At 45.5% G+C, this 56,796-nt stretch carries 61 protein-coding genes, 2 pseudogenes and 1 riboswitch (1 of these 64 only partly in view); of the genes and pseudogenes, 13 read left to right on the forward strand and 50 right to left on the reverse strand.

What is annotated here, in order from left to right:
* Positions 1–185: 185 nt before the first annotated feature.
* Complete coding sequence (locus MOC09_RS17475; protein ID WP_268359125.1) at positions 186–638, reverse strand: SprT family protein; 453 nt, start codon at positions 636–638, stop codon at positions 186–188.
* Positions 639–741: 103 nt separating this feature from the next.
* Between MOC09_RS17475 and cmpA the strand changes: the two genes are divergently transcribed.
* Entirely contained in the window at positions 742–855 is a 114-nt protein-coding gene (cmpA, locus tag MOC09_RS17480; RefSeq protein WP_003225207.1) for a cortex morphogenetic protein CmpA, read from the forward strand.
* A 9-nt stretch (positions 856–864) separates the two neighbouring features.
* On the opposite strand, the gene MOC09_RS17485 is transcribed toward cmpA, so the two are convergent.
* The 14 genes from MOC09_RS17485 to acpS all read right to left on the reverse strand — a co-directional run bounded on the left by MOC09_RS17485 (position 865) and on the right by acpS (position 11,670).
* Complete coding sequence (locus MOC09_RS17485; protein WP_268359127.1) at positions 865–3,024, reverse strand: Tex family protein; 2,160 nt, start codon at positions 3,022–3,024, stop codon at positions 865–867.
* A gap of 105 nt (positions 3,025–3,129) precedes the next feature.
* Positions 3,130–3,729, reverse strand: coding sequence for a phosphoserine phosphatase RsbX (gene rsbX / locus MOC09_RS17490; RefSeq protein ID WP_268359129.1), 600 nt, complete (start codon positions 3,727–3,729; stop codon positions 3,130–3,132).
* Positions 3,729–4,517: an RNA polymerase sigma factor SigB gene (gene sigB, locus MOC09_RS17495; protein ID WP_003225200.1), complete on the reverse strand. Its 789-nt coding sequence runs from the start codon at positions 4,515–4,517 to the stop codon at positions 3,729–3,731. Before sigB ends, rsbX begins: the two co-directional genes overlap by 1 nt.
* Positions 4,483–4,965 carry an anti-sigma B factor RsbW gene (gene rsbW / locus MOC09_RS17500; protein WP_268359132.1) on the reverse strand — a complete coding sequence of 161 codons (483 nt, stop codon included), beginning with the start codon at positions 4,963–4,965 and terminating at the stop codon, positions 4,483–4,485. The genes sigB and rsbW overlap by 35 nt, the downstream gene beginning before the upstream one ends.
* Positions 4,962–5,291, reverse strand: coding sequence for an anti-sigma factor antagonist RsbV (rsbV, locus tag MOC09_RS17505; protein ID WP_014662855.1), 330 nt, complete (start codon positions 5,289–5,291; stop codon positions 4,962–4,964). The genes rsbW and rsbV overlap by 4 nt, the downstream gene beginning before the upstream one ends.
* Before the next feature lie 61 nt (positions 5,292–5,352).
* Positions 5,353–6,360 carry a phosphoserine phosphatase RsbU gene (gene rsbU, locus MOC09_RS17510; protein WP_268359135.1) on the reverse strand — a complete coding sequence of 336 codons (1,008 nt, stop codon included), beginning with the start codon at positions 6,358–6,360 and terminating at the stop codon, positions 5,353–5,355.
* Positions 6,361–6,371: 11 nt separating this feature from the next.
* Positions 6,372–6,773: a serine/threonine-protein kinase RsbT gene (gene rsbT, locus MOC09_RS17515; RefSeq protein ID WP_003225192.1), complete on the reverse strand. Its 402-nt coding sequence runs from the start codon at positions 6,771–6,773 to the stop codon at positions 6,372–6,374.
* A 3-nt stretch (positions 6,774–6,776) separates the two neighbouring features.
* Positions 6,777–7,142, reverse strand: coding sequence for an RsbT antagonist protein RsbS (rsbS, locus tag MOC09_RS17520; protein WP_003225190.1), 366 nt, complete (start codon positions 7,140–7,142; stop codon positions 6,777–6,779).
* 4 nt (positions 7,143–7,146) lie between these two features.
* Positions 7,147–7,971 carry an RsbT co-antagonist protein RsbRA gene (gene rsbRA / locus MOC09_RS17525; RefSeq protein ID WP_080314625.1) on the reverse strand — a complete coding sequence of 275 codons (825 nt, stop codon included), beginning with the start codon at positions 7,969–7,971 and terminating at the stop codon, positions 7,147–7,149.
* Positions 7,972–8,087: 116 nt separating this feature from the next.
* Positions 8,088–8,438: a type II toxin-antitoxin system endoribonuclease NdoA gene (gene ndoA, locus MOC09_RS17530; RefSeq protein ID WP_003156187.1), complete on the reverse strand. Its 351-nt coding sequence runs from the start codon at positions 8,436–8,438 to the stop codon at positions 8,088–8,090.
* 4 nt (positions 8,439–8,442) lie between these two features.
* The gene (gene endB / locus MOC09_RS17535; RefSeq protein WP_003225183.1) at positions 8,443–8,724 is read right to left on the reverse strand and encodes a type II toxin-antitoxin system antitoxin EndoAI; all 282 of its coding nucleotides are present in this window, start codon (positions 8,722–8,724) and stop codon (positions 8,443–8,445) included.
* A gap of 116 nt (positions 8,725–8,840) precedes the next feature.
* Positions 8,841–10,010 carry an alanine racemase gene (alr, locus tag MOC09_RS17540; RefSeq protein WP_268359137.1) on the reverse strand — a complete coding sequence of 390 codons (1,170 nt, stop codon included), beginning with the start codon at positions 10,008–10,010 and terminating at the stop codon, positions 8,841–8,843.
* Positions 10,011–10,125: 115 nt separating this feature from the next.
* The gene (locus tag MOC09_RS17545; RefSeq protein WP_080010740.1) at positions 10,126–11,142 is read right to left on the reverse strand and encodes a LolA family protein; all 1,017 of its coding nucleotides are present in this window, start codon (positions 11,140–11,142) and stop codon (positions 10,126–10,128) included.
* A gap of 162 nt (positions 11,143–11,304) precedes the next feature.
* Positions 11,305–11,670, reverse strand: a complete 366-nt coding sequence (acpS, locus tag MOC09_RS17550) for a holo-ACP synthase (protein ID WP_268359140.1) — start codon at positions 11,668–11,670, stop codon at positions 11,305–11,307.
* 91 nt (positions 11,671–11,761) lie between these two features.
* Here acpS and MOC09_RS17555 point away from each other — a divergent pair, with 91 nt between their 5' ends.
* On the forward strand, positions 11,762–12,361 hold the full coding sequence (locus MOC09_RS17555) for a rhomboid family protein (RefSeq protein WP_268371319.1): 600 nt from the start codon (positions 11,762–11,764) through the stop codon (positions 12,359–12,361).
* Here the strand turns inward: MOC09_RS17555 and MOC09_RS17560 are convergent.
* The 5 genes from MOC09_RS17560 to MOC09_RS17580 all read right to left on the reverse strand — a co-directional run bounded on the left by MOC09_RS17560 (position 12,358) and on the right by MOC09_RS17580 (position 18,897).
* Entirely contained in the window at positions 12,358–13,839 is a 1,482-nt protein-coding gene (locus MOC09_RS17560) for a PH domain-containing protein (protein WP_268371322.1), read from the reverse strand. The genes MOC09_RS17555 and MOC09_RS17560 overlap by 4 nt on opposite strands.
* On the reverse strand, positions 13,829–14,308 hold the full coding sequence (locus MOC09_RS17565) for a PH domain-containing protein (RefSeq protein ID WP_268359146.1): 480 nt from the start codon (positions 14,306–14,308) through the stop codon (positions 13,829–13,831). The genes MOC09_RS17560 and MOC09_RS17565 overlap by 11 nt, the downstream gene beginning before the upstream one ends.
* A 171-nt stretch (positions 14,309–14,479) precedes the next feature.
* Complete coding sequence (gene cshA / locus MOC09_RS17570) at positions 14,480–15,964, reverse strand: degradosome RNA helicase CshA (RefSeq protein WP_268359150.1); 1,485 nt, start codon at positions 15,962–15,964, stop codon at positions 14,480–14,482.
* A 402-nt stretch (positions 15,965–16,366) separates the two neighbouring features.
* The gene (locus MOC09_RS17575; RefSeq protein WP_268371324.1) at positions 16,367–17,740 is read right to left on the reverse strand and encodes a UDP-N-acetylmuramoyl-tripeptide--D-alanyl-D-alanine ligase; all 1,374 of its coding nucleotides are present in this window, start codon (positions 17,738–17,740) and stop codon (positions 16,367–16,369) included.
* 71 nt (positions 17,741–17,811) lie between these two features.
* Positions 17,812–18,897 (reverse strand): D-alanine--D-alanine ligase, encoded by a 1,086-nt coding sequence (locus MOC09_RS17580; RefSeq protein ID WP_268359155.1) that lies wholly within the window; start codon positions 18,895–18,897, stop codon positions 17,812–17,814.
* A 153-nt stretch (positions 18,898–19,050) separates the two neighbouring features.
* Between MOC09_RS17580 and MOC09_RS17585 the strand changes: the two genes are divergently transcribed.
* A complete protein-coding gene (locus MOC09_RS17585) occupies positions 19,051–19,371 on the forward strand; it encodes a thioredoxin family protein (RefSeq protein WP_003225161.1) in 321 nt (106 codons plus the stop codon).
* A gap of 14 nt (positions 19,372–19,385) precedes the next feature.
* Here the strand turns inward: MOC09_RS17585 and MOC09_RS17590 are convergent, their stop codons facing one another.
* Positions 19,386–20,258, reverse strand: a complete 873-nt coding sequence (locus MOC09_RS17590; protein ID WP_268359157.1) for a cation diffusion facilitator family transporter — start codon at positions 20,256–20,258, stop codon at positions 19,386–19,388.
* A gap of 249 nt (positions 20,259–20,507) precedes the next feature.
* Between MOC09_RS17590 and MOC09_RS17595 the strand changes: the two genes are divergently transcribed.
* Positions 20,508–20,672, forward strand: a complete 165-nt coding sequence (locus MOC09_RS17595) for a Fur-regulated basic protein FbpA (RefSeq protein ID WP_003225157.1) — start codon at positions 20,508–20,510, stop codon at positions 20,670–20,672.
* Entirely contained in the window at positions 20,626–20,805 is a 180-nt protein-coding gene (gene fbpB, locus MOC09_RS17600; protein ID WP_010886410.1) for a Fur-regulated basic protein FbpB, read from the forward strand. Before MOC09_RS17595 ends, fbpB begins: the two co-directional genes overlap by 47 nt.
* 24 nt (positions 20,806–20,829) lie before the next feature.
* On the opposite strand, the gene MOC09_RS17605 is transcribed toward fbpB, so the two are convergent.
* From MOC09_RS17605 to dctS, 9 genes and pseudogenes are all read right to left on the reverse strand, one after another.
* Positions 20,830–21,975: an acyl-CoA dehydrogenase family protein gene (locus tag MOC09_RS17605; RefSeq protein WP_268359158.1), complete on the reverse strand. Its 1,146-nt coding sequence runs from the start codon at positions 21,973–21,975 to the stop codon at positions 20,830–20,832.
* 129 nt (positions 21,976–22,104) lie between these two features.
* Positions 22,105–22,440 carry a hypothetical protein gene (locus tag MOC09_RS17610; RefSeq protein WP_268359159.1) on the reverse strand — a complete coding sequence of 112 codons (336 nt, stop codon included), beginning with the start codon at positions 22,438–22,440 and terminating at the stop codon, positions 22,105–22,107.
* A gap of 94 nt (positions 22,441–22,534) precedes the next feature.
* Positions 22,535–23,302 carry an ABC transporter permease gene (locus MOC09_RS17615; RefSeq protein ID WP_268359160.1) on the reverse strand — a complete coding sequence of 256 codons (768 nt, stop codon included), beginning with the start codon at positions 23,300–23,302 and terminating at the stop codon, positions 22,535–22,537.
* On the reverse strand, positions 23,295–24,221 hold the full coding sequence (locus MOC09_RS17620; protein WP_268359161.1) for an ABC transporter ATP-binding protein: 927 nt from the start codon (positions 24,219–24,221) through the stop codon (positions 23,295–23,297). Before MOC09_RS17620 ends, MOC09_RS17615 begins: the two co-directional genes overlap by 8 nt.
* Before the next feature lie 114 nt (positions 24,222–24,335).
* Positions 24,336–24,482, reverse strand: a pseudogene (locus tag MOC09_RS17625) (cation:dicarboxylate symporter family transporter); the annotation flags it as partial.
* Between the two features lie 21 nt (positions 24,483–24,503).
* The gene (locus MOC09_RS17630) at positions 24,504–25,556 is read right to left on the reverse strand and encodes an AI-2E family transporter (protein WP_268359163.1); all 1,053 of its coding nucleotides are present in this window, start codon (positions 25,554–25,556) and stop codon (positions 24,504–24,506) included.
* A 147-nt stretch (positions 25,557–25,703) separates the two neighbouring features.
* A complete protein-coding gene (gene dctP / locus MOC09_RS17635; protein WP_268359165.1) occupies positions 25,704–26,969 on the reverse strand; it encodes a C4-dicarboxylate transporter DctP in 1,266 nt (421 codons plus the stop codon).
* Between the two features lie 118 nt (positions 26,970–27,087).
* The gene (gene dctR, locus MOC09_RS17640) at positions 27,088–27,768 is read right to left on the reverse strand and encodes a two-component system response regulator DctR (protein WP_268359166.1); all 681 of its coding nucleotides are present in this window, start codon (positions 27,766–27,768) and stop codon (positions 27,088–27,090) included.
* Positions 27,758–29,365, reverse strand: a complete 1,608-nt coding sequence (dctS, locus tag MOC09_RS17645; protein ID WP_268371327.1) for a two-component system sensor histidine kinase DctS — start codon at positions 29,363–29,365, stop codon at positions 27,758–27,760. Before dctS ends, dctR begins: the two co-directional genes overlap by 11 nt.
* Positions 29,366–29,434: 69 nt before the next feature.
* Here dctS and MOC09_RS17650 point away from each other — a divergent pair, with 69 nt between their 5' ends.
* The gene (locus MOC09_RS17650) at positions 29,435–30,487 is read left to right on the forward strand and encodes a TRAP transporter substrate-binding protein (protein WP_268371329.1); all 1,053 of its coding nucleotides are present in this window, start codon (positions 29,435–29,437) and stop codon (positions 30,485–30,487) included.
* An 88-nt stretch (positions 30,488–30,575) separates the two neighbouring features.
* The gene (locus MOC09_RS17655; protein WP_268359170.1) at positions 30,576–31,397 is read left to right on the forward strand and encodes a manganese catalase family protein; all 822 of its coding nucleotides are present in this window, start codon (positions 30,576–30,578) and stop codon (positions 31,395–31,397) included.
* A 36-nt stretch (positions 31,398–31,433) separates the two neighbouring features.
* On the opposite strand, the gene MOC09_RS17660 is transcribed toward MOC09_RS17655, so the two are convergent.
* From MOC09_RS17660 to MOC09_RS17675, 4 genes are all read right to left on the reverse strand, one after another.
* Positions 31,434–31,793, reverse strand: coding sequence for a YdbC family protein (locus MOC09_RS17660; RefSeq protein WP_268359171.1), 360 nt, complete (start codon positions 31,791–31,793; stop codon positions 31,434–31,436).
* A gap of 2 nt (positions 31,794–31,795) precedes the next feature.
* Positions 31,796–32,128, reverse strand: a complete 333-nt coding sequence (locus MOC09_RS17665; protein WP_268359172.1) for a cupin domain-containing protein — start codon at positions 32,126–32,128, stop codon at positions 31,796–31,798.
* A 134-nt stretch (positions 32,129–32,262) separates the two neighbouring features.
* Positions 32,263–32,634: a glucose starvation-inducible protein GsiB gene (gene gsiB / locus MOC09_RS17670; protein ID WP_268359173.1), complete on the reverse strand. Its 372-nt coding sequence runs from the start codon at positions 32,632–32,634 to the stop codon at positions 32,263–32,265.
* A 130-nt stretch (positions 32,635–32,764) separates the two neighbouring features.
* Positions 32,765–33,583, reverse strand: coding sequence for an EcsC family protein (locus MOC09_RS17675; protein WP_268359174.1), 819 nt, complete (start codon positions 33,581–33,583; stop codon positions 32,765–32,767).
* Between the two features lie 115 nt (positions 33,584–33,698).
* Between MOC09_RS17675 and MOC09_RS17680 the strand changes: the two genes are divergently transcribed.
* From MOC09_RS17680 to MOC09_RS17695, 4 genes are all read left to right on the forward strand, one after another.
* Entirely contained in the window at positions 33,699–34,154 is a 456-nt protein-coding gene (locus MOC09_RS17680; RefSeq protein WP_268359175.1) for a DUF2188 domain-containing protein, read from the forward strand.
* A 77-nt stretch (positions 34,155–34,231) separates the two neighbouring features.
* On the forward strand, positions 34,232–34,489 hold the full coding sequence (locus MOC09_RS17685) for a GlsB/YeaQ/YmgE family stress response membrane protein (protein ID WP_268359176.1): 258 nt from the start codon (positions 34,232–34,234) through the stop codon (positions 34,487–34,489).
* Positions 34,490–34,719: 230 nt separating this feature from the next.
* Positions 34,720–35,997, forward strand: coding sequence for an Nramp family divalent metal transporter (locus MOC09_RS17690; protein ID WP_268359177.1), 1,278 nt, complete (start codon positions 34,720–34,722; stop codon positions 35,995–35,997).
* A gap of 109 nt (positions 35,998–36,106) precedes the next feature.
* Entirely contained in the window at positions 36,107–36,373 is a 267-nt protein-coding gene (locus tag MOC09_RS17695) for a hypothetical protein (protein WP_024714475.1), read from the forward strand.
* 251 nt (positions 36,374–36,624) lie between these two features.
* Here MOC09_RS17695 and MOC09_RS17700 read toward each other — a convergent pair whose 3' ends face one another.
* The 10 genes and pseudogenes from MOC09_RS17700 to lrpC all read right to left on the reverse strand — a co-directional run bounded on the left by MOC09_RS17700 (position 36,625) and on the right by lrpC (position 51,118).
* The gene (locus tag MOC09_RS17700; protein ID WP_268371331.1) at positions 36,625–38,349 is read right to left on the reverse strand and encodes a pyruvate oxidase; all 1,725 of its coding nucleotides are present in this window, start codon (positions 38,347–38,349) and stop codon (positions 36,625–36,627) included.
* A 62-nt stretch (positions 38,350–38,411) separates the two neighbouring features.
* Positions 38,412–38,865, reverse strand: a pseudogene (locus MOC09_RS17705) (NUDIX hydrolase).
* A gap of 59 nt (positions 38,866–38,924) precedes the next feature.
* A complete protein-coding gene (gene kimA, locus MOC09_RS17710) occupies positions 38,925–40,748 on the reverse strand; it encodes a potassium transporter KimA (RefSeq protein ID WP_268367130.1) in 1,824 nt (607 codons plus the stop codon).
* A 193-nt stretch (positions 40,749–40,941) separates the two neighbouring features.
* Positions 40,942–41,087, reverse strand: a riboswitch (cyclic di-AMP (ydaO/yuaA leader).
* A 134-nt stretch (positions 41,088–41,221) separates the two neighbouring features.
* A complete protein-coding gene (locus MOC09_RS17715) occupies positions 41,222–43,336 on the reverse strand; it encodes a cellulose biosynthesis cyclic di-GMP-binding regulatory protein BcsB (protein WP_268371333.1) in 2,115 nt (704 codons plus the stop codon).
* A gap of 5 nt (positions 43,337–43,341) precedes the next feature.
* Positions 43,342–44,604 carry a glycosyltransferase family 2 protein gene (locus tag MOC09_RS17720; protein ID WP_268358313.1) on the reverse strand — a complete coding sequence of 421 codons (1,263 nt, stop codon included), beginning with the start codon at positions 44,602–44,604 and terminating at the stop codon, positions 43,342–43,344.
* Positions 44,597–46,306, reverse strand: coding sequence for a DUF2334 domain-containing protein (locus MOC09_RS17725; RefSeq protein ID WP_268371349.1), 1,710 nt, complete (start codon positions 46,304–46,306; stop codon positions 44,597–44,599). Before MOC09_RS17725 ends, MOC09_RS17720 begins: the two co-directional genes overlap by 8 nt.
* Positions 46,307–46,316: 10 nt before the next feature.
* On the reverse strand, positions 46,317–47,168 hold the full coding sequence (locus MOC09_RS17730) for a diguanylate cyclase domain-containing protein (protein ID WP_268371335.1): 852 nt from the start codon (positions 47,166–47,168) through the stop codon (positions 46,317–46,319).
* Positions 47,149–48,237, reverse strand: a complete 1,089-nt coding sequence (locus MOC09_RS17735) for a glycosyl hydrolase family 8 (protein WP_268371337.1) — start codon at positions 48,235–48,237, stop codon at positions 47,149–47,151. Before MOC09_RS17735 ends, MOC09_RS17730 begins: the two co-directional genes overlap by 20 nt.
* Before the next feature lie 198 nt (positions 48,238–48,435).
* Positions 48,436–50,619 carry a DNA topoisomerase III gene (locus tag MOC09_RS17740; protein WP_268367129.1) on the reverse strand — a complete coding sequence of 728 codons (2,184 nt, stop codon included), beginning with the start codon at positions 50,617–50,619 and terminating at the stop codon, positions 48,436–48,438.
* Between the two features lie 64 nt (positions 50,620–50,683).
* Positions 50,684–51,118, reverse strand: a complete 435-nt coding sequence (lrpC, locus tag MOC09_RS17745; RefSeq protein WP_268358316.1) for a transcriptional regulator LrpC — start codon at positions 51,116–51,118, stop codon at positions 50,684–50,686.
* Between the two features lie 185 nt (positions 51,119–51,303).
* Here lrpC and MOC09_RS17750 point away from each other — a divergent pair, with 185 nt between their 5' ends.
* Positions 51,304–51,594 carry a DUF3817 domain-containing protein gene (locus MOC09_RS17750; RefSeq protein WP_268358318.1) on the forward strand — a complete coding sequence of 97 codons (291 nt, stop codon included), beginning with the start codon at positions 51,304–51,306 and terminating at the stop codon, positions 51,592–51,594.
* A gap of 44 nt (positions 51,595–51,638) precedes the next feature.
* On the opposite strand, the gene amj is transcribed toward MOC09_RS17750, so the two are convergent.
* The 5 genes from amj to MOC09_RS17775 all read right to left on the reverse strand — a co-directional run bounded on the left by amj (position 51,639) and on the right by MOC09_RS17775 (position 55,471).
* On the reverse strand, positions 51,639–52,448 hold the full coding sequence (gene amj, locus MOC09_RS17755) for a lipid II flippase Amj (RefSeq protein ID WP_268358320.1): 810 nt from the start codon (positions 52,446–52,448) through the stop codon (positions 51,639–51,641).
* A gap of 504 nt (positions 52,449–52,952) precedes the next feature.
* Complete coding sequence (locus MOC09_RS17760) at positions 52,953–53,375, reverse strand: pyridoxamine 5'-phosphate oxidase family protein (RefSeq protein ID WP_268371339.1); 423 nt, start codon at positions 53,373–53,375, stop codon at positions 52,953–52,955.
* 80 nt (positions 53,376–53,455) lie between these two features.
* Positions 53,456–54,004 carry a GNAT family N-acetyltransferase gene (locus MOC09_RS17765; protein ID WP_268358322.1) on the reverse strand — a complete coding sequence of 183 codons (549 nt, stop codon included), beginning with the start codon at positions 54,002–54,004 and terminating at the stop codon, positions 53,456–53,458.
* Positions 54,005–54,091: 87 nt separating this feature from the next.
* On the reverse strand, positions 54,092–54,595 hold the full coding sequence (lyxE, locus tag MOC09_RS17770; RefSeq protein ID WP_268371341.1) for a D-lyxose ketol-isomerase: 504 nt from the start codon (positions 54,593–54,595) through the stop codon (positions 54,092–54,094).
* A 15-nt stretch (positions 54,596–54,610) separates the two neighbouring features.
* A complete protein-coding gene (locus tag MOC09_RS17775) occupies positions 54,611–55,471 on the reverse strand; it encodes an SDR family oxidoreductase (RefSeq protein ID WP_268358325.1) in 861 nt (286 codons plus the stop codon).
* Between the two features lie 150 nt (positions 55,472–55,621).
* Here MOC09_RS17775 and MOC09_RS17780 point away from each other — a divergent pair, with 150 nt between their 5' ends.
* Positions 55,622–56,218 (forward strand): class I SAM-dependent methyltransferase, encoded by a 597-nt coding sequence (locus tag MOC09_RS17780; RefSeq protein WP_268358326.1) that lies wholly within the window; start codon positions 55,622–55,624, stop codon positions 56,216–56,218.
* Between the two features lie 16 nt (positions 56,219–56,234).
* On the opposite strand, the gene MOC09_RS17785 is transcribed toward MOC09_RS17780, so the two are convergent.
* On the reverse strand, positions 56,235–56,796 hold the 3' portion of the coding sequence (locus MOC09_RS17785; RefSeq protein ID WP_268358327.1) for a class I adenylate-forming enzyme family protein. Its footprint extends 950 nt past the window's final position; the window shows 562 of its 1,512 coding nt (coding positions 951–1,512); its start codon lies off the right edge, out of view — the gene reads right to left on this strand; its stop codon occupies positions 56,235–56,237.

Genomic DNA, 56,796 nt, shown 5'->3' on the forward strand with positions numbered 1-56,796 from the left:
AGGATTCGAACCTGCGACCGATCGGTTAACAGCCGATAGCTCTACCACTGAGCTACTGTGGAATAGTGAGACAAGACTTATTATATCAGCCTTGGTTTCCAGTGTCAAGAGGTAAATATTTTTTATTTATCTCTCGTGACGACTTTTATAATGTAACATAGGCTTGCCATATTCGTCAACCTTTTTCACGAAAAAATTCTTTTTATTTTTCCGCGGCATTTTCCGCATCTGTATCTGTCAGGATTCATGGCACGCTTCTTTATATACTGTTGGCCGCAGGCTGTGCAGATATACATATAAGTTTTTTTGCTTTCAGTTTTTTTCTTAAGGGGTGTACAGAACCTTGGCGCGTTGACCTGCTGCAGCAGCAATCGAAAATCTCTGTCTCTGTGCTTATATCCTTTTCCCTCAAGGTGAAGATGATAATGGCAGAGCTCGTGCTTGATGATGCCGATCAGTTCCTCCCTGCCGTGCTCAATCAGATATTTCCTGTTCAATTCAATGTTATGGGAAGTTAACAGATATCTTCCGCCCGTGGTTTTAAGCCTGTCATTAAAAACCGCATGGTGGCGGAACGGCTTTTTAAAATACGTTTCTGAAATATCCTCTGTCAGCTTTTGAAGCTCTTCGTTATCCATGGTGCACCTCACTTAAAAAACATTGAACGGGACAATTCACCGTTCGCATACAATATGGTAATCACCGTCCCTCATATGATAAAAGCTGAGGAGGAATGAGCCTATGCCAAATTGGCTTAAAAAACAGATGCAAAAAGCGTTCCTTGAAAAAGATAATTACCAAATTAAACTGCTGAATCAATGCTGGTATTTCTATAGGAAAAAACACTGCTCGTAAGCAGTGCTTTTATTTTACCATAGACAGCGATACTCTGCCTTTTTGCACATCTACGCCGTCAACCCAAACTGTCACAATATCGCCGACAGATACGACATCAAGAGGATGCTTGACGAATTGATTGCTGAGTTTTGAGATATGCACAAGCCCGTCTTGTTTGACCCCGATATCAACAAACGCTCCGAAGTCCACGACATTGCGCACGGTGCCCTGGAGTTCCATTCCCTCTTTCAAATCCTCCAGCTGAAGGACATCTGTTTTCAGCAAAGGCTTTGGCACCTCATCACGCGGATCGCGCTCCGGCCTTGTCAGCTGTTCACAAATATCTTTCAGCGTGATTTCGCCGATTCCCAGTTCTTTCGCCGTTTCAGAAAGCGCCAGCTGATTGATTTTATCCTTCAATTCTGCCGTACCGATTTGTTCTGTTGAAAGGCCGAGCTTTTTCAATAGCGCTTTTGTTTCTTTATAGCTTTCCGGGTGGATGCCTGTTCTATCCAAAGGCTCTGTCCCTTCCTGCACCCTTAAGAAACCGATGCATTGCTCATAGGTTTTCGCACCGAGTCTGGGGATGTCCTTCAGTTCTTTTCGATTCGAAAACTTTCCGATTTCCTCACGTTTTTTGACAATGTTGCCTGCGACCGACTTCGATAGTCCAGCTACATATTGCAGCAGCGCGGCGGAGGCTGTGTTGACGTTTACTCCAACCTGGTTAACGACCGTTTCGACGACGAAACGCAGAGATTCATTTAAGCGTTTTTGGCTGACATCATGCTGATACTGCCCGACACCCACAGACTTCGGATCGATCTTAACGAGCTCCGCGAGCGGGTCTTGAAGTCTTCGCGCAATAGATACGGCACTGCGCTCTTCAACCTGAAGCTCAGGGAATTCTTCTCTGGCAAGCTCAGAAGCCGAATAGACGCTTGCTCCTGCTTCATTGACGATCACATAATAAATTTTACGAGTTATGTCCTTCAGTACATTGACGATGAATTGCTCTGTTTCTCTGGACGCCGTGCCGTTTCCAATCGCCACCATCTCGACTTGATGCTGCTCAAGAATGGCTTTGACTTTTTCGTGGGCTTCTTTTGTTTTCTTGACTGGTGCATGCGGATAGATGACATCGATTTTCAATACTTTTCCAGTTTCGTCTGACACAGCAAGCTTACAGCCAGTTCGGAAGGCCGGGTCAACACCGAGCACGGTTTTGCCTTTCATCGGCGGCTGAAGCAGAAGCTTTCTCAAGTTCTCAGAGAAGATGTGAATTGCCTGTTCATCCGCTTTTTCTGACAGCTCTTTTCTGATTTCACGTTCGATTGCCGGCTGGATCAGCCTTTTATAGCTGTCTTCAATCGTCTCCTGCAAAATCTCTTTTACGGACGTTGGGCGGTTTTTGATGATCTGTTTTTCTAAATACGCCTTGATGTGATCCGCGGGCGGCTCGATAGACACCTTTAAAATGTCCTCTTTTTCGCCGCGGTTCATCGCCAGCACCCTGTGCGGAACGACTTTTGAAATTGGCTCTTCATACTCGTAATACATTTCATACACGTTTTTCTCGTCTGCGTCTGCCGATTTTCCAGCTGCAGATTTAATGGTTCCTTTTTTGAAGGTTTCCTGGCGAATCCACTTTCTGAAATTCGGCTCATCTGAGATTTGTTCCGCAATAATGTGCTTGGCGCCTTCAATTGCTTCTTCCCGTGTGAACACTTCTTTTTCTTCGCTGATGTATTGGTCTGCAACTGCTGCCAAACGATCATCCTGCGGAAGTGTTAAAATATAGTCTGCAAGCGGCTCAAGGCCTTTGCTTTTTGCGACTGTTGCCTTTGTTTTGCGTTTTTGTTTATACGGGCGGTAAAGGTCCTCCACTTCCTGAAGCTTCACCGATTGCTCGATTTTTCGCTTTAGGTCATCTGTCAGTTTATCCTGCTCTGCAATGAGACGGATAACTTCTTCTTTTCGCTGATTTAGGTTCTGTATGTATTGCCAGCGTTCAGAAATCGTCTGAATCTGAACCTCATCCATCGAACCCGTCTGCTCTTTTCGATACCGGGCGATAAAGGGGACTGTGTTGCCGTCCTCCAGCAGGCGGATGACACTTTCAACGTGTTTTTGTGATAATCCTATTTCTTTCGCAATTTGCTGTTTTAAAAGGGCTGACGTTTCCATGTAACCAAAGCCTCCAATATTGTCGTTCTTTCTCTAGTGTATCAAAAACCGAAAAAAACGCATAAAAAAAGAAGCCGGCGTTACGGCTTCTCGTTTTCTGATTTTCTAGGACAGCTGTCCAAGAATATAGGTCAGATCATCTTTTCTCGATGTCGTATACATTTTCAGCGAATTCGATATGTCTTCTACCGATTGGCCTTTTTTTAAATGGGAGCGGATATCGGGTACGTTGAGTCCATCTGTATGTATAATGAACTTTGACCCCTTTTCATAAGTGGCGGTGTGCGTTTTGTATTTTTGCGGCTTGCCTGATAAATAGCCTGAAATCGGCAGAGGATAAAAGCTTTCACCAGACGGGGAATGCAGAATAAACCGTACGTTTCCGACAGAGCAGTACGTAAACTGCCTTTGTTCAAAATTGATTTTCAGGATAGATGCTGTTGCACCCCTTTTGTTTTTCATCGCCTGATTACAGCGTTCGATAATGCTTTGTACGTCTTCATCCGCATAGTTTTCCACTAAGTCTTTGATGGCTGCAGAAGATTCGTTGGCAAGCGATCCGCTTCCAAGTCCGTCAGCTACTGCACAAATCAATTCCTTATCATCAGCTTTCATAAAAAAGCTGTCGCCGCAAATCGATTTTCCTTCTTTATTCAGTTGGTATACAAGAGTTTGAATATGCTCGTTTTCTTCAACCTGGATCATTACATTAACTCCATCGAGGGATCTTCAATCAAGGCCTCTCTGAGCTTCTTCACAGCTTTGCGCTGCAGACGCGAGACGTGCATTTGAGATATACCGAGAATGTCCCCAGTTTCTTTTTGGCTTTTGTTTTGAATATACGTAAGGTCGATGATTTGTTTTTCACGGTCAGAAAGGACGTGAAGCACGCTTTGCAGCATCATTTGCTGGTTAACCCGCTCATATCCGTCCTCCTGAGATCCGACAATGTCAAGAATCGTGACGGTGCTTCCATCCGCATCCGCTTCAATGCTGTGGTCAACGGATAGGGCTTGATAGCTTTTGCCCATTTCCATCGTTTCAAGAACCTCTTCCTCTGAAACATCAAGGAATTCAGCAATCTCTTCTACTTTTGGTGACCTTTGTGTTTCAGTCGTCAGCTGATCAACCGCCATTTTGATTCTTGGGCCCAGTTCTTTAATCCGTCTCGGCACGTGAACGCTCCATGTTTTATCTCTTAGGAAACGTTTAATCTCACCGATGATTGTCGGGATGGCAAAAGCTTCAAACGATTTGCCGACGACGGGATCGTATCGCTTAATCGCGCCGAGCAGCCCGATCATGCCGACTTGACGGAGATCCTCGTGAAAGCTTTTGCCTTTTGAATATTTTTTCGCAAGCATATCAACCAAATTTGTATACACCCGCACAAGCGTTTCTTGCGCCTGTTCGTCTTGATTTGTTTGGTAATCGCTTATGAGCCGATCGACTTCATCTTTAGTTAGTTTCGTAGTTTTTGATGGTTGTGTCATGATCAACTCGCTCCCCATTTAAATACTTTGTCATCGCTACGGTGACGCCGGAGTTGTTTTGCACTCTGACTTCATCCATGAGCGTTTCCATTAAATATAGACCGAGCCCTCCTTCTGATAATTGATCAACTGTGTGTGAAGGTGTGTACGGCCCAAGATCCTGCTGCTTTTGATCGAAATCAAAGCTGTCTCCTTCATCCGCCACAATGATTTCTAAACGGTCTTCGAACACACCGAATCGTATTGACACTTCCCCATTTTTATCTTCTTTATAAGCGTGCTGAACCGCATTTGTACACGCCTCACTGACTGCGATTTTCAGATCTTCAATTTCATCGTACGTATAGCCCATTCTGCTTGCGACGCCTGACAGCGTCAGCCTTATAATCCCTACATATTCAGGTTGGGCCGGCACTTTCATTTCGATGTAATCAGCGTTATTCTTCATTGCACTCCACCTTCTGACTTTGCAGAAATATCAATGATGTCCTTCAGGCCTGTAATGTCAAACAGACGGATCAGCCGATCAGATAGATTTTCGAGCTTCAGCGAACCGCCTTGCTTCTTCACTGTTTTAAAGATGCCTACAAAAACGCCCAATCCGGTACTGTCCATGTAGCTGACATCTTTCAGGCAAATCCTTAAGTCAGCGCCTTGTTCTGCCAGAGGAACGAGCTTCTCTCTGAGCACCGGAGCTGAGTATACATCTATTTCTCCTGCAATGTTTACTTGTATATCATTCTCGTTTTGCTTCACATCAACATTTATATTCATTCGTATCACCTCAAATTTTCCTTCAAATCACTAATTGTCTTATACCCCCGTCTGGCTGATGCTAAACCTTTCTTCGCAAAACAATTAACGTAAAATCATCATGAAGCTGAAAATCCTGCAATTTGAGGAGGCTGTCATAAATGTTTTTGACCATTTCCTGCGCGGAGGAACACATATGTTCCTCAATAAGCTTTTGCAGATCAGGGCGCTCCAAGAAACCGTTTTCCGTTCTGCATTCTGTGACGCCGTCAGAAAATAAAACAATCATATCGCCTTTTTCCAGATGCTGATCAAATTGTTTGTAGTCATAATCCTGCGAGATGCCGAGAACGAGCCCTTTGGCCTCTAAATCGTAAAATGTGTTGTCTTTTTGAGAATAATAGAATCCCGGTTCATGTCCCGCTGAAGCATATGTAAACTGATGCTTGTCCATATTGTAATTTGCATAAAACATCGTAATAAACATACTGGCGTCAACGTTTTGTTCAACAACCCGATTTAAATTTTTCAGCACCTGAGATGGATGTATGCCCGTTTCCGGCAAAGAGTCCATCGCGTATTTAATCATGGACATACAAAGAGCTGCCGGAATGCCTTTTCCGATCACATCCGCGATTGCGATATTAATGGATTCCTTGTCTTTGACAAAGTGGTAGTAGTCCCCGCTCATCTGTTTAGCGGGCACACTGATGGCGCCGATATCCAGCGCTTCCTCTTGCGGAATCTTTGTTCCGAGCAGCGTCTGCTGAACATTTGCTGCGATTTCAATTTCTGATTTGATTTCCTGCTGTATCCCCCTGAGGGTTTGATGCTCCTGATAAGCCATTCCATATCCAATCATGACTTCTATTAAAAAATCCAGCGAATGAAAAACATCTTCCGGGAGATTCGGATACAGCTCCTTCAGCACTTTTCGGTGTATGCTGATGATTTCTTCCGGAGGAATTTGGTGCTCGATTGTTTTTCGGCTGAATTTTTGGGCTTGATATAAAGATGTTTCTGTTAATTCGGCTATATATCGACTAAGCAGCTGATGATACCGCTGCTCAATAACCTCCCTAAAATCCACGTTCTTACCTCCTACCGAAGCCATTTAATGGCTTGTATCTCTGTTCCTTCCCCCGCTACGGAATTTAAGCTGAATTCATCCATCAGCCTTTTGACACCGGGAAGTCCCGCACCAAGTCCGCCAGACGTTGAAAATCCGTCTTCCATGACTTTTCGGATATCGGGAATTCCCGGCCCTTGGTCTTCCGCTATGATTTTCAGGCCCTTTTTTCCTCTGTCTGCGACCTGTTCAATTCCAATCTGCCCTTTGCCGGCATATAAATAAATGTTCCTGGCTAATTCTGAAATAGCCGTTGTAATTCTAGCCTGGTCTACAGTGCCGAATCCCAGTTCTTTTGCAACGTTTCGTCCCAGTTGTCTGGCGGCCACAATATCCCATTCTGTCATGATTTTTACACAGGATTGGTCGTTCATTCGCTATTCCCCCAATTCCCGCTTCAATGTCTCAAGCCCCTGCTCTAAGTCGAGTGCAGTCTCGATTTCCTCAAGAGCGATTCCGAGTTCAATCAGCGTCACTGCCACAGCGGGCTGAATGCCGGTCAAGACAACCTTTGCCCCCATTAACTTAGACATTGTAATGACGTCGCCCAGCACTTTCGCGATAAATGAATCTATCATATCCACAGATGTCAGGTCAATCACGACTCCGTTAGCACCTGTTTCGTATATTTTATTTAATAAGTCTTCTTGAAAGGTTAATGCAGTTTGGTCATCCAGTTCCCATTGAATGGATACTAATAAGCAATTATACAGTTTCAAGATCGGGATTTTCGGATGTCTCACAATGTTATTCCCCCAATGAAACGATTTTTCGATCCGTCATTTCCAATGCTGTTTGAATTCCTTTTTGCAGGGTATTCTTAGTAATAACTTGGGATAAATCAATGCCAAGGTTGACGATGGTTTGAGCAATTTCCGGACGGATTCCGGCGAGCAGGCATTTCGCTCCAACAAGCCTTACCGCTTCAGATGCCTGAATAATATGGTGGGCAACCATCGTATCAACGACAGGAACACCTGTGATATCAATTAACACGACTTGTGACCGATGTTTGACGACACCGTTTAGAAGGTTTTCCATAATTCGTTTAGCGCGTTCGGTATCAATTGTTCCGACCAGCGGCATCACGGTGATATTTTCAAATACCGGTATGAGCGGCGCAGATAGCTCCTGCAGGGCGATTTTTTGCAGAGAAACTGTTTTTTCCCACGAAATTGAGTATTGGTTAAAGATCTCAGTATTAATCGGGCTGAAAAAGCGGTCAATCTGCCAGATTAATTCCGTACTCTCTTGATCTGGCAATCTCTTATCATTCATTTTCGTGTAGAGACGCTTCCAGAATTCAGCAAGCGCAGTAGCCAAAAACTTCAAAGAAAGCCCGATTTGAACCGCTCGAAGCGCCAATTCGCTGATTTGGCTTTCAGCAGCGTTTTCGTCCTTAACAGACAGCAACAGAATGTCGATATATTCTTTAGATATATTTTCATACACTTGGTCAGTCAGCTGATAGGATTCTTGCTCGCTTAATTCTTTTAGTGTGTCAGTCCACAGTTGGAGCAGTTCATTTTGATTCTCGGCAATGAACTGGTATACAGTCTGATTCGACATCAAATTCGCTTACCTCCCGATAAAAAACAACATATTTTTTTCGTTATTTCACTATTATATCGTTTATGTTTTTTGAAAACAAAAAAAGTTGCTCTATTTGAGCAACCTATAAAATATGTCTAAAAATCAATGAGTGCCAAACTGATTTGTAAGGCTTCATCAACCTTATCCATCATTTCATCATCCAGATGAGTAATCTTATCCGTTAACCTTTGCTTGTCAATCGTCCGAATTTGCTCCAGCAAAATAACGGAATCTCTTTCAAAACCGTAGCGTTTTGCATCGATTTCGACGTGGGTTGGTAATTTCGCTTTCTGTATTTGTGCTGTTATGGCTGCAACAATAGCAGTTGGGCTGAAGCGATTTCCGATGTCATTTTGGATCACTAAAACCGGGCGCACCCCGCCTTGCTCTGAGCCAACAACAGGAGATAAATCAGCAAAATAAACATCGCCGCGTTTCACAATCAAATGATTATCCTCCGCTGACTAAGCGCTCAACTGTCGTTTCAGCCTCGCACTCCGCAAAGTGAGCCTCAGAAGAAATATTCAGGTTGATTTTCGCCATTTCCATATAGCCGCGTCTCATCAAATCACGGTTGTGACGAGTTGTTCGTTCGCTGACATACGCTCTCACTGCTTGTGATATCAGTTCGTTTCTGCTACGTTTCTCCCGCATCGCTACACCATCCAATTCAGCTACTAGGTTTTCGGGCAAGCTGATTTTCATTTCGGTTCTTGCGCTGGATTCAGACAAAAAACATACACCTCCACCAAACTTACGGATACGACTCTTTTATCCATCCAGTGATAATGATACCATTATTCACTCTTCAAGCAAAGCTGTTTTATGAATTCTCATAATGAGATGAGCTATTTGCTTGCATTTTCCTGCAATAAAGGATTTCTTACTTCCATTATACTCCCATTTTCCAAAAACATACGGGGAACGCGGGAACTTATTGTACAAGCCACTTCGTAGTTTATGGTTTCGAGCCTGCCTGCGACCTCATCCATGGAAATATGTTCATCTCCCTGGGAGCCGATTAATGTGACTTTTGTGCCCGGCGGATATTCCTGATCCAGCTCGACCATAAATTGGTCCATACAGATTCGGCCGGCAATTTTCAGCCGTTTTCCCTTCACAAGAATTTCGGTCCCTTTCAACTTTCGAAGCCAGCCGTCCGCGTAGCCGACAGGCACCGTTCCGATCCATGTGTCTTTTTCCGCTGTGTATTCCGCTCCGTAGCTGACGCTCTCGCCTTTTCTGACCAGTTTGACATGAGACAGCGTCGAATGCAGGGTGAATGCAGGGCACAGCTGAAACGGTATTTCGTCCGTAATGTCGGCTGACGGACGGAGCCCGTACATTCCGATGCCGAATCTGACCGCGTTGAAAAAGCCTTTTTTCAGACGGAGGCCGGCTGCGCTGTTGGCGCAGTGCACCATCAGATTCTTTAGCGGCAGCGGAGCAATCAGCTCTTTAAAGCGCTCAAACTGCATGAAAAAATAGCCTCTTTCTTTTTCATCCGCAGTCGCAAAATGGGTAAATACCCCTTTGCATTTCAAACGGGGGTTGCGGTCAAGAATCGCCATCACGTTCAGAACTTCTTCCTCTGTTTTTACACCCAGCCTGTTCATCCCCGTATCGACCTTCAGATGAAAATGAAGAGAACCTTTTTTCATGTGGCGGGCTGCCTCCTGAAGCCATTCAACAGAATAACCTGTTAATGTCACGTCATACTCAGCAGCGATTGCCACATACTCCGGGGGAACTGCGCCGAGCACCAATATAGGCGCCTTTAAGCCCTTTTTGCGCAGTGAAATCGCTTCATCCAGAATGGCTACCGCTAAGCATGAAGCGCCTGCATCAAGCGCCGCCTTTGCTACTTCTGCATCACCATGCCCGTAAGCATTCGCTTTCACAACCGCCATCAGGTGGACATGCTCCCCAATGTGTTTTTTCATATTGCTGACATTTTCCTTTATCGCGGACAAGTCGATTTCCGCCCAGGTATCTCTGTAAAAAGGTTTTGTGCTCATTCATGACACTTCCTAGCTTTTATTCAATATCATTTACATATCATACTAAAATTATAGGACAAAGGGAAACGATGCCTGACGAAAAAAAGGCCAAATCATGTTTGGCCTTTGGCGGTTATTTAGATGATTGTCCCTGCATGCTTTTTGCGACTGTCACCATTTCTTCCTTAGATAGATCTTTAGATGAGAGAAGGTAATCTACCCCGTCATATGTCCATGATAATGACGCATCTGACAAGGCGCCGATCGTGTAGCCAAGATTTACCGGTTCGCCGTTCAGCGTAACGGAGGAGGATGCCTTGGCGATCTGGGCTTTTTCCTGAATTAAGGTAAATGATTTTTCTCCTCCGTAGGTCATGATGATCCGCTTCCCGTCTTCAGTAGAAATATCTTTCTCTTCAAGCAGTTTTACGCCAAGCGGCAGTTCAAGCGGCGTTTTAACCGCGAATGTATCGGATGGCTTCGCGCTTGTGGCAACATCCATTTGAGAAAGGGTCATATTTTTCTTTTCGTCAAATGATTCTTTGTCGAATTGTTTATTAAATTCGAAGCTGCTGAATTCTACTTTCACCATGACTTTTCTGTCAGTATCCATGACTTTGACAGATGACGGGCTCATATCTTTTTTGTTAAACGTGATTTCTTGCGTTGGCAGCATTTTGTTGTGCTGATAGTTTGTTTTTGTTTCAAATACATATTTCTTCTCTTTCGCAGTGAAGACCGCATCTGAATCGTTTTGAACATCTTTTACGAGCGATTCAAACAGATACACCTGGCTGCTGTTGTTCGGCCAGTCGCTTTGGAACCTGAAACTCTTATTTAAAGACGGCGTGAGAACAAATACTCCGTTTTCATTTCGTAAAATGACTTGGTTTTGGTCCTTTTTTGGATTTTCCAGATAAACCCTGTACAGAGACGGTTTTTTGTGCCAGATTTCCACATTGTATACTTGAGGCTCACTCCCTGTCTCGATGGTCATTTTCGCTTTTGCTTTGTACGAGGTGTATTCTTTCGCCTTTTCATCTAATCCGGTCACAATATCTTGCTGCGTTTTTTCCCCGCAGGCAGAAAGAATAAGGACAGCAAGCAGTCCCGTTAAAAGCAAAACAAAGCTTTTTCTCACCTTTTTCAACCCCTTTTTCTCAATTGATGTAAAAGGAAGAAATCGCTTGTTTGACTTTAACGGTACGCTCGGTACAGGCAGGCAGAACGGATGCGTACCATAAAGCCTCAAACAACTTGTCTCCCTTAATGCATTATCAAATATATGAGTGGGGTTTCCCTAATATGCAGACTAGCTTGACAACCTTTCAATCACAACCTGCGCGGCTGCGTATTCCTTTGTATGGGTGATTGATACGTGAACGGCGGCTTGGCTCAGCTTCGCGCAAATGATATAAGGCTTGCCATTTTGATTTTTTTTGATTTCAATGTCCTGAAAACTGAGCTGTTTCCCAATACCGGTGCCAAATGCTTTGGAGAAAGCTTCTTTTGCCGCAAATCGGCCCGCGAGAAATTCAATTTTTCTTTTCTCAGAAAGCTCATGATATTGGTCAAGCTCGCCTGGCGTCAAAATCCGCTCAGCAAACCTTTTCTGGCGGGCGGCCATGGCAGCAATCCGTTTAAGTTCGGTGATGTCTAAACCAATGCCATAAATCATGTGATAACCTTCTTTCGTACGTACTATTTGAATGGTTTGTCTCATAAACGTGTTACTATAGAAATACCAAAATGATGAAAAGGGGCTCGGAATGTTTATACGGACTGAAAATTTTCAAACGTTTATCAGGCTTTACCCCGTTGTCACCTTTATATTGGCGTTGCAAGCTGCCCTCTGGCTGTTTTTTTCACTTCCTGTCCATTCGGTGGTGTTATGGAGAGATGCCGTCACAGGCTATAATCTAGGCGTTGCAAACGGTGAATGGTGGCGGTTGATCACTCCTGTTTTGCTGCACGCCGGTTTTACCCATCTGCTGTTTAATTCCATGTCGATCTTTTTATTTGCCCCGGCTTTAGAACGCATGCTGGGAAAAGCGCGTTTCCTGCTTGTGTACGCCGGCTCCGGCATCATCGGCAATATCGGCACATATATTACAGAGCCGCTTGATTACGTGCATGTCGGGGCTTCCGGCGCGATTTTCGGGCTATTCGGCGTGTATCTGTTTATGGTTCTTTTTCGCAAAGAACTGATCGGGCACGAGCATTCCAAAATGATTCTCACCCTGCTCGCATTTGCCGTTCTCATGTCATTTATCAACTCCAATATTAACATGATGGCCCATCTGTTTGGACTTTGCGGCGGGTTTCTTCTTTCATTTTTATGTGTGCAAAAAAAAGAGCGGCGGTATTAACCGTCCGCTTTTTCATATGAGTACCAGTTTAAAATGAAGGCTGCATCCTCTTCACCTACATCCCTCACCGTTAATTCTTCCATATGGCTCGATGATTTCACCGAAGTAGAAATGGTATACAGGCTGCCTTTCTTTTGGAAATAGGATTGGCTGAACTTGCAAACCTGCATTCGTTTTTTCAACACAATCGCGGTTGTTCTGCCGATAAATCTTGACGTCAATTGAAGACGGTCCCCGCTGATCGTCCACGCTGCATCCCTATATGCGAGGTAGCCAAAGACCAATTCAATCGGCAGCAGGATGATTGACAGATAGCCCCATGGCTGAAAGAAGATACATAACGGGATGATCAAAAAGATTGAAAAAATGACGGAACGGAACAAATATCGTTTTAACGCGCGCCGCGGCAGGCGGCGGCAGTTTTCTTCCAGCGTGTATTCCGGCGTAAAGGTCCGGAGCATGTGCGGAAGCTTTTTTTTATGAATCATCGGAAAAAGAATGGTCAAAGCGCCTTCTTCTTTTTCCCGGTCGCCTCCGCCCGCGCTGACGATGGACACCGTCACAAAGCCGAAAAGCTGGCGGATGATGTTTTCTTTTATTTTAATGGCCTGTATTTTTCGGAGCGGAATCGTAACTTGATGTTTTTCAATAATCCCTCTTGAAATTACCAGTTCCTGTTCTTTTTTCATGATTTGAAAGTTCGCGTATTTAAACATCATACCGGCGATGCTGAAAATCCAGGCGATAAATAAACCGAAAAAAATGAGTACCGCGTAAATGCCGATGCTGGCGTGCTGAAGGAAGGAAAATTTATCGAAAACCCAATCCATCGGCAGCACTTCGTCAAGCTGGGAAATAAGCGCAAATACAGCAGAGATAATCACTCCGATTCCGCCGGAGGTAGAAGCGGCCATCAGTAATTCTTTCGCGTTCATGCGATAGTGCTCTTTGTGCTCAACAGCCGGGATCAGCTCCCGCTCCGCTTCAATCAATTCTTCATCGTGTTTGTTTTCGTGCCTTTGTGCTTTTTTCTTAAAGACAGCTTCTTTGATGCGTTCAGCTTCTTCAAGAGAAATAGCAGAAAGAACAGCTTCTGCCTCCTTGCCTCCGCCTGCCGTTTCAATTTGCAGCTTCACAAGCTTAAAAATTTGCTGGACCACGCCCGCGCTCGTATTCATCGTTTGAATCCGGTCAATCGATATGTATTTCTTTTTCGTGACAAACAAGCCCTCTTCGATTCTAAATTCATCATCTTCAATCCGATAAGTAAACCTTCTCCATTCGATGATGCTTGCGGCTACAAGCCAGATGAACAGTACACCGAGCGCAATGGCTCCGTAAAAACGGACAGTATGATTCGAATTCACAATATAAACAAAAAAGAATGGCAGAATGATATTTTTTATCGTTTGAATAATGGTATGGCTTAAATTCAAAATGACTGCCGCCGGGTGCAGGCGTTTCGGTTCAGACATCATCGTCAGTCACCCTTGCCAGACGGGAAATAGAGTCTCTCAGCCGATCCGCTTCCTCCATTGCTAAAGCGGGAATCGAATGAACGGTTGCGGCCGTGGAAATTTTGACGGTTGCCAGATTGTACTTTTTCAATAACGGTCCTTGTGACGTATCTACGTGCTGAACCCTGACCATTGGAACAATTACACGCGTTACCACAAAAATACCTGATTGAATATCTATTTCATGTTCATGAACCTCATAGCGCCACACTTTATGACGGATCTTTGGAATGAGAAAGATCGTCACAACAGACCCCAGAAACCAAACCGCGCCGAGCACGCCGCTGATCCAGTACGGCCAATGAAAATAATAGCTTAACACTGCAACTGCTATGACAATAAGCAAGCAGACAGCGGATGTGATGATCTCTTGAAGTCGCCAAACCTTTAATCCGTCCGGACTGATTTGGTTTTTTGGCTGCTCTCTCAAAATACCTACCTCCCGTTTTTTCGTCGTTACTTATACGTCTCTTTCACAGAAAGGTTTCATTCTTTAGCATACATAGAAAAACGGCTACCGTCAGCTGAAAGTTTGCTGAATCACAAATCGCGAACATAAAAAAGCCCAAAACGTTATGTTTTGGGCTTTTCATTGATAGTATTAGTAAGATTTTTTCTGGCGTCTGTCACCTGAAGAACGGCGATCGTTTGAACGCTTTTTGTCGTAGGAAGAACGGTTGTTGCTTTTCCCTTTTCCGCCGCGATAGCCGCCGCCTTGTCCGTCTCTGCGTTTAGAAGAGCGCTGGTTTTTGTAGCGTTTGCTGATCATCGGCGCTTCGTCTGTTAAGCGAACCGGTGTGTTGTCCGGCTCTTTTGTAGACATTTTGATAGCAGCTGCAACTACTGTTACTGCATCATGATCTTCAAGCAGCTCAGCAGCCGCTGTCATGTAGAAATTCAGGTTGTTTTCACTGATTGCCGTGCGAAGACGTTCAACCGTAACCTGCTGCTGGCCTTCTAACGCTTCATCAAGTGTAGGCTCCTTCATGCGGTCCATTTTGCGTTTTGTGGTTTGTTCAATTGCGCGAAGCATGCTTTTCTCACGCGGTGTAATGAACGTCATCGCCATACCTGTTTTTCCTGCACGGCCTGTTCTTCCGATACGGTGAACGTAGCTTTCAGGATCTTGAGGCACGTCGAAGTTGTACACATGAGTAACACCTGAGATATCAAGTCCGCGAGCGGCAACATCAGTTGCGACAAGAACTTCGATTGCACCTTCTTTAAATTTGCGAAGCGCAACCATACGTTTCGCCTGCGTTAAGTCACCGTGAATTCCTTCAGCCGCATATCCGCGAAGGTTCAGGGCTTCAGTCAGCTCATCGACACGGCGTTTTGTACGTCCGAATACGATCGCAAGCTCAGGAGACTGAATGTCAAGAAGACGAGTGAGTGTATCAAATTTTTTGCGCTCTTGCACTTCTAAATAGAACTGCTGAATGTTAGAAACCGTCATTTCTTTTGCTTTTACTTTTACGTGTTCCGGCTCAGTCATAAAGCGCTCTGCAATGCGTTTGATCGGCGCAGGCATTGTAGCAGAGAACAGAAGTGTCTGGTGCTCGCTCGGCACGTTTGAAAGGATAGATTCAATGTCGTCAATGAATCCCATGTTCAGCATTTCATCCGCTTCATCCATTACAACAGTATTTACGTTGTTTAAACGAATTGTGCGGCGGTTGATGTGGTCAAGAAGACGTCCAGGCGTTCCGACAATGATATTCGGATTCTTCTTTAACGCCCGGATTTGCCGTCCAATATCCTGTCCGCCGTAAATAGGAAGAACTTTCGCACGCTTATCTTGTCCAATTTTATATAATTCTTCAGATACTTGAATGGCTAATTCACGGGTTGGCGCGATTACGATTGCTTGAATATTAGGAGACTCGGGGTTAATTTTTTCAACAAGGGGTATACCAAACGCAGCTGTTTTACCTGTACCTGTTTGCGCTTGTCCAATGACGTCTTTATTTGAAAGTCCGAGCGGTATCGTTTGTGCCTGAATCGGTGTTGCTTCTTCAAATCCCATACGATTAATTGCTTTCATGAGATCAGAACTTAAATTAAAATCTTGAAACGTTATAGTCAAATTATTCAAACTCCTTCTAATTGCTGTTTCAGTAATGTCGTGATTTACCACTTATAAAACTGCCCTTTTAACAAAAAGGACAGGATCCATCCGTATACAAAGCCCGAATTACTTTAAGTTTTATCTTACCATTACACTATTCGTTTTTCAATAAGATGAGAAGCAGAACGGCATCTCGAATATGCTGGCTGCTTCTCCATCTGCTCCCATGTATCAGGTAGAGAACTTCGGGTCAGCGGATAAGAGTCCGGACGAATATGTTCGTATCGCGAAATAACCTGTATTTATTGTATCATAGCCGCAGCCGGCCAGACATACATTATTTCCGGCCGGCATACATTATTGTTTGCACATCATGTTATTTTATGATGCAATATGCATTTTTTCCGCAAGATTTTTTTCTTAAGAGAGCGGGCTCTCTATTAAATCTTTAACGATTTCCTCAAGCTTCATACCTCTGGACGCTTTGAATAAAATCAAATCTCCTTTTGATGCGTGTTCCTTCACAGCTTGGAGGAGATCTTTTTTCTCTGTGAAGTGGCTGACGCGTTCTTTCTCAAAGTGTTTCCGTGCGCCTTCCGCAATAAAAGCGCCCAGTTTTCCGTACGTAAAGACGCGGTCGATTTTCTCAGGGCTGATCACAGCGCCGCACTCTTTATGGAACGTTTCTTCAAGATCGCCGAGTTCAAGCATGTCGCCGAGTACGAGCATTTTTTTCCCGTAGCCTTCAAGGCTTTCTGTCAATTGTATCGCAGCCTTCATGGAAGTCGGACTCGCATTATAAGCGTCATTGATAATTGAAATGCCGCTGTCTGTTTTGATGAGTTCAAGTCTCATCCCGGTTACCTTAAGCCCGCTCAGTCCTTTAGCGACATCGGCTGGAGTGATGCCGAAATAAACCCCCGCGGCAACCGCAGCCATGGCGTTCATGACATTGTGCTTGCCGAGTATCGGAATAAAAAACGTTTTTTCCATCCCTTTGATTGTAAAATGGGTTCCTGCTTCACTCTGGCTGACACCCTGAAGCTGATAATCATTTTGTGATCCCGTTCCGTATGTTTTTGTTTGGCAGATGTATTCATTTTGAAGAAGCGGTTCGTCCCCGATATAAATCAGCACTCCGTCTTCTTTAAGGCCGTTAATGATTTCGAGCTTGGCTTCCGCGATGCCCTCTCTTGAGCCAAGTTCTTGCATATGGGATTCGCCGATATTCGTAATCACAGCCACTTCCGGGTTTGCCAAGCGGCTCAGGAGGTCAATTTCTCCTTTGGCGCTCATGCCCATTTCTAATACAGCGATCTCCGTGTCTTCAGGCATGGCTAAAACCGTCAGCGGCAGGCCGATGTGATTATTGAAGTTTCCTCCTGTTTTGTGGACACGGTACCGCGTGCCCAGGACGGCGTGAATCATATCTTTCGTTGTCGTTTTGCCATTGCTTCCGGTTACCCCGATAACTCGCGTGCCAAGCTCCCGCAAATAGGCTTTTGCAAGCTTCTGAAGTGCGGAAAGGGTGTCGTCCACTAAGATGACGGCTTGATTCTCGGGCGGATTTGGTTCTGACCGATCCCACAAAACGGCCGCTACACCGGCTTCAAATGCCTGCGGCACAAAAGTGTGGCCGTTAAAATGTTCCCCTTTCAGCGGAATAAAAAGCTGATCTTGTTCCAGTTTTCTTGTATCTGTTGACACTCCATGAATCACGGTTTGTTCATGTTGCGGATTTGTCAGTGTGCCTTTGACCATCTCGGCAATGTTCTTTACTGTTCGCTTAATCAAGTGAGGTCCCTCTCTTTCTTTTGTATATACGGGAAAAGACACTGCCCTCTAACCGGCAGTGTCCATCTTCATTAGAATGTATGCTTAATTAATTGTTTCTCAGCATGGCGTTCTTTTGCAAGCTCCACAAGCTGTTCAATCAGGTCAGCGTATTCCACACCGGCCTCTTTCCAGAGCAGCGGGAACATGCTGAAAGGTGTGAAGCCAGGCATTGTGTTGACTTCATTGATTAGAACTTCGCCGTCAGCTGTCAGGAAAAAGTCTGCTCTGACGAGTCCTGAACCATCGATCGCTTTAAATGCCTTAATCGCCATATCACTGATTGTTGCATATTCCTCATCGGACACAATCGCCGGGATCATCAGATCAGTGTCTCCGTCCTCATATTTCGCTTTGTAATCGTAGAAATCAGTCTTCGGTGCGATCTCTCCCACAACAGAGCATTTAGGATCGTCATTTCCGAGAACGCCGATTTCGATTTCGCGGCCGTTAATTCCTTCTTCAACGACGACTTTACGGTCATATTGGAATGCAAGCTCAAACGCTTTTTGCAATTCTTCACGGTTACGGCATTTGCTGATTCCGACACTAGATCCAAGATTTGCCGGTTTTACGAAGCAAGGATAGCCTAATTCCTGTTCGACCTGCTGACAGCTTTCTTCCGGAGAACGAGTCCAATCTTTCTTAAGGAAAGCCGCGTATTTAGCCTGAGCAAGTCCGGCTTGCGCGAATAAATGTTTCATGATGACTTTATCCATGCCTGCTGAGGAAGCAAGCACACCGTTGCCGACATAAGGAATATTCAATAGTTCGAGCATTCCTTGGATCGTACCGTCTTCTCCATTCGGTCCGTGGAGGAGCGGGAATACGACGTCGATGGCTTCGTTTTGCTGTGAAACTTCCTGCGGAAACATCTCCTGATTCAAGGCAGCCGGAGAAAAAGCAGTGCCTCCCTGTTCAAATTGAAGCATTTTTACGTTGGACACAGGCTCAGTTAAACGGGCGCCTCTTACCCATTCGCCTTTTTCAGTTATATAAATCGGATGTATATCAAACTTCTCAGTGTTTAGCGCTTTGATTACAGCCAGAGCGGTCTGCAGTGAAACATTATGTTCTGCCGACTTTCCTCCGTACACTAATCCTAGACTTGTTTTCAATGGATACTCCCCCCACTACAATTCATCTTTACTATCTTATCACTTTCACAAGAAAATGATCTAATTATTTTTGGGCATGCTGATGTGGAATGCATTTGTATGTAATTCCTTTTTATTTTATATTAAAATGGCATTGAAAAGGAGATGTGACATATGAAAAAAATCACAACAAACGAACAATTTAACGAACTGATTCAATCAGATAAAGAAATTATTGTAAAGTTTTATGCTGATTGGTGCCCAGACTGCACACGCATGAATATGTTCATTGGCGATATTCTGGAAGAGTACAATCAAAATGACTGGTATGAGCTGAATAAGGACGAGCTTCCTGAACTCGCTGAAAAATACCAAGTAATGGGTATTCCTAGCTTGCTTATCTTCAAAAACGGTGAAAAAACAGCTCACCTTCATAGCGCCAATGCCAAAACGCCTGAAGAAGTGACTGAATTTTTGTCTGAACATATAAGCTAATTCGTTAGACAGCCTTATTTTTTGTCGTCGGGCTCTACATGAACATGAACATGAGTGACATCGTGTTCATGTTTTATTTTGTCTTCGACTTCATCCGCCACTCCATGGCCTTCTTCTACTGTAAGCTTTGGGTCAACCGTAATGACCATCTCGATATGAACTGTGCTGCCTAAATACCTCGCTTTTACATCCTTTAGACGATGTACACTTTCGATCCTGCCGACGGTCTGTTTGTAAGGATCAAGATCTTTTAAGTGAAAGCCGTCTGTTAACGAATGTGAAGCATCTTTAAAGATATCCCAAGCCGTCTTGCAAATGATGATGCCGATGATAAAAGCCGTTACCGGATCGATCCACGGCAGCTGCAGCTGGGATGACATTACACCGATAAATGCCCCGGCACTTACAAAAGCGTCTGATCTGCTGTCCTTTGCCGCTGCCATCAGGGCAGAGCTTTTAATGGATGCCGCCAGCCTTTTGTTATATAAATAGATGCCATACATAAACACAGCACTGCCTAACGCCGTCCATGCGGCGATAAGACTTGGCGTTTCCGTTGTTCCGCCCGCAATCGCTTCTCCTCCGCCGATTAACACTTCAATGCCAACAACCATCATAATAAAAGACGCAACAAGAGACGAAATTGTTTCAGCCCGATAATGGCCATATGGATGATCGCTGTCTGCCGGCCTTTGCGAGATGCGCAATCCAATCAGCACTGCTACTGACGCAACAATATCTGTTCCATTATTTAACCCGTCTGCCCTCAGCGCTTCGGAATGATAGAGAATCCCAATGGCAAGCTTTACAACAGCAAGGATGACATATGCCAGAATATTAAGGAGCGCCCCTTTTTCTCCCTTTTTCAGATTTTCTGTCCGCTCCATCGAATACCAGCCTCCATTCTATTACATAGTATGGTTCAAAACATGAAAAATAGCAGCGGCAGCTTTCAAGGAAAGGGACATTTCGACAGCAAATTATTGCCCGGGAAACTTTTTGTCGATCTTGTTGAATATTTGCATTTTTATGAAAGAATAGGACTGTTTTCACCTTTACAGGCTTTTGCGGACATTGTATACTGAGCTTAATTGATAATGATTATCAATATCGTTTGATTGGAGGTTGGTGACACAATGACACCTCAGTCTGCAGAAATCAGGAAAAAACAGCTCATTCATCTGTTAATACAGAATGGTATATACAAAAAGTCAAAGCGTCATTTGTATGAATTGTCGCTGACAGAGTTAGAAAGTGAATACAAACATGTCAGGAGGGCGCCGGAGCATGCCGAAGCGTAAAGTGAAAACCTACCAGCAGCTAATCCAGGAAAACAAAGAGGCGATTATGGGCAATCCAAAGCTAATGAACGTCATTTATGACAGGATCGACCGCAAGCATCAAAAAAATCTTCAAGAGCAAAACAATACATAAAAAGAGCCGAAAAGGCTCTTTTTTTCATGACTCAAACGCTTCTGCGGCCAGCTTGTGTATCACGGCGTCATCCATCGGCGGGTTGTGGAGACCGGCACGCACATCACGATAATAGCGCTGAAGCGGGTTGGTTCGTTCAAGGCTTTTAGCCCCGACAACTCTCATCGCTTTATCCACAACAGACAGCGCAGCATTTGTGACGATATGTTTCGCCGCACCAAGCTCGCTTCTCAAGTAAGGACGGCGCTCCGGATCGTCGTACAATTGAGCGATATGGAAAAGAAAATGTCTGGCGTTGAGCAGTTCGAGCTCCATTTCGCCTGTTCGTTGCTGTACGGCTGGGACATCCTTAATCGGTCCCTTCAAGCTGTTTGGAGAATACTCAAACGCAAATTGCACCGCATAATCCCGTGCAGCTTGAGCAATGCCAAGATAAATCGCCGGAATGTGAAGCAGCCAGCCATTCGGCTTAGCTCCCCGAGGCCCTTGAAGCAATTCCACCAGTTTATCCTTCTCAAGCATTACCTCATTCAGTACAAGGTCATGGCTTCCAGTCGCCCGCATCGCCATCATATTCCACGTTTCTTCAATCGACAAACCGGGATCATCTTTATGAATGAGAAACACACCTGTTGTTTGTTTGTCTTCAATCCACGCTGTCACTAAAAAATAATCCAGTGCCTGCGACATTGTCGTAAAGGTTTTTCTTCCGTTCACTGCCCATTTGCCATCTTTTTTGACGGCGTTTGTACCGGGACGCCCTCCTCTTGTCGGGCTTCCGGTTTGCGCTTCTGTCGCAGCCCTGTTGATGACGGCTCCGTTTTGGACTTCCTTTGCAATAAAGGCAAACACGTCTTTATCCCAGCTGTTGCCTTCTCCGAGCTCTCCGATTACGCTCAAATGCCAGCCGATGCTCAGTGCTGTAGGAGCATCTCCCCGCGCCAGCCGCTCTTGAAACAAGAGCATATCGTAAACAGAAATGCCTTCTCCCCCAAAAGATGCCGGCAATGTTAATGCTGTATACCCGGCATCACGCAGTTTTTGTATTTTTTCGGCAGGAAAACGTCCCTGCTCGTCATCTTCAGCGGCTGTTTGCTGAAATTCATCTGCAATCCGTCCGATTTTCTCCATCCATTGCCGCTGTTGATCGTTTTGTATAAATAATGACATCCGGCAGCCCCCCCAAGGTTTTAATTCCGATAAATTTAATATGTATTATAGATTTCCTGCCATCATTCCGCAACTGTTAACCTTTTGTCCGGTATAGAAAAACACGCCGTTCCCCAAGGAACAGCGTGTTTACACAGGATTAGCATCCCGGTCTTGTTTCATGCCGAGATAAATCAGCATATATGTCAGGTAACCCATTGTCATCACCAGGCCGCCAAAGAAAAAGCTTGAGAAAATCGGCTCTTCAAAAGCGGTCACTGCTGCCAGCACAATCCAGCTGGCATACAGATAGATGATAAAATAACGGATGCCCGTCTTTATTTTATATATCATGTACAGCCCCACGAGAGAGAACAACCCAAGCGCGAGCCTGAAATACACAAGATGTTCAAACTGAAACATGAATGACACAAATGAGAATCCAAGCAGCAATACGATCGGTAAAGCGGTAATAAAGTTCCTCAATCGAGACACCTCCGTCAGTACCTTTAGTATAAACCAAAATATCAAAAGATATTGATTCACGTGAGCTTTTTCACAAAAATGTCATTCCTTGCCTTTATACCCGTACATCCCGTTTACAGAAGCACCACCAGCCGACGGCGATGAAGAAAATGGCATGTATGAGGATAATCCCAATTGAAAACAATGGCGTCATGCCTGAAAACAGCGCTGTCTCTCCGCTTCTGTATTGGGTAAAGTCGGTGTTCGCAAAAAGTAAAAAGCTGCCCCATTTGTTTTCAAATAGCTTCATAAGCTGGACAAGTGTACTCGCTCCATATAACACAACAAACGAAACGACGACCGCTACCGCACTATTGCGGAACAGCGAAGAACAAAGCAGCCCGAATAATCCCATCATGACGGCTTCAAGCCAGTTTGACCCGATCAGCGCCAAGGTGTTGATCAGCAATGTCTTTGATTCCGCGGTCACCGATGTGCCAAAAAAGACGAGACCGAATAACAATGCCAAAATGTAATATGCCAGATACAGATAAAAGCTGACCATCACGACTGTGATTAATTTTGACCAAAAGACCTTTTGGCGTTTAACTGGGCGAATGAGCAGAAATTTGATCGTCTTTTTATCAAATTCCATCGAAACAATTGTCGCTGCAATCACGATCGTTAAAGCCTGCAGCAGAATATTCAGGCTCGGTGTATACGATAAATAGCCGATGAAGTTTTCATCCGTTCCTGCACTGATGACAATCCGTTTAATAATCAAAGCCATGAAAAATTGAAAGACCGCCATCAGGATAAGGGAAACCAATGTGACCTTCCGATTAAAAAGTTTCATATGTTCATTCCAAATTAATTTAGACAAGCTCTTCTCCCTCCTCTTGATGTGCAGTTGTCGCTTTGATGAATTCGTCCTCCAGTGATTGCGTGTAAGGCGTAATGGAAAAGACATTCAGGTCTTGTCCGACAAGTGAGCGGTTCAGCTCCGGAATGTTTTCTTTTGCCACTTCAACAACTATCGCTCCGCCCTGCCGCTCAGCTTGATAATGATTGCCTTTCAGCCAATTGAGCGCTTTTTCTTCCGGCTGCGCTTCAATGATGGCTTTTTCAGTTTTTTGGCCTGTGCCATGTAAGCTGACTTCCGCTTTGATTTCACCTTTTTGAATGATGATGACGCGGCTGCACAAATCTTCAACCTCGCGCAACAAATGAGTCGCGAACAGGACTGCTGTTCCTTCTATTTCCGCGAGCTCCTTGATATGGTCGCGAAAATCCTTCATGCCCGCAGGATCGAGACCGTTTGTCGGTTCATCTAGAATAAGAAGCTTCGGCCGGTGAAGAATTGCCTGTGCAATGCCAAGCCGCTGGCGCATACCGAGGGAATAGGTTTTTACTTTATCATGAATCGCTGACGTCAGCCCGACACGTTCCACCACTTCATCAAGCCGTTCATCTGTTATTTTTTTGTGCATATTCGCAAAGTGCTTGAGGTTTTCCCAGCCTGTCAGGTACGGATAGAACTCGGGATTTTCGACGATCGCTCCAACAGCTTCCATTGCTTTTTCAAACTCTGTATCATGCTGGAACCCGCTGATTGTCACGCTTCCGCTGTTTTGTTTTAACAGCCCGACGATGATGCGGATGAGTGTTGTTTTTCCGGAGCCATTCGGACCGAGCAGGCCGATGATTTCCCCCTCCATGACCTCCATGCTGATCTGTTTTAGTATCTGTTTCGACCCAATCTTTTTATCGAGGCCTTCAATATGTAAAATCGGCTCAGCCATAAAGCCTTCCTCCTTTTTCGACAAAAAATAAACAGTGCCCCAAAGCAGGCACTGTTTGTATTATAGCATTTGTTGCTTCCAAATGTTTGGTTAAACCGATAGAGCCGCGCTTACTCAGGCTGTTTGTTCTTTTCGGTTAATGATGACAGCGCAGGCCGCGTCCCCTGTTGTGTTGACCACTGTACGGAGCATATCAAGCAGGCGGTCAATGCCGAGTATTCATCCGATTCCCTCGACAGGAAGGCCGCCAGATAGAAGCACACTCCTTATCGATTTTGCAAACTACTTGTTATCACTTTTCTCTCGAGGTTCTTTAGACCTATCTTCCTTGTTGGTGACATCAAGAATATCAAGGAGAAACACAAAGATCGGAATCCCGATAATTAGACCCCAAATGCCGAAAAAGTGTTCAGAGAAAATGAGTACTGTGAAGGTGAAAAAGATTGGCAGCTCTGTTTTTGCAGACATTAGCTTCGGATTTAAGAAATAGGTTTCGATCGCATGAATGGCGAATATGACAAGCACAATGTAGAGGACATACATTCCGCCGCCAGTGCTGTAAGCGATAATACTGAGCGGGATCAGAGAAATGACGACACCAGCTACAGGAATTAATCCGAGGAAGAACACCATAATCGAAAGCCCAAACAGCTGCGGGAAATGCATAATCCAAAGCGCGATAAATGTCAGAATACAGTTGACGAGCGCAATGATAAATTGAGCCTCAAGCACCTTGCCGAACGTTCTTGCAAATTTGCTTCCGAAAAAAGCAATTTCCTCGTAAAAGACTCTCAGCTTGCTCGTTTTAAATTTCGCCATGAATTCAGACAGCCGTTTTTTCTCAAATAAGAAAAACATGCTGAGAATGAGCGCCATCACGACCTGCAAGCCGAATGTGCTAATATCGGCCAAATACGTATACACGACATTGAAGCCTTCTTTGACATATGAGCTGATGTTAATATCTCCGAAAACACTTGTGATTTCATCAAAAAAAGGGATACTGTCCGGGTGATACGCAATATGTTTAATCTGCTTAACCAGCTGCTGAATCTGTGCCGCGACGACCGGATAAAATACAAATCCCCCGACTGTAAGCAGCACAGCCAGCAACATGTACAGAAACGTAATGACAACCCGCTGGCTCACGCGGAAGAACCGGCTTACAAACTGCCGTACGACAAGCTCCAAACGATCCATTAGAAACGTGAAAATGAAGGTAAGCAATATTAAATTGATCATGCTCTTAAATAGATATAACACACCAGTTAACACGACAAAGACGGAGAAACGCCTTACTCCCGGGTGCTGAAAAAATTTAACTAAAGCGGCCATTTATACACTCCTGTTAGGACAAACGTCCTTCATTCAATATAGTATCCATTTGTAAATTATATAACAAAAAAATGCTGAGGTCTCTGTCCTTACCTTAATAATTCTTAAACAATTAAAAAAACGGCCCACAGATGGGCCGCTCTTTTTTCAGACTGCTGTTTTCATTTTTTTCATGCCTTCAACAGCCTCTACGCTTTTCGCTTCATCGAATTCGTTTTCGCTTTTTGCAACAATTATTGTAGCGATCCCGTTTCCTATCAGGTTCACAATTGCCCTTCCTTCACTCATGAATCGGTCAACCCCAAGCAGGAGTGCAAGACCCTCCAGCGGAATGACCTGCAGCGCCGACAGTGTTGAAGCAAGGACAATAAATCCGCTTCCCGTCACACCTGCCGCTCCCTTCGATGTCAGCATCAGAACGAGGATAATTGTAATCTGCTGGCCGATGCTGAGGTCTACTCCAAACACCTGTGCCAGAAAGACGGTCGCCATTGATAAATAAATGGATGTGCCGTCGAGGTTGAACGAATAGCCCGTCGGAATAACAAGCCCGACAACGGATTTGGAACAGCCGTAGCGCTCCATTTTATCCATCATACGCGGAAGCACCGATTCTGATGAGCTTGTGCCAAGCACGATCAGAAGCTCATCTTTAATGAAGCGCAGATAATTCCACAGGCTGAATCCGTAAAGCTTGCAGATGATATTTAAAGCAACAAATACGAACAGGAACATCGTAATATAAACTGACATCATTAAACTTGCCAGCGGCTTGATGGAATCGAGACCGAAGTGCCCGATCGTATACGCCATCGCCCCGAAAGCCCCGATTGGCGCTGCACGCATGATATAGCCGATGATTTTGAAAAAGACGTGAGAAATCTTGTCGAAGAAATCAATGACGCTTTTCCCTTTTTCACCTAATGCCGCGAGACCGACTCCGAAAAGAATAGAAAAGAATAAGACCTGCAAAATGTCCCCTTTTGCGAAGGCATCAACCATGTTGGACGGAACAATGTGTGTGACAAATTCAACCCAGTCGATTCCCTGACCGCCATTTTGCGTGTATTGTGATACATCTCCCTTTTCAAGCTTGCTGTAATCAAGGCCTGCTCCCGGCTTCATGATATTGACGACAAATAAACCAATAATGAGTGCGAGGGTGGTGACAACCTCGAAATAAATAAACGCTTTTCCCCCTACTTTTCCAACCTTCTTCATATCGCCCATTTTTGCAATCCCGAGAACGATTGTGAAGAAAATGATTGGTGCGATCACCATTTTAACAGCGTTGATAAATGTATCGCCAAGCGGTTTCATCTCTTTGCCGACATCCGGCCAGACCAGCCCGACAATGACCCCGATGATGACCGCGGTAATGACCTGAACTGTTAAATTTTTAAACAGTTTCATATCCTTCATCCCCCTGTCCTATTCGCCTTTGTGTCTTTCTTACTAGAATGATAGCGTTTTCATACAGTCTGGGGAAGTTTATGATCATAACGGACATTTTGGTCTTTTTGGTCTCAGGTTATCCTATAAACACGTAACGGTTGACGGGCCGGCCGACTCCTCCGTATTGAACGTCCAGCTTGATCGTTCCGTTTTTTTCAAGGTAATCAAGGTATCGCCTGGCTGTCACTCTGGCGATGCCGAGCGCCTTGGCGACCTCTTCCGCAGAAAGTGATGCGGTTTGCTGTTTCAAAAAAGCAGTGACTTCATTCATCGTGAAATGATTTAACCCCTTCGGGAGCTCCTGAACGGCCTGCTGCGGAATATTCAGGATCGCATCAAGCTGCTCCTGGGACAGCGTATCATTCGCTTCGATTTTTTGTTTATATTGCTTGTACTTTTCAAGTGCCTGTCTCATTCGCTCAAGTTTAAACGGCTTTAAAATATAGTCAACCGCTCCGTTTTGCAGCATAAGGGAGATCGTTTCTTTGTCTTTTGCAGCGGAGACGACGATGACATCCACTTCAAGCTTTTGCTTTCTGATTTCCTGCAACGTTTTGATTCCGTCTTTTTTCGGCATGTACACATCGAGAATAACGAGGTCAGGCTGTTTTTCTTTAATCAGCTTGATGCCTTCTTCACCGTTTCCAGCTATTGCACAGACGTCGAAGCCTTTGACCGTTGTGATGAATTCCTTGTTTACCTCTTGAACCATCGGATCGTCTTCAATGAGCAGAACCTTCCATTCCTTACGAACCATGCTGTGCTTCCTCCCCCTTCATTGGAAAAATGATAGAAAAAGATGTTCCCCGTCCCGCGTGTGAATCGACCTCTATCGTACCCGATCCTTTGTCTGTAATTTGTTTCACTAAATAAAGGCCATAGCCTGTACCGCCTGTTTTGTTAACCGTAAATCCTTTGTCGTAAAGGTGCGGCATATGCGCCGGTTCAATTCCGCAGCCGTTATCTTCTATTAAAATGGCAAGGATATCATCCGTTTGTTCAATGCTGATGTCAATTCGTTTGTCATCAGATTGAACGGTTTCAAATGAACCGAAGGCATTTTCAATCAGATTGCCGAGGAGCACAACGATATCATGCTGATCAACATGCTCAGGAAATTGCTGGAGACTGCTGTTTTCATCAATATGAACAGCAATGCCGAGCTCCCTCCCTCTTCTGACCTTACTTAACAGCAGGCCGGCCGCGGCGTCATTTTGAATCGACCGATGCAGAAACTCAGTCACATTTTCCTGCTCAGTTGACGCCTGGAATGCAAGCTGCAAGGCTTTTTCAGATTTCCCCAGCTGGATGAGACCGGCAATCGTATGCAGCTTATTCATATGCTCATGGTTTTGGACACGGAGCGCCTCTACAAAGTTTCTGACACCAGTCAATTCCTCTGCCATCTTGGCCGCTTCCGTTCTGTCCTGAAAAATCGCGACGGCGCCGATGACTTTTTTCTTCATGACAATCGGAATTCTGCTGCTCATGATGACCTTTCCGCTGACACGAATTTCTTCATTATAAACCGCTTTGTTCCGCTCCACGATTTCGGGCAGGCGCGAATCCTTGAGAACCTCCCAGATCACCTTTCCGACCAGATCCCCCTGCACCTCAAAGATCTGTTTCGCTTTTTCATTGAAAATTGTAATGATGAGCCGGTTGTCAATAGCGATCACGCCTTCATTCATTGAATGAAACGTCGCCGTCCGTTCTTCATACATCCGGACAATCTCATGGGGTTCAAGCTGAAACATTTGTTTTTTGATATGGCGGGCCAGCAGAAAGGAACCTGCAAGCCCGAAGCCAAGTGTCAGCACAACGATGAACGCAATATCACGCTTTAAATGAAGGAGGATGTCGGCGATCCCCGGCAGTGTTTTCCCGACAAGCACCACGCCGATCTGGTTCAGATCGTGATCCTTCACCGGGTAAAAAGCGCGAACCGCCGTGCCAATCTCACCCTTTGCTTCTGAGAAATAAATGTGCTCCGCAAACGCCGCCTCTTCGTCCGCACCCTCAGACTTTTTGCCGATGCTTGTACTGACAGGATGCGTGTAGCGGATGTGATTCATATCCATCACGACGATGTAATCTGCTTCATTAATCATCCTGATTTCTTCAACTGCGTGGCGAACAGCTTCTGTTTGTTTTTTTCGCGCCAAGGCCCCTTTTACTTCTGTCATCTCCGACACCGTCCGGGCCGTATTCATCAGCCGTTTCTTCAGCTCCCGCTCCTCTGTATGCTGGATATTGCCGATGAGTACAATGCCGCCGATCAAAAAGGAGAAAATGACGAGTATATAGGATAGGATCGTGATTTTCCAACGGATTGAGAGCTTCTTTTTGTTCATCAGCTTCTCCTTTCAGGTCTTTACGAATGGCATTGCCCCCATTATCCTAAACATAGGGGAGGGCTTTTCATGAAGAGTTTGCTTGCATGTCTCGCACTGATGATCGCCGGTATTGCAACCGCTTTATTTATCGGATTTCATGATCGCACCGGCAGTGAAGAGATTGTTTATGATGACGATCAGGAAGGCTTACAGGATCAAATTGTGTTTAAATTCAGCCATGTTGTTGCTGAAAACACACCAAAAGGGTTAGCTGCCAATAAGTTTGCCGAGCTGGTGAACGAAAAATCAGGCGGGAGAATCAAAATTGAGGTGTTCCCGAATGGAAGCCTGTATTCGGACATTGAAGAAATTGAAGCATTGCAAAACGGCGATGTTCAATTTATCGCCCCCTCTACATCAAAACTCGGCATGCTCTCGCCTGAATGGGGCGTATTGGATCTGCCGTATGCATTTACAGATCACGACGCCGTTAAAAAAGGGCTCAACGGCAGCATCGGCACGCAGCTGTTTGACTCTCTAAAGAAAAACCATTTGAAAGGCCTTGCCTATTGGACGAACGGTTTTAAGCAAATCACAACAAACCAAGGACCGGTCAAGACTCCGGACGATTTAAAAGGACAAGATCTCCGTATTATGCAAAGTGATGTAATAGAGAATCAATTCAAGCTGTTAGGCGCAACACCTCATCAGGAATCCTTTAACTCTACCTTTCAGCTGTTAGAAAACAATGTGGTCGACGGCGAAGAAAATACCATCTCAAACATCTATTCTAAAAAATTTTATAATGTTCAGGACTATTTGACAATAAGCAGCCACGGTTATCTAGGCTACGCTGTCATGACGGATGACCATTTCTGGAAGGCGCAAACACCGGAAACTCGGCGCATTTTGACGGAAGCGATGAAGGAAACGTCAGAGTGGAATGAAATGCATGCCGAACAAATGAATAAGGAGCAGCTGGAAGAAATCAAAAAGAATTCTTCTATTAACATCTACGAGCTGTCAGATCAAGAGAAAAAAGATTGGATGAAGCGCCTTGATCCTGTTTACCGTCAGTATGAGCCCATCTTTGGCCGGAAGCTGATTCAGGAGCTGTTAGACCTGCGAAAGGATTCGTAGTCCCCATCTCGATACGCTGTTTTCCGTTTATCTTTCGATCGATCGGAAATATAGAAAGAGATAGATAAATGAAAAAGGAGATGGGTACATGTTTAAGCACACAAAAATGCTGCAGCATCCAGCTAAACCAGATCGTCCAGATCCATTATTCGCTAAAAAAATGCAAGAAATTTTAGGCGGGCAATTCGGTGAAATTTCAGTTGCCATGCAGTACTTATTTCAAGGCTGGAATACAAGAGGAAATGAAAAATACAAAGATTTGCTGATGGATACGGCAACTGAGGAACTCGGGCATGTTGAAATGATCGCAACAATGATTGCGAGACTTCTTGAGAATGCCCCGCTTGATCAGCAGGAAAAAGCCGCTGAAGATCCGGTCATCGGCTCCATCCTGGGCGGCATGAATCCTCACCATGCCATTGTATCAGGACTTGGCGCCATGCCGGAAAGCAGTACAGGCGTACCTTGGAGCGGCGGTTATATCGTAGCAAGCGGAAACCTGCTGGCAGACTTCCGCGCTAACCTGAATGCGGAATCACAAGGCCGTCTGCAGGTCGCACGCCTATTTGAAATGACCGATGACAAAGGCGTCAAAGATATGCTCAGCTTCCTGCTGGCGCGTGATACGATGCACCAAAATCAATGGCTCGCTGCCATTAAAGAATTAGAAGCACAGGAAGGTCCGGTTGTGCCGGGGACTTTCCCTAAAGCTCTTGAAAAACAAGAGTTCTCGCATCAGCTTATCAATTTCTCTGAAGGCGAAGAAAGCGCCGAGCAAACCTGGCTGAACGAAAAAGCGCCGGACGGAGAAGCCTTTGAATATGTGAAAGAAGCAAAGGCGTTTGGAGAAAAACCGGAGTTAAAACCGGCGCCGCCATTTGTTCATAATACGCTTCCGGGACGCGAGTAAAGACACAAGCCCAAAACATGATGTTTTGGGCTTTCGTTATGCCTTCAGAACTGTCCAGCCTGGTTCGTACCGGATATCAGGGTGATGTAACAGATCGTGAACGAACGGTTCATCCTCTTCGTACAGCGCCACTTCTATCGAAAGAATCACTGCCTTCTGTTCATTTTCTTCGTATATGCTGTCGTGTTCATTCTCCATAAAATGATCATAGGCAGCTCTGTTCTCCCAAACACCGATGATCTCGGCGGTGAGCGGCCCGTTTGCTGTTTTTCGCCAGCCGCCGGCCTGTTTGATGAAGCCGCTTATATACGATAATGCTCCCCACTGTGACTGCGCTTTTGAAAATGCTTCAGCGTTTGCATCGTCTACTTCACACACAATCTTTTTGATTAGCATGGCTAACCCTTTATGATGACGGTTTTCGCGTGTTGATGCTCGACACAGAGATTCACTGTCCTGACGTAAGAGCGCGTGCGGTGCACGGTTCCTTTCGGGATCAGCAGGCTGTCATTTGCCTTGAGAACCGCGGTTTCTTTGTCCTGAAAATCGATCAGCAGCTCACCTTCAAGAACTATGAACCATTCATCTGAGTCAGGGTGATGGTGCCAGTCATATTCTCCTGTAAACACTGCAAGGCGCACGCAATGGTCGTTGACCTCTGAGATTGAAAAATTGGCGTGCTTTTCTTTGACATCATTTGCGATGGCGAGCAGGTTTTGCATTTTGGACATTAGCGAAAAACCCCTTTTTCAATAATTGTATCGTAATAGTGGCATAAATTGAGAAAATTCCTAAAATAAAAAGCGATCCAGCTGATGCGCCGGATCGCTTTTTACCTACAGGTTGTCTGCCTTTATGCTTTTGATTAGTCGTTGTTGCGGGCGTTACCGCCTTTTGAGCCAATTTCTTGATAGAATTCTTTATCATGATTTTTGCTAGTGGCTTCTCCGCCTTTACGGCCGATTTCTTGATAGAATTCTTTATCATGATTTTCGCTAGTGGCTTCTCCGCCTTTTTCGCCGATTTCTTGATAGAATTCTTTGTCATGATTTTTGCTTGTTGCTTCTCCGCCTTTTTCGCCGATTTCTTGATAGAATTCTTTGTCATGGTTTTTGCTAGTGGCTTCTCCGCCTTTTTTTCCAATCTCTTGATAGAATTCTTTATCATGGTTTTTACTTGTTGTTTCTCCGCCTTTTCTACCTGCTTCTTCTCTGCTCATTTTGTTATCGTCTGCCATTTTGAATTCCTCCTTTAATTGGTGTTGGTTGTTGTATTCCCGCTCATAATTCTTTTAAACAAACAAAACACATTGGGTGTGTTTCCACTAAAGAAAGCAGGCGGAGCGCGGTGCCCGTCTGCTTTCTTTGTTATTCCATCCCTTGTTCTGTTTCTTTCAGCCGCTCTAGAACGCGCCGTTTTTTGTAAAGCATCATGCCTGTTTCGGTAATGTCGTTTAATGTCGAGCGATTGGCTGCGGCGCCAAAGACCATTCCGGCGACAGGCACCATTTGAAAAAGCTTTTTCCATCCAAATGTGTCGCGGTAGCCTAAAACGACTTCACGCCAGCCTTGGATTTGAGAAGCGACATTTTTATATGTACGATCTTGATCGTAGTCTTTTAATTCCTGCAAAATCGACTTTTTGCCGACAACATCAGCCGATGTCAGCTGCAAACATTTTACGATGAAGACCCGCTCTTTTTTCTCCTTTGGATCATAGCCGTAAGCAACCGCGATATCCTGCAGCGTTTTTAGCGACAGGCCAAGCACGGCCGGAATATCAGCCGCCAGCGTAAACACGCCGCCCACACCCGTGGTCGCGCCTTGAACAGTTGCAGCGTTGATTCTGTTTTTGCCCATCCCTTCCGCAATTTCATCCATGACAGAAAGAGGCGCTTTTTGTACATCTTCGAGTGATTCGAAGATCTCCTCCGGCAGTTTCTTTTGAAACATGTTGATTATTTGTTTTTCAGAAGTCAGGTATTGCCCTCCTGTTTGAACAAAGCTGCCGACCTCATCCAAGAGCTTGCCGATTTTTTTCTGGATGAATTCCGGCGTCAGCTTGTCCAGCAGCTGAAACGGGAGACGGCTGAGCTTTTCCCAAAACCAGACTTTTTGCTGATCTCTTTCCCATTTCTCTATTTCTTTTAACTGCTGCTGTAAGTCTTCTTTTCGTTCTGTTATCACCCAACTCGCACTTCCCTTCCGAATTCTACTATATAGTATACCTTCATTTTCTCAGAAACGTTTTTATTTTTCGCCTGCGGGTACCATTTTTATAAAAAGAAAAGGAGTGATGGACATGCCTTGGTCGATGAAGGATTATCCAGCTTCATTAAAAAATCTCGAAAAGCCGGTGAAGAAGAAAGCGATTGACATTGCGAATGCGATGATTGATGAGGGCTATGAGGAAGGACGCGCGATTCCGATTGCGACAAGCAAAGCAAAGGAATGGGCGGAAAATGCCTCTAAAGAAGAAATTGATGATTTCCTCAAGCACGATGATGAGACAGAACGCGATAAAGATTCAATCAGAAGCAACGGTCCTGAGCTCATGGATAAAGCAGAGCATGTCATCAAGCATAAAGACGGCTGGGCGGTCAAAGCCGAGGATGCCAAACGTGTGTCTGAGATCAAGGATACAAAGAAAGAAGCCATTGAAAGGGCAAAGGAGATCGCAGCGAATAAAGGCACTGATGTCATTGTTCATTTGGCTGACGGCAGCGTACAGCGAAAGATCAAAACAGGATCGTCATAAAGCAATATGCTTTTCCGTGTTTCGGATTTGGCAGGATCGGTTATTGATCAGTAAATCATTTATGAGAGGTGAGCATAATGCTTAGCTTTTTGGTTTCATTAGTCGTAGCTATCGTCATCGGATTAATCGGTAGCGCCATCGTGGGAAATCGGATGCCGGGAGGAATTTTCGGCTCTATGATTGCCGGTCTGATCGGCGCATGGATCGGACACGGGCTCCTTGGCACTTGGGGACCTAGCCTCGGCGGCTTTGCTATTTTCCCGGCAATCATTGGGGCCGCCATCTTCGTATTCTTGCTGAGCCTCGTATTCCGCGGACTGCGGAAAGAAGCTTAAACCTATTTAATACAGGGGGCATCGTTTCGAACTGAAACGATGTCTTTTTATTTATGGGACCTTATCCGAATTCCTACATATCATGTTACATAACAGGGGAAAATTTGAGAGTGTATTTTAAACATCTTCGGTTGACAAGAAACCCGGATGGTCATATGATGTAGATAAAATAATTTGGTTTAAGGAAACTCTTTGTTGTATGGCAAAAACAATCAGAATTCAGGTGAGACATGATGAACAAGGACATCACAGCACAATCTCCCCGTTCCAAAGCAGTCCAAGATGCGCTTGACGGGAAAAGCAGAGGATTCAGAGGACTGCTCCCATTTCTGGGCCCTGCGTTTATAGCAGCCATCGCCTATATTGATCCCGGCAACTTCGCAACGAATATATCGGCGGGTTCTAAATACGGATATATGCTGCTATGGGTGATTTTATTTTCTAATATCATGGCGCTTTTAATCCAATCACTTTCCGCCAAACTCGGTATTGCGACAGGCAAAAATCTGCCTGAGGTTGCCCGCGAAGAATTCCCGAAGCCTGTCTCCATCGGATTATGGATTCAGGGCGAGCTGGTCATTATTGCAACTGATCTGGCGGAATTTATCGGAGCGGCTCTGGGACTGTATTTGCTGTTCGGCATCCCGATGCTTGAAGCGTCAATTATAGCGGCGATCGGCTCTTTCGCGATATTGGAGCTTCAGCGCCGCGGTTATCGCTCACTTGAAGCCGGAATTGCCGGTATGCTGTTTGTAGTGGTAATCGCCTTTGCACTGCAGACCTTTTTCGCAAAGCCTGATGCCGCGTCAGTGATGAAGGGCCTTTTTGTTCCGGCGTTTCACGGCACTGACAGTGTGCTTCTCGCAGCGGGTATTCTCGGCGCAACCGTTATGCCGCACGCCATTTATTTACACTCTGCCCTTACACAGCGGCGGGTGGTCGGCAAAACGGATGCGGAACGGAAAAAAATCTTCAGATTCGAATTTATTGATATTTTAATAGCGATGTTGATTGCAGGTGCTATTAATGCGAGTATGCTGATTGTGGCTGCCGCTCTATTTTTCAAAAACGGGCTGTTTGTCGAGGATCTTGACGTCGCATTTCAACAATTCGGGCAACTTGTCAGCCCTGTGTCAGCGGTTTTATTTGGGATCGGGCTGCTCGTTGCTGGACTATCCAGCTCGTCTGTCGGCACACTGTCAGGCGACGTGATCATGCAAGGATTTATCAACTACCGCATCCCGCTGTATGTACGGCGTTTTATCACGATCATTCCGCCGATCCTGATCATCGCGTCAGGCGTCAATCCGACGACCGCTCTCGTGCTGAGCCAGGTTGTACTCTCCTTCGGCATCGCGTTTGCCTTAATCCCGCTTATTATGTTTACAAGCAATAAACGGATTATGGGGCCGCTTATCAACGCCAAATGGGTCACAGTAGTGTCCTGGCTGATCGCTGTATTGATCGTCGCTTTGAATGTGTTTTTAATTATTGATACGTTCCGTTAGAAAAAAACCGGCTGTTTGAAGGCCGGTTTTTTTCTTGTTGTCCAAAGCTCGTTCATATCCTTTTTGACAGAAATTTGTTATGATAGAAGAAAAAATCGGAGTTTTGATAATGTCAGTATTTATTCTGTTTTATTTGTGGATTGTACCTATTGTAATCGGAATTTTATGTTCTGTTGCTGCCTATAAATCCAAGGGAAAAATGAGAGTCGCGCCCGGCATTGCCATGATCGTGCTCAGTATCATCTCCTTGATCACCGCGTTTACGGCCGGACACACGAATTTCCACGTGTTTATCGGCGGCATGTTTTTATTCGGCACCTTATTGGTTGGTTCTGCATTTCCGTTCTTTTTCGGGCTTAAGAAAAAAGAGAAATAGCTCGGTAAGGTTTGACAAGAATAAACATATGAAACATACAAGGACAAATGCATCTTTTTGCTGTGAAAAAAGATGCATTTGTCCTTTTTTTCGTTTGGAGGTTTGGAGTATGGCGATAATGAGGAAAGGCTTCTAAATCATTCCTGAACATATAACGATAATTTTTAGGCGTAAACATGTTATTCTCCTCTTACAAAAACCACATGTATTTCCAACGCAAAAAAACAGGGGCTTCTAAGGGCCCCTGTTTTTTAGAATAACCGTTTCAAACTTTTCTTCAGTGACGGCATTTCGATTTTTTGGTTTTCAAAGAAATTTTTCAGCATGTACTTGCTAAAGCCTTTTGCCTGTCCGTAGGTGATTTTGCCAGGCAGCGGCGGTTCATTTCCGATCATGACGTCCACAACGGTCGGCTGGTCAGAGTGCAGCGCCTCATGGAAAGCCGGCGCAAGCTCTTCCGCTTTGGTCACTTTGATGCCCTTTGCTCCGCAGCTTTCTGCAAATGCGGCATAGTCGACATTTTGAAGTTTTGTGACATAGTCGATATTGCCTTTGACCTGCTGCTCATATTCGATCATGCCAAGATTTTCGTTGTTTAAAATCACAACGGTGATCGGGAGCTTGTATTTGACTGCGGTCGGGAGATCCTGCATGACCATAGAAAAGCCCCCGTCACCGCAGACCGCGATCGCCTGTCGCTCCGGTTCGGCCAAGCTTGAGGCAATTGCTCCCGGCAGTCCGCAGCCCATTGTCGCAAGCCAGCTGGAAACAATGAAATCCTGGTTCGCGTTCATTTTGAAATGACGTGCCATCCAAACGGTAACAGTGCCGACATCTACAGAGAGCACTGCATCTTCGGCTGCCGCTTCCTGAAGGCGTGCCACGACCTGCTGGGGTTTAAGCGGTGTTGCCGCCTCTGTCTCATCTTTTTCAATTTCGTTCCACCAATGCTGCATATGTTCCGTGCAGGCATTCAGGAATCTTCTGTCTTCCTTCCGTTCAATATACTCTGTCAATTCACGCAGACCCAGAGCCGAATCACAAACAAGGCCTGCTGTCACCGGATAGCGCTTTCCGATTTTCGCCGGGTCTGAATCAAGCTGGATCGCCGGCGTGTCATCAGGCAAATAATCGCGGTACGGAAATGAAGTCCCGAGCATGATTAATAAATCACATTCCTCCATTGCCTCGTAAGCCGGCTTTGTGCCGATCTGCCCGAGGTTGCCGAGAAAATGCGGATGCTGATCGGGAACAACGCCTTTTGCCGGAAGCGTGACAACGATCGGGGCGGCCGCTTTGTCTGCAAACTCCAGCAGCTCGCGTTTCGCCTTTTTCATTCCCTGCCCCGCCAAAATAATTGGCTTCTTGGCGTTATTTATATATTGCGCACAAGTGACGAGCTGTTCTTTTTTCGGCTCAAGATTCCCTTCAATATAGACTGGTGAAGTGTACACTGGTTCTCGTTTGATTTTCTCCGCAAACAAATCATCTGACACGCTCAATACCGCGACGCCTTTTTTGCTGTAGGCGGTGCGAATCGCCTGATTCAAGAGATCCGGCAGCGATTCTGCGCTATGTACCTCCCTGTTGAAGACAGCCACGTCCTCAAACATTTGCTCAAGCTTGATCTCCTGAAAATAATCCCGTCCTACCTCGCCTGATGAGACCTGTCCTGCAATCGCCAGCACAGGGGCGCCGTCCGCTTTTGCATCATATAAACCATTTAATAAGTGAACCGCACCCGGCCCTGCGATCGACAGGCAGACGCCGATCTTGCCGGTGAGTTTTGCCTCAGCCGCGGCTGCCAGCGCTGCCACCTCTTCATGGCGGGTTTGAATGAATTCCAACTGATTTCTTTCGTGTCTTAATTCTTCAATAAATTCATTTATACTGTCTCCGGGGATGCCGTAAACATGATCAACTCCCCATTGCTCAAGCAGTTCTGCCATTGCTTGTCCTGCAGTTTTGTGTGCCATGACGTATCCTCCTTTTTCCTTTTTTCAATACCACAGGAGAAAGGCTTTAAAACCCGGAGACTTTATCGTTTGCTAAGTCTTCTTTTGAGCAGGTCAATCGCCGCAAGCATGCCGCAGTCCTTGAGAGTGACATTTACATCTCGAGCACCATTCATGAAATCTTTGATTTGCCTTTTTCGGTTTGGCACCATAAAAAGCGGCAAACGCTGCGGAGAAAACCACTTCAAACCTGCTGTCTCCATGCCGTTTGCAATTGCTCGTCCACCTGTTATGTTTCCCGGCAAACACATACTGTTCATCTTGAAACTTGGGTCTTTGATAGACACCAATTTTTGCTGAAAGCATTGCGTTGTACCCCGTTTCTTCCAATACCTCCCTGACTGCAGCTGCCTCTGCTGTTTCACTAAGATCAACCCTGCCGCCCGGCAGATCCCATAAAGGAACGTCTTTTCGTTTAACCAGCAGAATCTGATGCTTCTCGTTCGATAGAATGACAAATGCGCCTTGTGTATCCATTTTACTTCTCCTCTTTTTCCGCAAAAAAAGACCAAGGTGATCCCCTTGGTCCTAGATCTTTACTTTTTAAAATGATACGGCAGTGTGGCAACGATTATGTCCTTTTTCCAGAACAGCCGAACTCTGAGGAGGAAGGCTGATTGGTTGTGAAGGATGGTGTGCCAGCGTTTTTTCGTAATAAACTGCGGAAACAGCACCATGACGGAAAACTGCTCCTTCTTCGCTTTTGCTTCTACTGTTTCCAAAAACTTATCAAACGGATGGACAAGGCTTCTGTACGAGGAGTGAAGCGTAACGAGACGCACTCCGTTATTGAGCTCTTCCCAGCGCTTTTCGACTTTCTTTTCCTGTTCTCTGTCAAATGACACGTGAACGGCAATCACCTGATCGGACAATGACTTCGCGTATTGAATCGATTTTTGCACAACGGTGGTGACACCGGCTACAGGCACAATCACAACCGTGCCCTTGATTTCTTCCGGCTGTTTGTCTACGATGCGAAGCTGTTCGCCGACAGCGGTGTAATGATTTTTAATCGCAAAAAACAACAGAACGACGATAGGCATAAAGATTAAAACAGGCCATACAACATTAAACTTCGTCACAAACAGGATCGACAGAACCATAAACGATATCAAAGCGCCGCAAGAGTTGATCAGCATTTTTCCGATCCAGCCCTTTGGTTTTTGCTTGATCCATTTGATGCACATGCCGGTTTGCGAAAGCGTAAATGGAATAAATACGCCGACAGCATATAACGGAATTAAGTGCTCTGTCTGTCCGCCGAATAACAGGATGAGCACAATGGAAGCAACGCCTAAAAAGATAATCCCATTTGAGAAGCCTAGGCGGTCGCCTCTGACTGTAAACATACGCGGCATATATTGGTCTCTCGCCAGGTTGAAGGCAAGCTGCGGGAAGGCTGAAAATCCCGTGTTTGCCGCAAGAATCAAAATAAGCGATGTGACACCTTGGATGACATAGTAGAACACATTCCGCCCAAAGGTTTCGGACGCAATTTGTGAAACCACCGTTTCATCAGGCTTTGGCGCCGTTCCATATCCGTATGCCAACACTGTAATGCCGGCAAACAGAATGGCCAGCAAAATCCCCATCATTGCAAGCGTTCTTGCTGCATTTCGTGCAGGCGGGTTTTTGAATGCAGGAATCGCGTTAGAAATGGCCTCAACCCCGGTCAGCGCTGAGCAGCCAGATGAGAAAGCCTTCAGCAGTAAAAACAGCGTAATACCCGCTACCGGTGTGCCGAGCGGTGTATGATGGACTGGCTGGTCAATTTGCCCCGTCATGAGTTTAAACAACCCGACTGCAATGAGCACCAAAAGCGCCACCACAAACAGGTAAACCGGATAGGCAAGAATTGATGCCGATTCCGAGAGTCCGCGCAGGTTCAAAATCATAATGACTAACACCAGAAAAACAGCGATCGGCACATGGTAATCATGCAATGCAGGAAAGGCTGACGTGATGGCGTCGGTACCTGCGGAAATACTGACTGCTACTGTTAAAATATAATCGACAAGCAGTGAGCCGCCTGCGATCAATCCCGGCTTTTCACCGAGGTTTTCTCTTGAAACGACATACGCCCCGCCGCCCTGCGGGTAAGCGTAAATAATCTGCCTGTATGAAAGAATCAGTGCGAGCAGCAATATGAGAACGCCAACCGCAATCGGAATAGAGTACCAAAATGCGGCAGCACTGATTGTTGCCAAAATGATCAAAATTTGTTCTGTCCCGTATGCAACAGATGACAGCGCATCTGAGGAAAGCATTGCCAAGGCTTTTAATTTCGTCAGCTTTTGCTCTCCAGCTGCTTGAGATTTTAATGGTTTCCCAATCAAAAAACGTTTGATTGAATGATACATCGATGTCTTCCCCTTTTTATTACTCATTTTTCAATGAAAACAATAAACCATCAGCATCCTGCTCTCACATTTTGCAATAGTCCTTTCTGCTATGATGTCTCTGTATGCGATTTACATTCAAAAAAATGAACGGCAAAAAACACAGAGGCAAACGGATGCCCCTGTGCCATTACATCGAACACAGGTTTCATTCATCTCCTCTCACGAACGCTTACGAGGTTAGCTGACGGATTCGGGCATATGAGAGTTAGCCCTACCTAAAAAGGATTCACCCCAACGGCAAAAAAGCCGTTCTGATTGGGTCCCCCGCTCTGATTTCAGATTAAGCGATTTGTTTTATAAAAGAGATCATACTCCCGTTCTCGCACGTTGTAAAGGGGCTTTCGGCTGGACGAGAAAAAATAAAATGACAGGTTCCACAAATGGAATTTACATACCAAAAACAAAAAAACAGAGGCTAGATTGCCTCTGTTTTATTCTGTATCTGTCTTTCTTTTTCTGCGTCTTATTACGGCAATCCAAATGAACACTGCCGCAACCACCATAATGAGGGCCAGCACACCAATATACATCCATTTCTGGTTATGATCCTGGGATGGCTGTTCTGCGCTGGAACTGTTTGCTTCTGATTTGAGCTGCTGGTGGTTTGTAAACACCTGCTGGCTATTTGTTTCATTCACGACGGTTGATGAGTCATCGGTGCTGTTCAAATAATTAATGATTTCTTTCGTGACGGCCGTGCCATTTCCTGCTGACGGTGCAAAGACGGCCATTGTGTAGCCTGAATCCCAAATAGATGCTTGGGTAAATGCTACTTGTTTTGTCGTCTCATTCAGCATCTCAAACCCTGATACATCAAACGAACCGTTCTTCGCTTGCGGCACAAGCAGATCTGATGATTTCTCCTTTAGAAGAGGAAATTGATTGATGCCCCCTATGAAAATGAGGTTCCGCCCCTTGGCATCATTTGCTGTTACGTCAGATGATTTCTTTATCGTATATGAATGCTGTGCTTCGCTGCCAAAGGACTCTGTTACGAGAGAAAGCTCCTTAAGCTTCGATTGGCTTACGTTATCAGGAAGCAGAATCAGCGTTGTCTGTTCCTGATGTCCGGCGTAAGGAAGCGGCCACTCTTGAAAATCTGCTGACGGAGACATGCCTTTGATGGCGTATGATAATGTACTGTTTTTATCGATAAAAACCCACTTTTCTTCATCAGTCGTATTGCAAGGGTTGTTTTCCTTTAAACCGGTCGTGACAAACTGAATATCAATGTAGCGGTTTTTTTGCAACAGCTTAGGGTCCACTTTCACTGTGACATGATAGAATCCGTTTTTATCTTCTTTTCCTAATTCATCAAGCCGGACCGAGTGCGGCTGGCCGTTGATCATCACTTTCAGTTCTGCAGCCTGAGAGGCTGACTCGTTTTCAGCCGTTGAGGCTTGAATCGTTTCGGACTTCTTTAGTTTAAGCGACAGCTTCGCTGATTGTTTTTGATCTAAAACCGCCGATGCAGGGTAAAAGTAATGGGCGGAAGATGTTTTGTCAGCTCCAATTGTGATGTCATCCGCTCCAAAATTTTCGAGAGTCAGCTTATTGCTTTCCTTTTTATCAGCCTGCTGAAGTTTGCTGATAGAGAGTGTATCGCCGCTGAGCTGGCCTGTGTAAGCTTGATCCGTAATGACGCTGATTTTTTCAGTGAGAACGTCAGCGGACGCCGCTTGCGCAAACAGAACCGGCTGCTGTTTTCCCCCTGCTTTCAGCACCCGCTCCGCAAGCAGAAGGTTTTCTCCTTTTGCCTGTAAGCCGGCCTGTTTCATCAGCTTTTTCACCTTGCTGTTCCAATGCTTGTCCACCCCGATGAAAATCGTCGGCTTGTCGATTTTTTTCAGTTCAGATTCCGTGAGATACGAAATGCTGACACTGCTGTCCACGGTTTTTAAATACCCCTCTGTTTTCACTGCGGCTTCAATTTCCGCCGAACTTGGGTCATCTGGTATGACAATAGCGGTTTTTTCCGCTGTATTTCCCGATTGGGCGAAAGGATACGGATAATGGTCCAGCGATGTTCCTTTCGCTTCACTGCTGTCTGCCAGCGTCAGGCGGCTGTCCGGATAAATTTTGATCCAGTTGCCGGACGTATCCTGTCTGACGCACACGCCCTCTTTCATCACGCCGTAAAATTTCAGCGATACATTGTGATAGCCTTGAGATGACTGGCTTTTATTCAGGTCCAGCTTCACTGTTTTCCGTTTGGCATCGCCATCAAGCTTTAAGGTTTTGACCGGTTCATCGTCAATGACAGCCGTTAATGATGATGGAGAAATTAAAAGATTTGATGCCTCGTACTCAATCACCAATTGCTGATTGCCTGAAGAAGCGCCTGCCGGGATTTGATACGTCAGCTCTGCGCTGTCTTTTGAGCCGTACAATGTAATCAGGTCGCTTGTCAGCACCTGCTGTTTGGCTTGTTCTTGGCTGCTTTTTCCAAGAAGCGCGCCGCTGACCTGCACCTCTTTGGCAAAAGCCGTTTGTCCGGCCATCGCCAGCAGCATGAAGCTTGTAAGAAAAATCATTATTTGTTTCAAAAAGGTCACCCGCTCTTATGTTGATTGTATCGTTCTGTTTTGTACCATTTAACCTCCTGCTTGAATAAACGGTGCTTGATTTCTACGAATAAAGAATAGATGACAAGCACAATCCAGGCCTGCGAGTATGTGAAGTACATGAGAAATACGATAAAAAAGTTTTGCTTGTTCATTTCTGTTTTTTCAATGCTCAACGTAATCATGACCTCCGTCATAAATAAGAAAAACGCCAAAATCCAGAGAATCATTGCCAAAAATCCAATCGACAATTTTAAATCATAAAACAGATTGACGACAAAAATCGTATTTGACATGATCACGCCAAAGAAAAATAAGAAGTACGTAAAGAAAAAATAAAACAAATCAAAGATAATCCGTTTTCGTTTCAGCTTGAAAAACTGCGCCAAAAATTTGAGCACGACATATTGATTCCCGCGCGCCCATCTGGTGCGCTGGCGCCACCACACCTTCCATGTTTCCGGCTCCTGCTCCCACGTGATGGCGGCCGGGAAAAAGCGGATGTGATAGCCGAGATTATACACCCGGATGGTCAGCTCGGTATCCTCAGCGAGCGCTTTGTCATCCCAGCCCCCGAGCTTTTCGATAATGCTTCTGCGGATCGCGAAGTTGGTGCCTGGGATCGTGGCGATTTTGAACCACTTCCATCTGCCTCCCTGGGCCATCCACTGAAAACAGATCGTTTCGATATTAATAAACCTCGTCAGCAATGTTTTTGCTGCATTGATGACGCGGAATTTCCCTACCACGGCGCCTGCCTTTTCGTCATTCATCAGGCCGAGCACGAGATAATACACGGCCATTTTCTCAGGCGTGTTGTCGGCGTCATATACACAGATCACATCGCCGTTCGATTCGGCAAAACCGGAGTTCAGTGCAGAGGATTTGCCTTTTCCTGCATTTGGCGGCTTCGTAATCACCATTTTGATGAAATCGTATTTCTCGGAAAATTCATTGACGATATCACCCGTCCGATCAGATGAATTATCATTAACGACGATAATCTCCAGCCGGTCCTTCGGATAATAAAGGTTGACCATTGCCTTCAGCGTCTGCCGAATCACAACCTCTTCGTTATGCGCCGGGATGAGGACACTGACCTTTGGCAGCTCCTTCATGCTTTCTCTCCACTTCGGAATGTTCCGTTCAAAAGTCATATAGTGGCGGAACCCGCCCTGCATGAGAAACATGTGGTAGAGAAGCATGACCCATATTAAACTTAGCGAGATAAAGAACAGCGTATTACCCAAGGCTTCTTCTCTCCTTAAAAATTCGTTTTTTCAATGTGGCTCTCAAGTAAAACGTATAACTGACAAACATGACGACAAATAAGAGCACGACCGCGGAGAGAATCCATAACGCTTTTTCCAGAGGGGTTTGCCGATGATGATCGAAAAACTCGTCAATGGCGCTTACGCTGTTTTTCACCTGAATTGTTCCGTCACCGCTTGTGTGAATTTCCACTTTGTCTGTTTTAACGGTTTGGTTCGTTTTCTTTAAATCAAGCCATTCACTGTCCGGAATGCGCTCCATCTGATCAACCAGCTCCGGCAGATATTTCATCCCGAGATACGGATGATAAAATCCTCCGGCCACTCCACCTTCGAAATCAATCATCTGGGAGATGCGCTCCTCCATATCACCGAGCGGGTTTTGCTTGGATGCATCAACAAAGCCGATCGTTTCCGGATATAGCGTCATTCCGTGCAGCATCGAAGGGGCGGTTACATATGGAGGTGCACCGGAGGTTTTCCATGTTGTGCTGCTTAGCTGAACCTGGCCGAAAATGCTTGTAAAATACTGCGAAGAGATCTGATAGCCATATTCGGACATCGTGTAATGCGGCGCTTCAAATGCAAGCGGGTAGAGGCCCGATGATGTCAAATCCTCAATCGCGCGGGTCAATTTTTGCTTTGTATACGTTTCTTCCTTATCCCGAAATGGTTTCAGATAGCTGTTATAGGCTTGTTCGTTTGGAAAATCCTGTTCTTTTCCCAAAATGGATGGGGGGTCTTCGGCATTTCCGGATGTAATCGGCTGATCCGCCTTTGCATCCCAAAATTCAAAGCCCTCTCCTGTTTCACTGTAGCGATAGGCGTGTGTATAACCGTGAACAATGATACTGCCGCCCATGCTTTGGAGCTTTTTCAACACTTTGACCATCTTCGGTTTATCAGACAAATACACTTTATCGCCTGTTTCCGGATTCAAGTAAACCGGAATCACTGCCAGGATAAAAGGAACATGCCTCTTATGCAGATATGTCCCGGCTTGAAGCAGCAATGTTTCATCAGACATCGGGCTGATATCCTCGAGACGCAAATACAATAGCGTCGTCCCCGCCTTCTCTCCGAAAGCTTCTCTGAGCTGTTTTGCCACGATCAAATTGTCATTTAACAAATTCGTTAATCCAATATACATATTGTCTTTTTTTGTTTTCCATATAAAAGAATGCGTTTTGCCGTCATCGGCTTTGAAGGTATAAAGCGCCTTTCCTTTGAGGCCTGATACGCTCAGCACGTTAAGCCCGCTCTCCAGTGACACATCGGCCTTTTCCGACCTGCTGTGAACTTGAAACACATTTTCTTTGCGGGCTAATGAAAGCCCGGAAAATTGACTGATTTGTTCTGCATTATAGCCGATGGCAACAACTGGTTCCTTTACGCTGCCGATAAGAGACACCAGTTTTTTGCTGAGCTTTCGTTTTGTTTGGCCGTAATACATCACATGGTCTTTGCCTTTGAAATCAGACGCTTCAACATCTAAATCATTTTTGACTGTCACATGGGATGTGAAGTGGCCCGCAAGCAAATCGAGCATTTTGACTTGAGACGACTCTTTGCCGTCCAAGGTTGAATAGATAATGAGGATGCCAGCATCCTGCTCCTTCGCTTGTGCAGAAACGGGAAAAGACGCAATCGCTGAAATCAGAAGCATTGTGACGCAGAGCAGCGTGATAGCTTTATAGTTCATTCATCATCATCTCGTTTTCAAGTTCTTCTAAAAATTGATTAGCTGTTTTGATATCGTTGCGGTAAGGCAAGTAGCAGACATGGAACGTGAGCGACACATACTTTCCATTTTCCAGCTGATACGTGTCTAATTCTTTTTTCAGCTTTGTCAGGACGGCCGGCATATGTTCAGCGGGCGTGTGCGTCAGCACGATTCCGATACGCTCGTCAGAAGGGCGGAATTTCTTATCCGTTTCCCTGACGCTTGACCTGATTTGCCTGCTGACATATTGGAAGAGACGTTCGGTTTCTTTTTCACCGTATAAAGACTTAAACTCTTTGAAATAATGCATATGCAGCAGCAAAAACACGAAAGAATTGCCGTAGCGCTCCGCCCGCTTGATCTCTTCTGAAAGTTCCAGCTTCATCCTCTGCTTGTTATCAAATCCGGTCACTCTGTCCACAGCGACAAAGCTTTTGATTTCGGATTGAAGCCGCGTCACTGAGCGCCGAAGCTCTGCTGCAATATCATGGATTCTTCCTGCGATAAAAGAAAACAGCAAAAGTGCGATTCCCCACACGACAAGCATTTGCAGCCCTTCCTCAGCCGGAAACAGCGCACCCTGTCCGGTCTGGAAAAACATCATGAGCGTGCCGAGAACAAAGAGTACGATTAAAGTCACTGCCAGCGCGTAAATCGGGCCGAACCATATGCCTGCAGCGATGACGACAAACGTGATACAAAGCACCAGAGCGCCCTCCGATTGCTGCGACGACACATAATAAATAAACAGAGACAGGGCTGCAACGAGCCCTGAAAAATAAGCAAATAATTTTTGTGATTCATTGAATGATATTTTCATTAAAAAGCTTCCTTTCGGCTAACAGCGGCAGCAAATTGTCAAAAGAATGCGTCTGGGTGCCGCTCATATAGCCTCCATAATACGATTTCACCGGATCAAGAATTTCAAAGTCATTCATTCTGTCATATATGGCTTTGATGACAGAGCTGTCATCATGCTGTTTCGTTAAAAATAACACGGCTAATGCATATACAGATGGCGACTCATATTGGACGGCAGGCTCCTTCGTATCCGCCGAATACCGTCCGTACAGCTTTCCGTTTGCCTGAAATTCCTGCTTGATCCAGTCTGCTAATACAGCGGCTTTTTCATTCCCTTCCGGCAAATGCCAAGCAGCGTACAGCTGATCAATCAGGTTGATTTCACTGTCGTATGTGTATGTTTTCGTGTCTGAGCTGTATGTCTTCGGCAGAAAGCCATTTTGTAAAGGAGCTGAATAGAGAACATTGGCATTCCGCTGTTCCGTTTCTTCGTCTATGATTCCATTCTTCTTTAAGACAGCTAACGCTTCAGGCATGACGTATGACAGCGTCACATCCTTTGAAACGGCCTGTGAGTCATAAAAGTCTGTAAATAACCCGTTGTTCATATTGTATGTCTTCAAAGCCGTGCCGATATCCCGGGCTGTTTGCGCATAGTCACTGCGGCCCCATTTTGCGCCGGCTTGGTCAAGAGACAGCATAATTCTCATATCATCTATCAGCGCATTTGTCCTGCTCGCCTGGCCATTTTGAATCTTCCACGTCACCAAGTGATTGCTCAGCAGAAATGAATCAGTCAAATGCTGGTATTGCTCCTGAAAATGCGGGGCATCATTTTTGCTGACAAGAAACGCCATCCACAGGCCGAGAGATTCCGATAAATACGAAGGCTGGTCTGACAAATCAGTTTTGATCAGCCCTTGGCCATTCATTAGATTGTGATAGATGAAATGCTCTGCCGGCTGGAGCGGGCTGGCGTTCACTTCTGCCGCCGACTGATGTTGGATCTCATTTCCAGCTTCAACACACCCTGCAGAAAGTCCGATAGATAAGAAGAATAAGATGACAGCGATTAACACTTGCCTCACAGGCAAATCCCCCTTTGTCGCCTGAAGCGAATCAGACGCTCACAAATAGTTATAGACGAAAATATGACTGCCATGTTACAAATTACATTTACTATAAAAGAAAAAAATGCAGATTGCTAGCTTTTTTTCCTTTTTGAACATTTAAAAAACGGGACCTAAGACCAATAAAAAACCTGTGCGAGATGCACAGGTTTTTTATTATTTATCCAAACCGAGTTTCTTCAGCTGTTCTGCCAGCGCGTTGTTAATCGGTTCATCTTTATTTTGTTTTTTCATATAAGAGGAAACGTCCCGTTTGGAAGCGCGCCCTTTGTCTTTGTTTTTTCGTTTTTCAAATACGGAGAGCTTCTCACGGTGACCGCAGACACATGCGAAGGTCTGGCCCTCGCCTTGCCCGCGAAGCTCCATTCTTTTATGGCAGTTCGGGCAGCGCGCGTTTGTTTTTCGGGCAATCGTTTTTCTGCTTCCGCATTCACGGTCTTGGCACACGAGCATCGTGCCGCGTTTGCCATTTACCTTCAGCATCATTTTGCCGCATTCAGGACATGCCGTTCCCGTGATGTTGTCGTGCCGGAAGGTTTGGCTGCTGTTTTTGATTTCTTTTACTGTCTGGTGTGCGTAAGCCTTCATGTCTTTAATAAAGACAGCCGATTTCAACTTTCCGGCGGCGATCGCAGACAGCTTTTGCTCCCATTCTGCTGTTAAGGCAGGTGATTTCAGATCCTCCGGAACAAGCTGCAGCAGCTGTTTTCCTTTAGATGTGATAAAAATATCCTTGTCTTTTTTCTCGATCAAAAAGCTGTTGAACAGTTTTTCAATAATGTCGGCACGCGTTGCCACCGTGCCGAGGCCGCCTGTTTCTCCAAGCGTTTTGACGAGGCCCTTTTCTTCTCCCTGCATAAAGGCGCTAGGGTTTTCCATCGCTGACAGCAGGGTCCCTTCGTTAAATCGGGCAGGCGGCTTCGTTTGTCCGCTTGTCTCAGTTAACGTGCGGACGGCAAGAGTGTCGCCTTTTTGAAGTGCCGGGAGCGTCTGATCTTTGTCATCTTCCTGCTCTTCATCATCATCCGCCATATCATAAACGGCTTTCCACCCTTGTGACTGCACGATTTTGCCTTTCGCCGTAAAGGTTTCTCCGCCAATTTCTGCGATGACTTTTGTTTCCTCATATTCGAATGCAGGCATTAATACAGCAAGGAAACGTTTCGCGATCAGGTCATACAGCTTTCGTTCTTTATCACTCAGACTGCTGAGAACGAGCGGTTCCTCGGTCGGGATAATCGCGTGGTGGTCTGACACCTTCGCATCATTGACATATCCTTTATGGGATTTGATGCTGCGTTTTTTAATTTGGCTGACATATTGGGCATACGGTTTTACCTCCATGCCTTCCAGACGGTCTTTTAACGTCGGGACAATGTCACTTGATAAAAACCTTGAATCCGTCCGAGGATATGTGACAAGCTTATGCTGCTCATACAGCTTCTGCAGCACAGAAAGCGTTTCTTTAGCAGAAAATCCGAAGCGTTTGTGTGCGTCGCGCTGAAGCTCCGTTAAATCATAAAGCGCAGGTGCAAAGCTTTTTTTCGCTGTTTTTTTCAGATCAGCAATGACTGCTTGCTTTCCTTCAAGGTCTTTTAATAAACGGCTTGTAACGTCTTGATTGAACGTTCTCGCCTGCTTTGATTTTTTATCCTGCCACGTCAGTGTCAAGCCATCGACCGCGGCACGGATGCCGTAATACGGTACTGGCTTAAATGCTTGAATATCCGCCTCGCGCTTTGCAATCATGGCAAGTGTCGGAGTCTGCACACGGCCGCATGAGAGCTGGGCGTTGAATTTTGTGGTCAGTGCACGGGTCGCGTTGATTCCCACTATCCAATCGGCTTCCGCTCTGGCGACGGCAGAATGGTACAGGTTTTCATATTCTTTGCCGCTGCGCAGCTTTTGAAAGCCTTCCTTGATCGCTTTATCCGTTACAGAAGAAATCCACAGCCGCTTAATCGGCTTGCGGACATTCGCTTTTTCAATGATCCAGCGCGCGACAAGCTCCCCTTCCCGGCCTGCGTCAGTTGCGATGACAATCTGATTGACGTCTTTACGGGTGAGCTGGGATTTAACCGCATTGAACTGTTTTCCGGTTTTCTTAATCACAACAAGCTTTAAGGGTTCTGGGATAATCGGCAGATCCTCCAGGCGCCATGATTGAAATTCTTTTCCGTAGCCTTCCGGATCAGCAAGTGTCACCAAATGGCCTAAAGCCCAAGTCACAATATATTGATCGCCTTCGAGATAACCGTTTCCTTTTTTATGGCACTTCAGCACCCGGGCCAAATCCCGGCCGACTGAAGGTTTTTCAGCTAATACAACTGTTTTTGACATGCTTGATCACTTCTCTTTCTTTCACGCTCATCCTGCTATTATAACAGACTTCACGCGACACTCTCTAACCGTGCCCGTTTTTCGTGTCAATTTCTGAGAAAATGACGTGAGTGACGGTTTGCGCGTATGGAGATGTTTTGTTAATAAAATCTTCTACTGCCTCGAGGCTTTCGGCATTGATCTTCAGCATATAGCAGGCGGCGCCAGCAATCCGGTAGCAAAATTCGATATTCGGCAATGTTTGGATATAGCTCTTGAACCGCTCGTAATCCGCGTTTTTGACGGTTGCTTCCACAATGCAGGAAACGGGAAGCCCCAGCTTTTTCTGGTCGACCTCCAGCGTGTATTGCTTGATGATGCCGAATGATTCAAGCTGTCTCACCCGCTCTGTCACGGATGGCGGCGACAGCTTGATTTTCCTGCCTAATTCCCTCATCGACAAACGGCTGTCCTTCTTCAGCTCCTCAATGATATTCAGATCAATCTGGTCAAGTTTCATTTGAACATCCTTCTTTTATGATTTTGTACACATTATCTCGGGTATTTTTGTAAATGACAAGTATAGTTCCCGAGAAAAGGCATGTAAAAATGAATGTTTTTCGAACATTGTCTGAAAGCTGTCATATGCGCACTCCGGATTGTTTATAGTATAGAATGAAAACGTGTCCACAAGGAGGGCGATTTATGCTGCAAACGCCGATCGGAAGACTTCGCACGATGGGTTTTATTGAAGGAATGTCACTCTTAATCTTGCTGTTTATCGCCATGCCGCTTAAATATTGGGCAGGCCTTCCGCTTGCAGTAACCATTGTCGGTTCGGTTCACGGCGGGCTGTTCATTTTGTATTTGCTTGTCTTGGCGTATGCGACTTTCTCTGTCAGATGGTCGTTGAAATGGTCAGCTGCCGGCTTCATCGCCGCTTTTGTCCCATTCGGAAACTTTTTGTACGACCGCGGATTAAGGAAATATAAATAAGGAAACGCAAAAAAGGCTGGATCTTTATGATCCAGCCTTTTTCATCAAAACCACTTTGTCAGCCACGCGATATAGTAGGCCCCCGGAATAAACATCAGCTGGGCGAGGAGTGTGCCCGCCACTCTTGATGTGACCATTGTGACAGAGGTCCATTTTAAATAGATGTAGCTTCGTTTTCCTTTTGCCACATCATCAGCAAGAACGGATACCTTAGGATCAACAAAAATGGCTAATAGCATTGTCGCAATGCCGTTGATCAAACCCGATGCCATGACGGCAGTCGTGCTGCGCTCCGGCGCCAGAAGGCCTGCGTATAAAGCTGAAAGCACGCCGATCGTGTAAATGGATGTAATCAGCATGTTGATGACAAACAAACGCTTCGAAATCAAGCGCATGTGAAATCCCTTTACATACGAAATAGACGGCAGACGCAAATAGGAAAGGGCATTTTTGAATCCTTGTTTCGAGAATCCTTTTTGGAATACTTGAAAAACGGACCCGCCGCCGCTCGCTAAGTGAATAATCGCCCGTGAAAAAAGAGCGACGAATGACGGAAGCAGGATAATGCCCAGGATGGTGCCGACTGTCGATCCGAAGATCAAGAAGCGGAACTGCTCTCCGACAATCGCCAGGGCATTTTTTCCCGCATCATCAATTAAATGTCCAGTAAAGGGCTGCTGCACCATGTTCGACATTCTGGATACAATAACCATGACATTAAACAAAGAAAGCGCGGACGCAATAAATCCAACGCGGGCCCCGGAAAGCCTTGTGGCGTAAGCTAATGTTTCTATCGAGTGAATCAGTAATAAAAAACAGAAAATAAAAAGTACTTGCGTTGTCATGACATGCACGTTATTCTTCCTCCAATTTCATCCTAGTGATAAGACTGGAAAGAAGCCAAAGAGGTTTCAGCGCGATGTGCTTTTTACAATAAAAAAACCGCCGGCGTACGCCGAGCGGTTTGTCTTATTCTTTTCTATACGCAAATAAAGATTATATCATCCGCCTCATCGGGCGAGTTAGATTCATAAAGCATTGTTCCGAAGAATCATTCTGGAAAGTAAACACCATGGAATTTTCTTGAACACAAGACAACGAAAGCCCTACCTCTCAATCGTCACTGCGGCTCCGAAGCCGCGCCGGTGTGAATTGTAAAACAAAAAAGTCTTTTTTCCATCTCATCGTTAGGGGCGATTTGTTATGAAGGAAAAGAATAAGGGCAGCGGGTTTGCTGCATCCGAAGCGGTAAAGCTTCTCTCTCAAAACAGAAAAAAGAAGTTTACTTTCTTTTTTATTTGCTTATTTTCTTGCTTAGCTATTCATGATAACATATCGCCCCTGAAAACACAAATTCTTTATAGTTCGAGTGAGACCGGTGTTTTCTCTCCGGCATTCATTAATCTGATATCCTCCGGTTCAATTTCAAGAATCACCAGATTCGGATCATCCTTGCCGTCAAACCAGCGCTCTAATTTGGAACTCCATATTTTGTCCTTCAGTTCTGCCGAATTGTTGATTTTGGCTTTTCCTTCAACTTCAACATACGCGTCGCCAAAGCCTTCACAATCATAGCCTAATAAAATATGAACGTTGGGGTTGTTCCCAATTTCTTCCGCTTTATGAGTTTCCTTGCTTGTCGGCGTGTAAATCGTCAGCCCGTCATGGAAAAAAGTCATGTAGCGGGAATGCGGTTTGCCCTTTTGAACCGTTGCGAGCGAGCCTACTTTATGGTGATCTAGAACATCAAGCACTTTTTGTTTCATGTCTTGCTGATTCATTGCGAATCACTCCTTTTTAACGTCTCCGCTGTTACTTTTCCACTTCCGGGGAAGATTTAAACAAGAAAATGCGCGCTTTATTATGAATTTTTCCATTCACGCTTCAGCAAACTGTAATAAACAAGGTCATGATACCTGCCATTTACGAATAAGCCGTCCCGTGCCTTTCCTTCCTCTTGAAAGCCGAGCCGCTCCGGAACCGCTCTGCTTTTTTGGTTCCCCACAGCAGCACAGAGAGCAACGCGATTCAGCCCAAGCTCAACAAAAGCATACGTGATGAGTGTTCGGCAGGCGGCGGTAACGATGCCTTTGCCTTCAAACTCTTTGGCAATCCAATAGCCGATTTCCGCTTTTCGATTCACTAGATCAAGGTTATGCAGGCCGATCATGCCGCATAGGCTGCCGTCATAAAGGAGCCCAGCTTCAATGCTGCTTAGGTCGGCATACTCTCGCCGCCAATCTGGAATGATCGTTTCTCTGTACGTGTCAGCGCTGCTTGGGTTTTCCGCCCAAAACAGCCACTGGCCGAGCCGCTGCTGGTTTTGGGCAATAAGTTCCGCTAGCCGCTCCGCATCCTTCAGCTCAAGTAACCGGATGGTAATGTGCTCATTTACCTTGCAGGTGAACATTGCCTCGCCCTCTTTCCTTTTTTACCCATTATAGCGATGATTCCGTTTTTTTCAACACAAAAAAGGATGGGCCGTTAAGCCCCATCCTTATATTCTTGGATCGGTAAAGATATCATGTTTATCTGTGCTCGTCGAGGACATTTCCGTCACGACGGCACCTTCTTCTCCCGCCTGGAACCAATGCTTTGTGTTTGGCGGAATCGTATATTGCCCGCCTGGTTCTAGCTCAATTTCGTGCCAGACCGTATAGTGTTCTCTGTCCTCCTGCGGAGGGAGAACCTTTGGCAGCTGCGTTTTTTCTCCTTCTACGTAAAGATACACTTTTCCGTAGCGGCAGCGGAATGTCTCCTGCTTTCCTCCCTGGCCGTCAACCGGCGGATGGCGGTGTTCCGGGCAAGTCTGTCCCGGAAACAGCACCAGTTCCTTTGAGCAATAACGGTCTGTATTGACGTAGACGAAGAGCTGGAGCCCGACTTTTCTTTCTTTTCCTAAGCCGTAATCCATCAGCTGAATTTTATCTACTTCCTCGTCCGTTAATACAATGCCCGCTTTTTGATAATAGCTGTTCACTTCTTCTTTTGTGATGCCCATATGTCTCACTCCCTCTTAAGTCGTCACAAAATTTCCGCCGTTGACATGCAGTGTCTGGCCTGTCATGTAAGATGACTCATCAGATGCCAGCAGCACATAACAGCCTACGTGCTCAACAGGCTGTCCAGGACGGCCCATCGGCGTATCTTGCCCAAATTGAGCGACTGTATCTTCAGAGAACGTAGCTGGGATTAATGGCGTCCAGATTGGCCCCGGCGCAACTGCATTCACACGGATGCCGTCTTTGACAAGCGCCTGCGCCATTGTTCTTGTAAAGGCATTGATCGCCCCTTTTGTCGCTGTATAATCAATCAGTGTCGGGTTCCCTACGTACGGGTTGATGGATGTCGTGTTGATAATGGCGCTGCCCGGTTTCAAGTAATCAATTGCTTTTTTAGTCAAATAAAATTGAGAATAAAAGTTTGTTTTAAATGTACGGTGAAGCTGTTCGCTTGTAATGTCTTTGATGCTTTCCTTCGGATGCTGTTCACCGGCATTGTTGACAAGGATGTCTAAGCCGCCAAGTTCCTTAACCGTTTTTTCCACTGCTTCATTGCAGAATTCCTCTTCGCCTACGTCACCGGCGATCAGCAGGCATTTGACGCCTTCTTGTTCTACACGCTTCTTCGTCTCTTCGGCGTCCCCATGCTCATCCTTATACACAATGGCGATGTCAGCGCCTTCCTTTGCATATGCAACGGAGACCGCACGTCCAATCCCGCTGTCACCGCCTGTAATGAGCGCTACTTTTCCTTTTAATTTGTCCGCCCCTTTGTAATGTTCATATTCATACACCGGACTTGGATTCATTTCACTTTCGATTCCCGGCTGGCGATTTTGGGTTTGGGCCGGCAGTTCTTTTGGATAATTGGCCATGATGATTTTCCTCCTTTGTTTTCGTGTCTATTTGTTGTGTACCTCGCACGTTCGTTGGATAAACATGGGTTGGCACCTTCGCATTGCTTTATCAGAAAAATGTTTCACATGAAACGGAAGGAGGAAATAACTTTCAAAGGGGGTTGCTGAATGATTAACATGCTTTCTAAAAAATTCAGCAGGCCAAAGGGCGTAACCGGCATGATCGCCGGATACATCATGGCTGCTGAAAATAAGACACTGAATCAGTGGACAATCGATCAGCTGGGGATTACACGCGGAGACAGCATATTAGAAGTCGGGTTTGGGCCGGGATACTGCATGCAGCAGATGCTGAAACGCGAAAAGGACATTCATCTTCATGGAATTGATGTGTCAGACGCCATGCTGAAGCTGGCCGCCCGCAGAGTAAAATCGAAGCCTGTGCGCCTGATACAAGGAAGCGTCGAAACATTTCCTCTTAATGCCTCGTTTTATGATAAAGTGATTTCCGTTAACAACTACACCATTTGGAATGACCAAACAAAAGGCATAAAACAGATATATCGGGCGCTCAAGCCCGGCGGAAAAGCAGCGATTACAATGCAGCCGCGGGAAGCGGATGCGAGTCCTGAGAAAACCAAATCATTTGGAAAACAGATGGTTGCCGACTTCAAAGCAGCCGGCTTCGAAGACATTGAGTTGCAATTTAAAAACATTAAGCCTGAGCTTTCTGTCTGCACAACTGCAAAGAAGCCCGCCACATAAGCGGCGGGCTTCTTTTTTATGAATGTACGGCCTGCTTGCGCAAGACGTCTTTTTTTACTTTGCCGAGGTTATTTTTCGGCAGTTCTTTAACAAATTCAACTTCAGGTATTTTGTAAGCGGATAGGCGCTCTTTACAAAATGCGATGACATCCTCTTCCGTTATACGCTGGCCGCCGTTTGTCACGATAAAAGCTTTCGGCTTTTCTCCGTACAGCGGATCTGGAATACCAACCACAGCCGTTTCAAGGATTCCCGGGATCTGCTGGATGACTTCTTCAACCTGATCCGGATAAACGTTATCGCCTCCGTAAATAATGACATCCTTGTAGCGTCCCGTGATGAAAATAAAACCATCTTCATCTACATAGCCTGAATCTCCGGTTCTGAACCAGCCGTTTTGCAGCACTTTTGCTGTCGCTTCAGGATTGTCTTCATAGCCTTTAAATAAGAATGGGGTGTGAACAACGATTTCGCCAATTTCCCCTTGAGGGAGTTCTTCTCCCGTCTGAGGATCTTCCACTTTGACTTTAACACCTGCCACAGGCTTTCCTGCAGAGGCAGCCTTATCCATACCCATA

Origin of the sequence: Bacillus sp. N12A5 (genome assembly GCF_026790125.1) — a bacterium.
Taxonomy (GTDB): Bacteria; Bacillota; Bacilli; order Bacillales; family Bacillaceae; genus Bacillus.

What these genes read in the sequence shown, in the direction of transcription:
- MOC09_RS17475 (WP_268359125.1), bottom strand. Translation starts at nt 638, where the DNA reads ATGGATAACGAAGAGCTTCAAAAGCTGACAGAGGATATTTCAGAAACG.
- cmpA (WP_003225207.1), top strand. Translation starts at nt 742, where the DNA reads ATGCCAAATTGGCTTAAAAAACAGATGCAAAAAGCGTTCCTTGAAAAA.
- MOC09_RS17485 (WP_268359127.1), bottom strand. Translation starts at nt 3,024, where the DNA reads ATGGAAACGTCAGCCCTTTTAAAACAGCAAATTGCGAAAGAAATAGGA.
- rsbX (WP_268359129.1), bottom strand. Translation starts at nt 3,729, where the DNA reads ATGATCCAGGTTGAAGAAAACGAGCATATTCAAACTCTTGTATACCAA.
- sigB (WP_003225200.1), bottom strand. Translation starts at nt 4,517, where the DNA reads ATGACACAACCATCAAAAACTACGAAACTAACTAAAGATGAAGTCGAT.
- rsbW (WP_268359132.1), bottom strand. Translation starts at nt 4,965, where the DNA reads ATGAAGAATAACGCTGATTACATCGAAATGAAAGTGCCGGCCCAACCT.
- rsbV (WP_014662855.1), bottom strand. Translation starts at nt 5,291, where the DNA reads ATGAATATAAATGTTGATGTGAAGCAAAACGAGAATGATATACAAGTA.
- rsbT (WP_003225192.1), bottom strand. Translation starts at nt 6,773, where the DNA reads ATGAACGACCAATCCTGTGTAAAAATCATGACAGAATGGGATATTGTG.
- alr (WP_268359137.1), bottom strand. Translation starts at nt 10,010, where the DNA reads ATGAGCACAAAACCTTTTTACAGAGATACCTGGGCGGAAATCGACTTG.
- acpS (WP_268359140.1), bottom strand. Translation starts at nt 11,670, where the DNA reads ATGATTTATGGCATTGGTTTAGACATCACCGAACTTAAACGGATTGCT.
- MOC09_RS17555 (WP_268371319.1), top strand. Translation starts at nt 11,762, where the DNA reads ATGTTTATACGGACTGAAAATTTTCAAACGTTTATCAGGCTTTACCCC.
- MOC09_RS17560 (WP_268371322.1), bottom strand. Translation starts at nt 13,839, where the DNA reads ATGATGTCTGAACCGAAACGCCTGCACCCGGCGGCAGTCATTTTGAAT.
- MOC09_RS17585 (WP_003225161.1), top strand. Translation starts at nt 19,051, where the DNA reads ATGAAAAAAATCACAACAAACGAACAATTTAACGAACTGATTCAATCA.
- MOC09_RS17590 (WP_268359157.1), bottom strand. Translation starts at nt 20,258, where the DNA reads ATGGAGCGGACAGAAAATCTGAAAAAGGGAGAAAAAGGGGCGCTCCTT.
- MOC09_RS17595 (WP_003225157.1), top strand. Translation starts at nt 20,508, where the DNA reads ATGACACCTCAGTCTGCAGAAATCAGGAAAAAACAGCTCATTCATCTG.
- MOC09_RS17605 (WP_268359158.1), bottom strand. Translation starts at nt 21,975, where the DNA reads ATGTCATTATTTATACAAAACGATCAACAGCGGCAATGGATGGAGAAA.
- MOC09_RS17620 (WP_268359161.1), bottom strand. Translation starts at nt 24,221, where the DNA reads ATGGCTGAGCCGATTTTACATATTGAAGGCCTCGATAAAAAGATTGGG.
- MOC09_RS17630 (WP_268359163.1), bottom strand. Translation starts at nt 25,556, where the DNA reads ATGGCCGCTTTAGTTAAATTTTTTCAGCACCCGGGAGTAAGGCGTTTC.
- dctP (WP_268359165.1), bottom strand. Translation starts at nt 26,969, where the DNA reads ATGAAACTGTTTAAAAATTTAACAGTTCAGGTCATTACCGCGGTCATC.
- dctR (WP_268359166.1), bottom strand. Translation starts at nt 27,768, where the DNA reads ATGGTTCGTAAGGAATGGAAGGTTCTGCTCATTGAAGACGATCCGATG.
- dctS (WP_268371327.1), bottom strand. Translation starts at nt 29,365, where the DNA reads ATGAACAAAAAGAAGCTCTCAATCCGTTGGAAAATCACGATCCTATCC.
- MOC09_RS17650 (WP_268371329.1), top strand. Translation starts at nt 29,435, where the DNA reads ATGAAGAGTTTGCTTGCATGTCTCGCACTGATGATCGCCGGTATTGCA.
- MOC09_RS17655 (WP_268359170.1), top strand. Translation starts at nt 30,576, where the DNA reads ATGTTTAAGCACACAAAAATGCTGCAGCATCCAGCTAAACCAGATCGT.
- MOC09_RS17660 (WP_268359171.1), bottom strand. Translation starts at nt 31,793, where the DNA reads ATGCTAATCAAAAAGATTGTGTGTGAAGTAGACGATGCAAACGCTGAA.
- MOC09_RS17665 (WP_268359172.1), bottom strand. Translation starts at nt 32,128, where the DNA reads ATGTCCAAAATGCAAAACCTGCTCGCCATCGCAAATGATGTCAAAGAA.
- gsiB (WP_268359173.1), bottom strand. Translation starts at nt 32,634, where the DNA reads ATGGCAGACGATAACAAAATGAGCAGAGAAGAAGCAGGTAGAAAAGGC.
- MOC09_RS17680 (WP_268359175.1), top strand. Translation starts at nt 33,699, where the DNA reads ATGCCTTGGTCGATGAAGGATTATCCAGCTTCATTAAAAAATCTCGAA.
- MOC09_RS17685 (WP_268359176.1), top strand. Translation starts at nt 34,232, where the DNA reads ATGCTTAGCTTTTTGGTTTCATTAGTCGTAGCTATCGTCATCGGATTA.
- MOC09_RS17690 (WP_268359177.1), top strand. Translation starts at nt 34,720, where the DNA reads ATGATGAACAAGGACATCACAGCACAATCTCCCCGTTCCAAAGCAGTC.
- MOC09_RS17695 (WP_024714475.1), top strand. Translation starts at nt 36,107, where the DNA reads ATGTCAGTATTTATTCTGTTTTATTTGTGGATTGTACCTATTGTAATC.
- MOC09_RS17700 (WP_268371331.1), bottom strand. Translation starts at nt 38,349, where the DNA reads ATGGCACACAAAACTGCAGGACAAGCAATGGCAGAACTGCTTGAGCAA.
- kimA (WP_268367130.1), bottom strand. Translation starts at nt 40,748, where the DNA reads ATGTATCATTCAATCAAACGTTTTTTGATTGGGAAACCATTAAAATCT.
- MOC09_RS17730 (WP_268371335.1), bottom strand. Translation starts at nt 47,168, where the DNA reads ATGAAAATATCATTCAATGAATCACAAAAATTATTTGCTTATTTTTCA.
- MOC09_RS17740 (WP_268367129.1), bottom strand. Translation starts at nt 50,619, where the DNA reads ATGTCAAAAACAGTTGTATTAGCTGAAAAACCTTCAGTCGGCCGGGAT.
- lrpC (WP_268358316.1), bottom strand. Translation starts at nt 51,118, where the DNA reads ATGAAACTTGACCAGATTGATCTGAATATCATTGAGGAGCTGAAGAAG.
- MOC09_RS17750 (WP_268358318.1), top strand. Translation starts at nt 51,304, where the DNA reads ATGCTGCAAACGCCGATCGGAAGACTTCGCACGATGGGTTTTATTGAA.
- MOC09_RS17760 (WP_268371339.1), bottom strand. Translation starts at nt 53,375, where the DNA reads ATGAATCAGCAAGACATGAAACAAAAAGTGCTTGATGTTCTAGATCAC.
- MOC09_RS17765 (WP_268358322.1), bottom strand. Translation starts at nt 54,004, where the DNA reads ATGTTCACCTGCAAGGTAAATGAGCACATTACCATCCGGTTACTTGAG.
- lyxE (WP_268371341.1), bottom strand. Translation starts at nt 54,595, where the DNA reads ATGGGCATCACAAAAGAAGAAGTGAACAGCTATTATCAAAAAGCGGGC.
- MOC09_RS17775 (WP_268358325.1), bottom strand. Translation starts at nt 55,471, where the DNA reads ATGGCCAATTATCCAAAAGAACTGCCGGCCCAAACCCAAAATCGCCAG.
- MOC09_RS17780 (WP_268358326.1), top strand. Translation starts at nt 55,622, where the DNA reads ATGATTAACATGCTTTCTAAAAAATTCAGCAGGCCAAAGGGCGTAACC.